Raw genomic sequence first — 57,671 nt, forward strand, 5'->3', positions numbered from 1 at the left:
ACTGTGTTTACTGATTGCCGGTGTGGTCTGGGCGAAACAATGTCAGGCCGAAGGAATCGAAGCTGATTTTTGCAGCGGGCTGTCGATTGGCGCGTTTCCGGCGGCGGTGATTGCCGGTGCGCTCGACTATTGCGATGCTGTACGTCTGGTCGCGCTGCGCGGTGAGCTGATGCAACAGGCTTATCCGCAGGGCTTTGGCCTCTCGGCGATCACCGGTCTGCGTCAGATGCAGGTTGAAGATCTGGTGGCGCAGGTCAACAGTGCAGAATCGCCGGTATATCTGGCGAATATTAACGCGGAAGATCAACTGGTGATTGCCGGCAGCGATGCCGCGATGGCGCAGGTGATGCAACTCGCTAAAGCGCAGGGCGCACAGAAAACCCATCAGCTGGCGGTCAGTGTGCCGTCACACTGTGCGCTGCTTGGTCAGCCTGCGGCGAAACTGGTGGAGGCGTTTAAACAGATTCATATTTCCCGCCCGATCAGCGGTTATCTCAGCGGAACAACCGGGCGTGTGTACTGGCAACCGGAAAAAATCGCTGACGACCTGGCGATGAACATGGCCCGTACTGTCAACTGGCGTGACGCCATGGTTGCCGCGTATCAGCGCGATGTACGGCTGGCGATTGAAATGCCGCCGGGCGCGGTGCTGAGCGGCCTGACACGCCGCGCGATGGAGCAGGGCGAAGCGCTGTCGTTATGCCAGTCCGGCATGCAGGTTGCGCGACGTCTCGCAACACGGTTACGGCAAAACGAACGCTGATTAAAGGCGTGATAGGTTGGTGATGCTACGGAATAAAAGCCTTTCCTGAGTGAAAGGTTTTTTGTTTTTATCGGACCGTTTATACAGGGAAGTCACCGCCATGCCAGTGATACTACGCTTTAAAAATTACCGTTTTTTCTTCTATTCCAATGAAGGAAATCCTCTTGAACCGCATCATATTCATGTAAGATCTGGTCAGAAAGAAGCCAAACTATGGCTTTCACCTGTTGCCCTATGTCGCCAGACAGGTTTTTCTGCCAAAGAGATCAGGGAAATTATAACGTTAACTAACGTTTATCAGACACTATTTCAAGGAGCATGGAATGAATATTTCGCCTAAAAGTGTTCGTTTTGATGAAAGTACAATGTGGGTGACTCTTGAAGATGGCCAGATCCTGACAGTGCCGCTGGCGCAATTTCCTGTTCTGCTGAACGCAACACCCGCACAGCGTCAGGATTGCGAAACCAGTGCTTATGGTTTGCATTGGGATGCTCTGGATGAAGATATTTCCATTGAGGGCTTAATCGTGGGAAAGCCGATCGCTAAACCGGCGACCCATACGAATGCGTCAGCGCTTTCTGCTCGCTAGCGCATACATCCGGCTTTCAGCGGCGAGGGCGAGCAGATTCGGGTCGTGCTCGCGGCTGTGCGGAAAGACCAGCGAAATGGTCTGGCGCATCTGGTAGGCTTCAGCCAGTGGCAGTAATTTTACCGTATTCTCATACACGCCTTTCATCCTGCCGGGAATCAGTGTGTAACCGACACCCGCCTGCACCAGACTCAGCATCGAGAAAATATCATTCACCCGCGTCACGATATCCGGTTCGAAACCGGCGACCTGGAAGGCTTCCTGAAAGCCGTGATAGGTGGCGAACCCTTCAGCCAGCGACACGAATTTCTTCTGTTTGTAATCGCGTAAATCCGCTGTGCCTTCTGAAATCAGTTCTGCGCTGGCCGGTGCGGCGAGGAAGATATCGTCCTGAAACAGCGGCAACTGATCGTAACGCTGGGCATCGACATTGGAATCACTGGTCGAAATCAGGATGGCATCCAGCTGACCGTCTTCCAGCTTGTGCAGTAAATCATTGTTGGACCCCATCACCAGTTCCAGTTCAAGCTCCGGACGGCGCAGTTTCAGCCCCATGATCAGGCGCGGAATGGTTTCCAGCGTCAGCGAATATAACGTGCCGACTTTCAGCCGCTTATCGCCAAAACCGGCGGCGCGCCGGGTCGCCAGGATACCGTGTTCCATTTGCTCGATGACCTGCGTCGCGTGCTCCAGCAGCGCTTCAGCCGCAGGCAGCGGCAGCAGATTGCGGCCACGATGGATAAACAGCGGGCAACGTAAACCTTCTTCCAGTGAATGCAGGGCGCGATGCACGCTGACGCTGCTCAGACCGAGTTGTTCAGCAGTACGCGTGATGTTTTGCTTTTCCATATAAGCGAGGAAGATTTCGAGTTTACGGAAGGTGATTTCACTGTCGATCATGCAGGCTCCTGCGGGCGTAAACGAGGAGTGATGATAGCCGCGACGCGGCTATCAGGAAAGGCTTTGAATCAGTGTCGGGTGAGCTGATAGCTCACCGTGAGGCATTTCTTGCCGTCGGCGCAGCTTTTACAACTGCCGCTCAGACAACTGTCATCAGCTTCGACCACTTCTGCTTTGCGCATGGCGACCAGCCGTTCAAGCATCGCCTGCACCAGCGGTTGTGGTGCATTAAGCTGATGGCTGAGCTGGCGGGCATCTGCCCGCCCGGCCAGTGCGAGACTGTCGCGAACCTGAATCAGACTGGTCATCTCATCTCCTAATGGCAATCGCTGCCGGTAGCGGGTTTACAACAGGCCGCCACATTGCGCGGTTGCAGATGAACGCTGACCCGGCTGCGGGCTTTGCGCAGGGCGGTTAAGACGAGGGCATTGAAGATCAGTACGATCAGGATAATGCCCGCGCTGTGTGCCGGATGCGTGCTGAACGTTGCCGCCTGATAGAACAGGGTTGCCAGTGAGTACGCCACGTTCAGCCCCCAGAAGATCGAGAACGTCATCCAGCTACGGCTGGTTTCACGGGCAATCGCCCCCATCACCGAGACGCAAGGCACGTAAAGCAATACAAAGATCAGGTAGCTGTAAGCCGAAATCGCCGAACCAAATTTGGTGCTCATGACGCCCATTGAGCTGACGCCCATTTCACCGTCGCCTTTGCTGGCTTCGATCGGGTTCGACAGCACGCTGATGCTGAAGGTATCTTTCAGACCCTGCCAGGTTTCTTTTACCGCGCCGCCCAGTTCATCGAACAGGTTAAAACTGGCCGCATCGAAGGCTTCATTGGTGATGTGTTCGGCGGTATATAGCGTGTTCAGCGTACCGACCACCACCTCTTTTGCCATCGCACCGGTGACCAGACCCACGGTCGCCTGCCAGTTGTCAGGATGTACGCCCATCGGCGAGAGCACCGGTGTCAGCACTTTACTGACTGACGCCAGCGCCGAGTCATTGATGTTATCCACCGCCTTGCCGCTGAACGAGAAACTGTTCAGTGCGCCGATGAAAATACTGGCAATCACGATCACCTTACCGGCGCGCAGTACGAAACCTTTCAGACGTTGCCACGTTTGCAGCAGCAGGCTTTTCAGGTGCGGAACGTGATACACCGGCAGTTCCATCACAAACGGCGAGGCTTCGCCGCGCATGATGGTGTATTTCAGCAGCAGTCCGGTCAGGATAGCGACCACGATGCCCAACAGATACAGCGAGAACACCACGGATGCGCCGTCCTGCCCGAAAAAGGCCGCAGAGAACACCGCAAAAATCGCCAGACGTGCGCCGCATGACATGAACGGCGCCATCATCACGGTGATCAGCCTTTCACGCGGCGCATCCAGCGTGCGGGCACCCATAATAGACGGCACGTTACAGCCGAAACCGACAATCAGTGGCACGAAGGATTTACCCGGCAGGCCGAGCGACTGCATCAGCCTGTCCATGACGAACGCGGCACGTGCCATATAACCGGAGTCTTCAAGGAACGACAGAAACAGATACATCATGCCGATTTGTGGCACCAGCGGCAGCACGGTATTGATACCGCCACCCAGCCCCTGTGCCAGAAAAATGGTCAGCCATTGCGGGAAATGCAGGGTAAAGCCAATCCACTGCATGCCCTGAATGAAAATCGCGGCGGAGCCGATATCGAAAATCGGCTGCAGCGCACCACCGATGTTGATGGCCAGCACGAACATCAGATACATCACCAGCAGGAAAATCGGTACGCCCAGAAAGCGGTTGAGGATCACGCGATCGAGCACCTGCGTCAGTTTATTCGGCGCCGTAAGGTGGGAGTTGCTGATCTCTGCGCAAAGCGCCGCGATGCTCTGATAACGCGCATCGGCGATCAGCAGTGCCGGATCGTCCAGTTTCTGCTCAGCCAGCCGGGCTCTTACCTGCGGCAATAATGCCTGTGCGTTGCCTGCGTGCGTCTGGCTATAAATATCCCCTTCAAGAATTTGCAGTGCCAGCCAGCGGCGTTGTTGCAGCGCCATGGCTGGCGGCATTTCGGCGGCCAGGATATCGACTTCCTGTTGTAAAACCGGATGATATTGCACACGTTCCAGCACAGCCACTTGTGGCAATTCGTCGATGGCGGCTTTCAGTTCTTTGATGCCGCTGGCACGGGTAGAAACCAGCGCCACCACCGGGCAACCCAGACGAGCAGACAGCGCAGGGATATCAATATTGATGTTCTGGATTTTGGCGATATCCAGCATGTTCAGCGCCACGATGCATGGCACGCCCAGTTCCAGCAGTTGCAGTGTCAGGTATAAATTGCGCTCGAGGTTTGAGGCATCGACGACGTTGATCATCAGATCCGCGTCGCCGCTCAGAATGTAATGGCAGGCAATTTGTTCATCGAGCGAAGTTTGCTCGGAAATGGTGGTCAGGGAATAGGTGCCCGGTAAATCCACCAGCGTAATCTGGTGCGCTGCGGTGGCAAACTGACCTTCTTTGCGCTCGACGGTCACGCCTGCCCAGTTACCGACACGCTGGCGTGAACCGGTTAACTGATTGAAAAGCGTGGTCTTACCTGAGTTTGGGTTACCAATCAGGCCGATCGTTAATGGTTTCATTCGATAAAATCTACGTGTCAGAAAAGGTAAACATGCAAGCCCGGGGCCGCCGCGAAAAATGAACTGTCAAAGGCCTGATGTTGGGATCAGGCCATCATCTCGAGCTGGAGGAGATCGAGGTCTTTTCTGCGGACGACGAGGCTGGTACGGCGGGTTTCGATTTGTACCGGATCACCCATCGGCGCAACGCGGATAATGTTGAAAAATGACCCCGGTAACATCCCGAGTGACAACAGTTTCTGCCGGTAAGCCGGGCTGATTTCGTGTGAAAAGCCGGTAATTTTATAAGCACGTTTTGATTGAAGTTGCATAGTTCCTCGCGAAGCATTCAGGCATTTTGGGGGCAGCGTGACAAAGGTTACGCCGCGCTTCCGTGCCCGGTGATCTCACTTAACTGCGAAATATTGCTCAGAAATTGTCCATGGTGCGAAATTGTCAGCCTGTGGCTGACGGCGTATTGAATACGCAAAGAAGTACAAACGAGAATAGTTATCATAATTAGTACGCGTATAGAGACAAAAGAAAAGAGGGGGTGCCTCTTCACGGGAATCTCCACCGCGTCGCTATCGTATGCCTGCCGGATGGCCGATTTATTGATTTACCTCAGTGATTGATTCATTAAGACAGAGTTTAAAAAGTGTCGAAAAAAGATACATAAAAAAAGCCGCTGGATATCAGCGGCTTTGGTGTGGCGGGGAAAAACGAAGAATTAACGTTTTTTGCCGAGCGCGGCGGCCAGAGCATCGGCCATCGCGTTATTGCCTGCTGGCGCGGCATTGCGGCCCGACGGTTTGTTTGGCGCGTGGCGTTTCTGATTGTCTCGTGAATCTGACGCTGGCGCGGAAGAACGGCGCGCGGGTGCTTCGCCCGGTTGCTCGTCCAGTCGCATGGTCAGCGCGATACGTTTGCGTTGCAGATCGACTTCCATCACTTTGACTTTGACGATGTCGCCGGCTTTCACCACTGTGTGGGGATCTTCGACGAATTTGTTCGCCAGTGACGAGATGTGAACCAGGCCGTCCTGATGGACACCAATATCGACGAACGCACCAAAGTTGGTGACGTTAGTGACAGAGCCTTCGAGGATCATGCCCGGCATCAGGTCGTTCATGGTTTCAACGCCCTCGGCAAAGGTCGCGGTTTTAAACTCTGGACGCGGATCGTGCCCCGGTTTTTCCAGCTCTTTGATAATGTCGGTGACCGTCGGCACACCGAACTGCTCATCGGTGAATTCGCTGGCTTTCAGGCCACGCAGCACATTGGAATCGCCCATCAGTTCTTTCAGCGCCAGCTGTGTCGCCGCCAGAATGCGTTCCACTACCGGATAGGTTTCCGGGTGAACTGTCGAGGCATCAAGCGGGTTGTCGCCGTGGTTGATACGCAGGAAGCCCGCGCATTGCTCAAAGGCTTTTGGCCCCAGACGGCTGACTTTCAGCAACTGTTCGCGGTTACGGAACTGACCGTTTTCGTCGCGCCAGTTAACGATATTCTGCGCCATCATGCGTGTCAGACCGGCCACGCGGGTCAGCAGGGGAACGGATGCGGTATTGAGATCAACACCCACGGCGTTCACGCAGTCTTCGACCACGGTATCGAGTTTTTTCGCCAGCTGAGACTGGCTGACGTCGTGCTGATACTGACCAACACCGATGGATTTCGGGTCGATTTTCACCAGCTCCGCCAGCGGATCCTGTAATCGACGGGCGATAGAGACTGCGCCGCGAATAGAAACATCCAGATCCGGGAATTCCAGCGCCGCCAGTTCGGAGGCGGAATACACCGATGCACCGGCTTCACTGACAATCACTTTCTGCGCTTTTACCGCCGGGAACTGTTTTTGCAGCTCAAGGAAGAAGCGCTCGGTCTCGCGGGACGCGGTGCCATTACCGATCGCCACCAGTTCGACATTATGTTTGATGCACAGCGCGGCAACCTGTTGTGCGGCTTTTGCTGCCTGACCGGTATGGGGATAAACCGTATCGATATCCACCAGTTTGCCGGTGTTATCCACAACGGCGACTTTTACACCGGTACGTAAACCCGGATCGAGACCCATAGTGGCGCGCATACCGGCGGGGGCGGCCATCAGCAAATCGTGCATGTTGCGGGCAAAAACGTTGATCGCTTCATCTTCGGCGCGTTCGCGCACGGTGCCCATCAGCTCGGTTTCGAGGTGCAGCAGCACTTTGATACGCCATGTCCAGTTGACCACGGCACGACGCCAGACGTCAGCAGGCGCGTTGTTCAGGCGCAGGCCCAGATGGTCGATGATCAGTTGTTCGGCATAGCTTTCTTTTGGCGGCTCGTCATGCTGCGGATCGGCATTCAGCGCCAGTTGTAAGATACCTTCGTTGCGGCCGCGGAACATCGCCAGCGCGCGGTGCGAAGGCACCTGAGAAATCGGTTCGTGATGGTCGAAATAGTCGCGGAATTTCGCGCCTTCCTGCTCTTTACCTTCCACCATACGGGACGTCAGATGGGCGTTTTTCCACAGGTAATCGCGGACTTTCGCCAGCAGCGCGGCATCTTCAGCGAAACGCTCCATCAGAATGTAACGTGCGCCATCAAGGGCAGCTTTGGTGTCGGCCACGCCTTTATCGGCATCAATGAATTTTGCGGCAGCAGCGTCCGGCTCGTTTTGCGGATCGTTCCACAGCAATTCGGCCAGCGGCTCCAGACCGGCTTCGATAGCGATTTGTCCGCGCGTGCGGCGCTTGGGTTTGAACGGCAGGTAAAGGTCTTCCAGCTCGGTTTTGCTCAGCGTGGTATTAATGGCATTTGCCAGGTCGTCGCTGAGTTTGCCCTGTTCTTCGATAGATTTGAGGATGGTCTGGCGACGGTCTTCCAGCTCCCGCAGATAACCCAGACGGGTGTCCAACTGACGCAGTTGGGTATCGTCCAACCCACCGGTGACTTCCTTACGATACCGCGCAATAAACGGCACGGTATTACCTTCATCCAGCAGACGCACCACGGAAGCAACCTGCTCCGGGCGAACCTGCAATTCACTTGCGATAATGCGGCTCAGTTGATCATTCATAGGTCTGATATCAGTTTTTTTCGTTTAAAAAGCAGGGCACAGTTATACGGTTTGAAGACATAAAATGCCAGTCATCAGGCTGTCCGCCTGCGTGTTTTGAGAGTTAGCTGATCATTTCCCGTAGTCAATCTCATTGACGTACCAGGTCGCGTCGCCAACCGGCGTGGTGACCACCAGACTGTCGCCGACTTCTTTTTTCAACAGCGCGCGCGCCATCGGCGAGTCGATAGAAATGTAGTCTTTGCGGCCAAAAATTTCGTCATATCCGACAATGCGGAAACGCTTGATGTCGCCGTCGTCATTTTCGACTTCCACCCAGGCACCAAAGAACACTTTGCCGTCCTGTTGCGGTGAATAATCGACGATGCGCAGCTGTTCCATGCATTTGGTCAGATAGCGGATGCGGCGGTCGATTTCACGCAGCCGTTTCTTATTGTACTGGTAATCGGCATTTTCACTGCGGTCGCCCAGGCTTGCAGCCCAGGTGACCTTTTTGGTCACTTCGGGGCGTTCATCGCGCCACAGGAAATCCAGTTCAGTTTTGAGCTTGTCGTAGCCTTCACGGGTAATCAGTTTCGTCTTCATGTCACCTGTCGCTTTGCGCAAAATCCTCGCGCTATTGTTTCACACAATCGTGTCGCTGGCAGCGCAGAAATCAGCCGGAAACTCCCGGTTGCTGCTACGCTTTATCTGATGGCTTTTTAGGCGAATAATCATTATCCTGCGGCGCAATGCGTTGAATTTAATAAAAGTCCTGATTCGCATAAAAATATCACTTCTGGCGATGGTTCACAGGGATTAGGGGTACAGCAACAAATGGATTTATTAAAATTCTTACTTCGTCTGCCTTTTACATTGATAAAAGGTGTTTTCCGCGTGCTGGCTTTTATTCTGGGCCTGCTGGGTCGTGTCTTCAAACCGCTGGTCGGGAATATTGACTGGCGGGCACCTGCCTGGTGGACGGCCACTTCCGGCTGGCTGAAGCGCAGCTTTACGCGGATGGAAAATGGCGTAGATAAATACCCGAAAGCCATCAGTCTGGCGATTCTGGTTTTGCTGTGCGCCGCAGGTGCTGGCGTTTACGGCTGGCACTGGTGGCTCAATCGCCCGCAGCCGATAGAACCTGCACCAATGGTTTATCAGAACACCAGCGTCAGCGTCAGCGGCCCCGAGTCCGTCAATTACGCCGCGCAAAAGCCTGCACCGCAGCAAGTCATTTTCAGTTTCCGTCATTCTGCCGCGCCCGTGACGGAAGTGGGCAAAGTGGTCGAAAAAGGGATTTCCCTGAAACCTGCCACGGAAGGTGAATGGAAATGGGTAAGTGGTTACACCTTAGTGTTCACGCCTAAAAATCCGCTGCCGATGGGCAACAAATATGATGTGAACTTCACCCCTGATGTGCTGCTTGCGCCACAAATTAAACTGGCGAAAACTCGCTATGAATTTTCTGCCCCGGCTTTCAGTTATCAGTTGGGTCAGGCCGAGTATTATCAGGACCCGCAGGATCCCCAAAAACGCAGCGCGATTTTTAACGTTAAATTCAACGCACCGGTGGATGTCGCCAGTTTCGAAAAACAGATTTCGCTTGGCCTGACCGAAGGGAAAGCCAAAACCGGGACGAAACTCAATTATTCTGTGGTCTATGACCAGAAGAAACTCAATGCCTGGGTACATTCCGAACCGCTGAAATCGCTGGATCACGGTGGTTCCGTGCGTGTCATCATTGGCGAAGGCGTGAAGGCCTCTGTACCCTCAAATGCCACCGCGCAGGCGAAGAATGGCGTGGTGTCCGTGCCGACGCTCTATAGCCTGACGGTGAACGAAGCCAGCGCGCAGGTGGTGGATGCCGATGGCGCGAAAGGCCAGCGTGCGCTGATCGTCGGGTTCAGCGACGCGGTCAAAGACAAAGATATCCGCCAGGCAGTCAAAGTGTGGTTACTGCCACAGCATAATCCAAACGATCAGGACGAAGCCAAAGGCCCGGATGATTACGCAAGCTGGGCAGTCGACAGCGTCGAGAATAATGTGCTCGCGCAGGCCACCCCGCTGAATATCCAGCTTAATGACGCGGAAAGTGATTATCAGCCGCAGTTCAGCTTCCGTTTCGATGCGCCAGCCCACCGTGCCATGCTGGTGGAGATTGACAATATTCTGACATCTTCCGGCGGCTATAAAATGCCGGAAAAAGTCTACCGCATCGTTCAGGTTCCGGATTATCCGAAATCCCTGCAATTTATGTCGCAAGGCTCGTTGCTGTCGGTCAACGGTGACAAGCAAATCAGCGTCGCGGCGCGTAACGTACCGGGGCTGCGCCTGGACATCAAACGGGTGATCCCGAGCCAGCTGCAACACATCGTGTCGTTCAAAAGTCGTGAATATTCATCGGCGGAATTTAACCGCCTGAATGACGAGTATTTCACCGAGCACTTCAAATATCAGACGGCGGTGAATAACGACAAGCCGGGTGAAGTGAATTATCAGGGCGTCGATCTTTCGCGTTATCTCTCCACCGATCCGACCTCGCATCGCGGCGTATTCCTGCTGACGCTGTCGGAATGGGATCCGAAAAAGAAAGAAGTGAAACCGGAAGCGGATGACGACGGCAATGTGTATCAGGATGAAGACCAGAGCGGAGATGAAGCGCCGGTTGGCGATTCGCGATTCGTTGTTGTCACCGATTTGGGGATTATTGCCAAGCGTTCGCAGGATAAAACACGCGACGTATTTGTGCAGTCAATTCACAGCGGCACACCGGTGGCAAATGCGAAAGTCTCGGTTATTGCTAAAAACGGCGTCACGCTGCTGACTCAAACCACCGGTGCTGACGGGCATGTACGTTTCCCGGCGCTGGACGTTTATACCAGCGAGCGTCAGCCGGTGATGTTCCTGGTGGAAAAAGAGGGCGATGTCTCCTTCCTGCCAGCGGACCGGAATAACGATCGCGGCCTCGACTTCTCCCGTTTTGATGTCGATGGCGAAATCACCCCCAATGACCCGCGTACGCTGAGCAGTTATCTGTTCTCCGATCGCGGCGTTTATCGTCCGGGGGATACCTTCAATATCGGGTTGATCACCCGCGCTGCCGACTGGAGCAACGGGCTGGCGGGTGTGCCGGTGCGTGCGGAAATTCACGACCCGCGCGACAAGCTGATGAGCACTATCCCGCTGACGCTCGGTGCCAGCGGTTTCAATGAGCTGAGTTATACCACTGACGATAATTCACCTACCGGTGAATGGAATGTCTATCTGTATCTGATCGGCAAAGACAATGAGTCTTCCACTTTGCTGGGACATACCTCGGTTAACGTCAAAGAGTTCGAGCCGGATCAGCTGAAGGTGAAATTACAACTGACGCCGGAGCGTAAACAAGGCTGGGTGAAACCCTCAGAATTGCAGGCCAATATTGACGTACAGAACCTGTTCGGTACGCCTGCGCAGGACCGGCGCGTGACCTCGAAACTGACGCTGCGCCCGATGTATCCGAGCTTCGATCAGTTCCCGGATTACGCTTTCTATGAGAACCGCCAGAACAGCGACGGTTTCGAAACGGAACTGGAAGACCGCACGACGGATGAAAAAGGCGCGGCGAATATCCCGCTGGATCTGAAATCTTACGCTGACGCGACCTATCAGTTGCAACTGCTGTCCGAGGCGTTCGTGGCCGGTGGCGGACGTTCCGTGGCCGCAACGGCTCGGGTGCTGGTATCGCCGTATGACTCTCTGGTCGGCGTAAAAGCCGACGGCGATTTAGGCTATATCAACCGCGATGCAGCGCGCCATCTGAACATTATTGCGGTCGACCCGTCGCTGAAGCAGATTGCGTTGCCGGATCTGAAAGTCGCGCTGATTGAACAGAAATACATTTCAGTGCTCACCAAACAGGATTCCGGCGTTTACAAATATCAGTCGAAAATGAAGGAAGTGCAGTTGTCGGAACAGCCGCTGTCGCTGACGGCGCAGGGCAACGACCTGACGCTGGCGACGGATAAACCGGGTGATTTCGTGCTGGTTATTGAAGATGCGAAAGGCAATGTGCTGAACCGCATTGGCTATACCGTGGCCGGTAACGCCAACCTCAGCCGTTCGCTGGACAGGAATGCCGAACTGAAGCTGAAACTCAATCAGGCGGAGTACCAGCCGGGTGAGGAAATCGAGGTATCCGTTAACGCGCCGTACACCGGCAGCGGGCTGATTACCATCGAGAAAGATAAAGTCTACAGCTGGCAGTGGTTCCATACCGACACCACCAGTTCGGTGCAGAAAATCCGTGTTCCTGCAGGCATGGAAGGCAACGGCTACATCAACGTGCAGTTCGTGCGTGATGTGAATTCCAATGAAATCTTTATGAGCCCGCTGAGCTACGGCGTGATGCCGTTCAAAATCAGCACTAGAGCCCGCCAGAACACTCTCGACGTCAACGCGCCTGAGGTGATTAAACCGGGGGAAAATCTGGTCATGACGGTGAACACCGACGGCCCGCAACAGGTGGCGCTGTTTGCCGTCGATGAGGGAATTTTGCAGGTGGCGCGTTATCGCCTGAAAGATCCGCTGGAGTACTTCTTCCGTAAACGTGAACTGGGCGTGGAAAGCTCGCAAATTCTGGATCTTATCCTGCCGGAATTCAGCAAGCTGATGCAGCTCGCCGCCGCGCCGGGCGGTGACGCCGGTGAAGGTCTGGATCTGAACGTCAATCCGTTTAAACGTAAGCGCGACAAGCCGGTGGCGTACTGGTCGGGCATTACCGAAGTGAACGGCGAGAAGCAGTTTGATTATCCGGTGCCGGATTATTTCAACGGTAAAATCCGCGTGATGGCGATTTCCGTGACGCCGGACAAAATCGGTAAAGCGCAGACCTCGGCAACCGTGCGCGACAACTTCATCATGACGCCAAACGTGCCGTCGATGGTGGCACCGGGTGATGAGTTTGATGTCAGCGTAGGTGTCAGTAACAACCTCGAAGGGCTGAACGGCAAAAGCATTCCTGTTGCTATCCACCTGACTGTACCGCCGCAGCTTGAAGTGGTGGGCCAGGCCGATCAGAACCTGTCGCTGGCTGAAAAACGCGAGGGCGTGATTAATTTCCGCTTACGCGCCAAAGCCTTGCCGGGTGATGCGCCGCTGGTGTTTGAGGCGACGTATGGCGATAAAACCAGCCGCCGCACGATCAGTACGTCGGTGCGCCCGGCAATGCCGTTCCGCACGCAGTCGGTGATGGGACGCATGAACGGCAGCGGCCAGAACGTCGATAACCTGCGTCAGATGTTTGATGCTTACGCGGTGCGTAACGCGGCGGTGTCCAACTCGCCGCTGGTACTGACCAGCGGGTTATCCCAGTATCTGGCGGATTATCCGTATTACTGTTCTGAGCAGATTGTCAGCCGCTCGGTGCCGCTGATCCTCGAAACCGTGCATCCGGAAATGCGTGGCAATCTCAGCCCGGCGGACAGCAGCAAGCAACTGAAAGATATGCTGGGGGTGCTGCGTTCACGACAGAACGACAGCGGCGCGATTGGCCTGTGGCGTTCATCGCCGCAAACCGATCCGTTCGTCACGCCGTATGTAGTGCAATATCTGCTGGAAGCCAAAGCGGCGGGCGTTGCGTTGCCAGCCGGTATGCTGGAAGAAGCCAATTCGGCACTGCGCGAACTGGCGGCAAATCAGAATGATGATTTGTATACCCTGCGTCTGCGCGCATGGGCGGTTTATTTGCTGACCCGTCAGGGTGAAATCACCACCAGTTCGCTGGCCTCGGTGCAGGATACCTTGCAGCAGCGCTATCCGGACACCTGGAAAACCGATCTCAGCGCGATGTATCTGGCATCTTCTTACCGTCTGCTGAAAATGGATGATGAGGCGAATACGCTGTTGCAACCAACGTGGGCGCAACTGAGCAAGGCGTATGACAAAGCCTGGTGGACGCAAAGTTACTTTGATCCACTGGTGCAGGACGCGACGCGGCTGTATCTGATCACCCGTCACTTCCCGGAAAAAGTCTCCGCGATTCCGCCACAGGTGCTGGAAAATATGGTCAAGGCACTGAAAGAGGAACGCTACACCACGTATTCCTCGGCAATGAGCATTCTGGCGCTGGAGAGTTATTCCGCACAGGTGGCGGCGCAGGCCACGGCACCGGATGCGCTGAAAATTACGCAACTAAGCAAAACCAAAAATGTGGAACCGCAGCTGATTTCACAGGTTCAGGGGCTGTTTGCTAAAGCGAATTTCACCGCTGACGCACAGGCACTTCGCATTGAAAACGGCAATAACGCGCCCGCCTGGTACGTGGTGACGCAGGCGGGTTACGATCTGGCAGCGCCGAAGAAAGCCATTTCCCGCGGTCTGGAAATCACCCGCGATTACACCGATGAAAAAGGCAACGCAGTCACGCAGGTGACGCTGGGGCAGAAGATCAATGTGCATCTGAAAGTCCGCGCCAACTCGCAGGAAGGGCAGGACAATCTGGCGATTGTGGATTTGTTGCCGGGCGGATTCGAAGTGGTCCAGCAAACGCCACTGGAACCGGAATCTGACAGCAGTGATGAAAACAGTGAAGCAGAAGCTTCAGCGTCCTGGCAGTCACCGCTGGCGGCATCGGGTTCTACGTGGGCACCGGATTACAGCGATATTCGTGAAGATCGCGTGGTGATTTACGGCAGCGCCAGCACCGATGTGCAGGAGTTTGTGTATCAGATTAAAGCCACCAACACCGGCAGTTTCGTGATCCCTCCGGCTTACGGGGAAGCGATGTATAACCGTGAAGTTCAGGCGTTGTCGGTCAGTGATAAAAAACTGGTGGTCGTGCCGGCTGATGAAGCGGCTGTTGCTAAAAAATAACACAATGCAGAAGCCCCGCCGCTGATGGCGGGGCTTAACCTGTTCTGAGTAGCAAGATGATCACCTTTCGCGCATTTTCTAAAACAGCCAAACGTCTGCTGCAAAACATCGCGATGGCGGTTTTTTTACTGGCGATGATTATTGTGGCATGCCGCCTCTGGTCACATCCGCTCCTTTCTCAGGGCCAGCCTTTTTCCACCGTCTATTATGACCGTCAGGGTACGCTGATGCGTATCACGCTGGCGAACGACGACCGTTATCGCCTCTGGACGCCACTTGAACAGGTTTCTCCGCTGGCGGTGAAAAGCTTGTTGCTGCATGAAGATCGCTGGTTTTATATCAACCCCGGTTTTAACCCGTTCAGCCTGATGCGGGGGTTCTGGCGCAGCTATGTGACGGGTGGAAAGATGCAGGGCGGCTCCACTATCACGATGCAACTGGCGCGGATGCACTGGCATCTGAACACCCGCACGCCATCGGGTAAAATCATGCAGGTTCTGCGCGCGGTGCAACTGGAACTGAGTTATTCCAAACATGACATTCTCGAAGCCTATCTGAATACCGCACCGTACGGGCGAAATATTGAAAGCATTGGCGCGGCCAGCCTGATTTATTTCAACAAAGCCCCGAAGGATCTGACGTTACCGGAAGCACTGACGCTGGCGGTTCTGCCACAATCGCCGAGCTACCGTATCGACTCTAAAACCGGTGTTGTCGGTGCGGCGCTGACGCAGGCTCGTAACCGGCTTTTCCAGCGCTGGCAGGCCCATTATGCAACCGACAGCAGCCAGACTTCATTGTTCAGATTGCCGCTGGCACTGCGCCAGCCCGAACAGATGCCTTATATTGCGCCGCATTTCATCGAGCAGTTACGCCAGCAGAACCCGCAAATTATCCGCACGGATACCCGTATCGACACCACACTGGATGCCGGTTTGCAGCGGCTGATCGAGCGGCAGGTGAATGCGTTTATCACCCGCAACGAAAGCCGTGGGATTCACAATGCTGCTGTTGTGCTGGCCGATACCCGTGATATGGGTGTGCGTGCGCTGGTCGGTTCCGCCGGTTACTACAACCGTACGATTCAGGGGCAGGTGAACGGCACCAACGCGAAACGCTCGCCCGGTTCGGCGCTCAAACCGTTTATTTACGCGCTGGGCATGGAGCAGGGCGTGCTGCATCCGATGACTATTCTCAAAGATGTACCTTCAGCATTTGGGGCATATGCGCCGGAGAATTTCGACCGGCGATTTCTCGGACCAGTGACTGCCACCGATGCGCTGAACTTCAGCCGCAACATTCCGGCCGTGTATGTGGCTTCACAGCTTCGCCAGCCGACGTTCTATCAGTTTCTGCGTCTTTCCGGCGTGGCGGATATGTCCAGCGAGAACCATTATGGTTTATCGCTGGTGCTGGGCGGTGGCGAAGTGACGATGCAGGAACTGGCAAAACTGTACGCGTTGCTGGCGAACCGTGGCGTCTTACAGCCGTTACGGATGCAGAAATCCGATCCGCGGCAGACAACGCCGGTCAGGTTGCTGAGTGAAGAGGCCAGTTTCATCACCCTCGATATGCTGCGCCAGCACCGCCGTCCGGGCGATACGCTGGCACAGGCACCGTCTTCACTGCCAGTTTACTGGAAAACCGGCACGTCCTGGGGCTTTCGTGATGCCTGGAGCGTGGGGGTTTTCGGGCCTTACGTGCTGGTGGTGTGGGAAGGGAATTTCGACAGCAAAGGCAACAACGTGTTTGTCGGTGCCGATGCGGCCGCGCCGCTGTTCTTCAATATTATCGACAGCATTACCGCCAGTTATCCTGATTTGCAGGAACCCAAACGCCCGTTTCCCAAAGGGTTGAAAAGGGTGGATATCTGCCTGGCCAGCGGTGATTTGCCGACGCCGTGGTGCCAGCAAAAAGGCAAAACCTGGTTTATTCCGGGCAAGTCGCCGATCAAAGTCGATACGGTTTACCGCCCGGTGCGCCTCGATAAACTGACCGGTGAAGTGGCATGCCCGCCTTATGAGGAGGACGAAACCCGTACGGAAGTGTTTGAGTTCTGGCCATCGGATCTGGCGAATGTTTTTGCACAGGCAGGGTTGCCAAAACGTAAGCCCCCGGCGAATCACTGCAAGGATGAGGGCGTTGACGTGAGTGGCAATCCGCCACGCATCACGTCACCGCTGAAAAATACCACCTACACGCTGCGGCAGTCACAGCAAGGCCGTGACCGGATTTCCTTTAATGCGGTCACGGATGCGGACAGTAAAACGGTGTACTGGTTTGTCGATGACATCTACCTCGGCAGCTCCGCCAGCAAATCCGCTATCGACTGGCGGCCTATCAATAACGGCCAGTATCGCATTCGCGCGGTGGACGACCACGGGCGCGCGGACAGCCGGTTGGTGAGTATTGAGATTGTGAACTGAACAGCGTGGCAGGCTTATCGGATATCTATTTTCAAGGTCGCCATCCCACTGAATTCGCCGGTATCCAGCCCGCCACCAATGAGGTTAATTGGGTAAGCCGTCATAGAGATGTTTCCCATACCGTTTTGATTCATGGGTAAGTTTCCAGATTCAAAAGGGATCGCTGTACCGCTGGCATTCTCAACGCGAATACCAATATCGGCTTTATTGTCAGAAGGCCGGCGTCTGGCGACCAGCGTGTACTGATCTGTCAGGTCGTCCCCCTTCAACAGCATGGCAAGCTGTGTACCTGCCGGGATCTTCGGCAATCCATTGGCTGTGCAGTCATACGTAATGTTGAACGTTACAGGAATAAACCCTCTGGGAGGCTGATTGAGCGTGGTGAATTTATTGGTGGCGATGGCACCGAAATTGACCGTGATCGTTTCACCTTTATTGATTTCGCAGCTTTGGGGCACGGTCAGTTTTCCGCTGACGTAGACGCGGGCAACAGGGGAGCCAAGCGGAGGGGCGGTCACTATGGCCGTACCTGATGACAAATAAATCTCAGCGATCTCTGTTCTTGGTATATCCAGTTCTCCGATAAAAGGGGTGGTGATATAAAAAGTTAATGAGCCTTGAGAACCAATGTCGAGGCTGGCACGGGTATTTTGCTGCACGCAAACGCCGTTATTATTTGCATCTGTGTGATGCGTGGCATCGCCAAGTGTTTTGGTCGTCGGCACCGGAACATCAGTTGCCGGAGGCAGATCAAGGCTTGCTTTGACATCAATGTGGTCATTAATTTTGTAATATCCCGGCTCAGTTCCCTTAGGTAAGGCGGTTTTTACGGTGTACATCAGCAGTACTCCACTGCGGCTGCTGGCATCTTTGTCGGTACAATTGCAGGCAATGGTGTAATTTTGCATTCCACCATTCATGCTTTTTTCATACTTTTTCCCTCTCTCGTTGTCCGACGCGGGGATGTCTTCATGAAGAAAGTTTTCATAACTCACGCCGGCACCATTTTCTGGCGAGCACATTGCCGATCCCGCTTGTGCGAGGGATGAAAAACTATTTATGGCGATCCCCAACAGTGCGAGCTTTATGAGTGATGTCAGGTTGTGCAAAACCTGTTTTTTAGTGTGCATGAATTATCCTTAAATACACTGAGCCGTCAGCGAATTCACCTGAGAGGTTGAGGCAGAAATGTTGAGTTGAGCCTGACATTGCTGAGATGCGTTATTCCCCCATTTGACATGAAGTAAAACGGGTTTTTCTAACGGGATACCTGACAGATAAACGACGCCGCCCTCATCCACGATATTGCTTTGTTTATCAGTGGCCGCCACGGCACCAAACGGGACTGTGGCCCCGTTTGGTCTGACAAGTGTCACCAAAACTCTGGCCCCCACTCGGGCATCAAAATGTGCCGTCACCATGGCGCCGGAATTCGGGATCACAATGGCTGAGGTATTTTCGATATCTACGTCGTCAGGCAGGGTGGTGGTGTCCATGGCGATACGGTTTTCGTTATACGCAGTCAGATACGGGACGACAGCAAAACCACGCCAGTCTGTTCTGACGCCAGGAAGATTTTGCAGACGTGCCCCACTGGCCCCATTGGTATCAATCAATGCAAAGGAATCACCGAGAGGTTGAGACAAAGTGGCACCCCGGGAATGCGCCACGATCCCGCCGGCAATGCCGTAGCTGAGTTGCTGAGAATCCCTGCTGTAATTGTAACCTGCATTGAGATTGCCAAAGGAGGAGCGGTAAGAAGAGTAAAGGTTGCTGCCGCTTTCACTGTTATGATCGGTATAACTTTGCTGAACTGAATAGCTCAGGCGACGATCGTCAAGCGCGGTTCCGCTTAATCCAACCTGATGCCGTGTCCCTTCGCCTTTCTGGTGAGAGACATTGTATGTCCCCCAGCTTTGTGGCAACCAACGGCTGAGCGGAATACGGACGTTCAGGGATATCTGTTGATCGTTATCCTGATCCTGTAACTGGCTGTAGGAATAGCTCAGGTTATAGCTGATACCAAACAGACTGTTGTTTAAGCCCAGTGAGAGATTCTTCTCCTTGCCGCTGTTATTCCAGTAGTCCTGTTTGTATCCTGACAGATACAGGCTCGCGCCTTGCCACAATGTCTGATTGATATTGAACTGGATTTTACTGCGTTTGTGATAATCAAGTTCCGGAACATTGTCGCCATCAAGATATTGTGTGGACTCATCGAAGTCGTAATATCCCGCACTTGAGTACCGATAGCTTGCCAGACTGAAATCTGTGTCGGTCATTTCAATATTTTTCGAATACTGGACGCGATATGACTGACCTGAGGTGGTTTGATTATTGTCCAGTGTAGAACGGGCATGGGTAACATCAGCCGAAATGCCGCCCAGCCACCGGAGGTTATAACCCATGCCGATGAGTCCTGAGAGGTAATCTTCAGATACCACAGAGCCACCGTAGGACGTAATGGTGTTTGAAATACCATAGATAGCCGTACCTTGAGCAAAGGTTGGCTCTTTCTCATTGTTATCTGTCGCGCGATAAGTCCCCGCTGTTGCGCTGTATTTCAAACGACCAGGGCGTTGCATGATGGGAATCGCTGAAAAAGGCTGATTAAACCGGCGTTCAGTCCCGTCAGCTTCTTTCACCGTTATCTCAAGATTTCCGCTGTAGGATGAGGGATAAAGATCGCTAATCTCAAAGGCACCCGGAGGGACAAAAGACTGATAAATAATGTGATCATTTTGCCGGATAGTGACTTCTGCATTTGAGTTTGCAATACCCCGTATGGTGGGTGCGAAACCGCGCTGGCTGTTTGGCAGCATATTATCGTCAGAAAAAAGCTGAACCCCGGAGAACGGGACACTGCTGAGAATTTCTCCGGAGGTCGAATTTTCACCGATTTGGAATTTTGATTTTAAGGTTTTGATATCCCGTTCGGCGTAGGTTGAGATCGTATCCCAACGCTTCTCACCTCCGCTGTTGCTGTAAGTCGTATAATTACGTAAGCGCCACGGGCCTACGTTGAAGCCATTTTGCAGATTCAGGTATTGGCTGGAATCATCACTGCCATTTCGGTAACTCCTCTGGCCGCCTGAATAGGAATAATTTGAGAAAAGTACAGGCGCGCCGTCATCCCATTTTTCCGGATCAATATAGTCTTCAGCTTTTTGAAGGATCGCTGCCTGCGGAATGCTGAAATTAAGCTGCATGAGGTAGAAATCAAATTTGACGTCTGCAGCAGGGATATATTGTGCAAGCGAACCCAAAGGTGCGTCCGGCTGATGATTTTTTAACGCCGGAAACGCATCAACATTGACGCCCAGTAACCGCAATATATCAGGCGTGATCTGTGGCTCAAGCGTGCCGTCTGGTTTGGACAAGTAGCTGATTGAATGACGTATTTTTAATTTTTTATTCACATACAATGCAGTGTCATAGTTACCTGGTAACTGTGCCTGGTCATTACTCTGGAACAACGAGAGGTCGACATCCCCAACATCACCGGCTTGACGCTCGATGAACTGAGGATCGAAATAGACATTTTCTGAACGGGCCGGGTGAGCGGCGAGTAATCCCAAAGCCGTACTGGTCAGCAGGCCACCCAGTTTTAGCACGAGCGGCGCGGAGGTCTTTTTAATGTCTCCAGACAAGCTCTTCTGTAAAAATTTTTCATCCGTGAGCATAGTTTTCTCGTGCTTCTGAGTTGCCGTAATTAGGCGATTGCTGTGAGTTATGGCGTGGCTTTATTGGTCCGGTTACAGAGGTTGCTCATATCGTTCTGTCGTGCCGCCATAGTCATTTATCGCTTCCCATTTCACACTGTTGCCTGAGATTTTCGCGGGAAGAATGACATCCAGCTCGCTCAATGGCGCAATCATGGCCACCTCTTTTAAAAAAGTTGAGCCAATGCTGAGTGAACTGAAAACAACGTGATAAGGGCTCTGATTCTTGATAACGAGATGCCCGTTATTTCTGGAGAAAGTGAGCGCCTTCGGTGCTTCAAACGATTTTCCGGGCAGTTTTGTTGGCCGGTAAAAGAGCTTTATCCGCGTATTGACCACCAGTTTAAGTTCGTTTTTTGTATTTTTTGGCGTTGAAGGTATCGCTTTAACATTGATATAGAAAACGGACTCTCTGTCTGTCGGGAGGGCGCTGCCATTATAGGAAATGCGCAGGTTACTTTCCTGTTGAGCATTCAGTCGAAATAGTGGCGGGGTGATAATAAAAGGACCGCGTGTTTTTTCTCCCCCCGCATCAACCCACGATTGTATGAGGAAAGGATTGTTATCGGCATTATTTTTAACGGAAAGGGTAGCTTCCCTTTTATCTGCATCATAAATAACGCGTGTCCGTCCGACAATAATTCCGCCGGCATAGGTTATTTGTGATGTAACTACTGAAGTTATAATGAAAAGTAATGTTAATATTTTTGACTTACCCATTCGAATATGAATCCTTACAGTAGCAATATATTCATGCGGTAATTGAATAAACGTATAAGAGATGCCCTGTAGAATTAATTTTTTACAGGGCAAGGCTCAAAGTACTTATCTGTAATCGAGAGTGACTTTCACGCGCGCGTCTGCCGCACCGGCAGTGATATCGCCAGGCAATTTAAACGACTCATAGTATGCGAGAAGGTTGACATTCATAACCTTTCCGGGGATTGGATAGATGATGTCAGGTAATCCGTTGATTTTCATTATCTCGTTGGTTTCTGCATCTTCGATTCTGATGCCGACACCATCCGCCATTTCATCACCGTAATCATTGCCAAGTGCAATCAAATCAGTGGTATCAGCAACGGTATCTGACTCCAGCCATATCCGGAAGTGAGGGGTAGGATTACTTTCAGTAACGACAGGACAGTTATCAAGTGGCAGGGTAAAAGGGATCTTCGGAGAGAGATCACCAATTTCCTGGAATTGAGCTGCTGAATAAGTCCCTAAAGGTATATTGAGCTCTTCACCCCCATTGATTTCACAGGCCTCTTCAACAATCGCACCCGTAAAATTAATAGCGCCATCGATCGCATAGCTATTTGCAGCCATAGCCAAAAATATCCCACCCGCTAAGAGCTTGAACTTGGTTTTCATTTTTTGCGTCCATTCAGAAATAAAAATTAGTGGTTAATCTAAAGATGACTTTATCGGATTAAATAAAGTGAATTCATCACCTTCAGACGCCGAATTCTATCAAGTGTTCTATACATTGAATAGTCGGTGGCATCCTGTCTAATTAAATGATAATGAGTTTTTAATCTGAAATATCACTGTCTATGATCTTTATGGTTTGGTTAATTCATTCAAATGATCAGTTGGTGGGTAAATGATCTATTTCTCAAATAAAATATTATCCTTATCGCTTTATTATTAATCAAACGAATAAGTAAAATCACCAAACTTTTATCCCCACGGGCACATTGAGATGATCATTTTCCTGATACTTTCGGTAGAAATGCTCAGATAATGACCAGAAAAACGGATGAGCAGGTTTGCAGAGCGGGACACCCCGTAACAAACCAACCTTCGCTTGCAGAAGACTCCTCTGATATTGTTGATAAATTAGGAAATCCATAATCATTGTTACAATTTCGACTAGAATATATACCATTAAACGCTGTCTGTTTTGGCTGACTTTTCTAACAATACAAGCTTGAGGCATTCACGCCTTTGGGAGATTTAAATGCAAGAAAATCACAAGATTCTGGTGGTCGATGACGATATGCGCCTGCGTGCACTTTTGGAGCGTTATCTGACTGAACAGGGCTTCCAGGTGCGTAGCGTTGCCAATGCTGAACAAATGGACCGTTTGCTGACCCGTGAGTCATTCCACCTGATGGTTCTGGATCTGATGTTGCCTGGCGAAGATGGCTTATCTATCTGCCGTCGTCTGCGCAGTCAGAGCAACCCGATGCCGATCATCATGGTGACGGCGAAAGGGGAAGAAGTTGACCGTATCGTGGGGCTGGAAATTGGTGCCGACGACTACATTCCTAAGCCATTTAACCCGCGTGAACTGCTGGCGCGTATCCGCGCAGTCCTGCGGCGTCAGGCCAATGAACTGCCAGGCGCACCTTCTCAGGAAGAGGCGGTTATCTCATTTGGTAAGTTCAAACTAAACCTCGGCACCCGCGAAATGTTCCGTGAAGATGAGCCTATGCCACTGACCAGTGGTGAGTTTGCCGTGCTGAAAGCGCTGGTAAGCCATCCGCGTGAGCCACTGTCCCGTGACAAGCTGATGAATCTGGCGCGTGGCCGTGAATACAGTGCGATGGAACGCTCTATCGATGTGCAGATTTCCCGTCTGCGTCGTATGGTAGAAGAAGATCCGGCGCATCCGCGTTACATTCAGACTGTCTGGGGTCTGGGCTACGTATTTGTACCGGACGGCAGTAAGGCATGAAGCGAATACGCTTTTCACCGCGTAGCTCGTTTGCCCGAACACTGTTATTAATCGTCACCTTGCTGTTCGTCAGCCTGGTGACGACCTATCTGGTGGTGCTGAACTTCGCCATTCTGCCCAGCCTGCAGCAGTTCAATAAGGTATTGGCATACGAAGTCCGTATGCTGATGACTGACCGGCTGCAGTTGGAAGATGGGACGTTGCTGGCGGTTCCACCGGCATTTCGTCGCGAAATCTACCGCGAACTGGGCATTTCTCTTTATACCAACTCTGCGGCCGAGGAGAGTGGCCTGCGCTGGGCGCAGCATTACGAATTCCTCAGTCAGCAGATGGCGCAGCAACTCGGTGGTCCTACTGACGTGCGCGTCGAGGTCAATAAAAATACCCCGGTGGTGTGGCTGAAAACCTGGTTGTCGCCTGACATCTGGGTGCGGGTTCCCCTTACTGAAATCCATCAGGGCGATTTCTCCCCGCTGTTCCGCTATACGTTGGCGATTATGTTGCTGGCGATTGGTGGCGCGTGGCTGTTTATCCGTATACAGAACCGCCCCCTGGTTGAGCTGGAGCATGCGGCGTTGCAGGTAGGGAAAGGCATTATCCCGCCGCCGCTGCGTGAATACGGTGCGTCTGAAGTGCGTTCGGTGACGCGGGCGTTTAATCAGATGGCTGCCGGTGTCAAACTGCTGGCCGATGACCGTACCCTTCTGATGGCGGGCGTCAGCCATGATCTGCGTACGCCGCTGACGCGCATTCGTCTGGCGACCGAAATGATGAGTGACGATGACAGTTATCTCGCCGAGTCGATCAATAAAGATATCGAAGAGTGCAACGCGATTATTGAGCAGTTCATCGATTATCTGCGCACCGGACAGGAGATGCCGACCGAGATCACCGATCTTAACGGTATTCTGGGCGAAGTGATTGCGACGGAAAGCGGTTATGAACGTGAGATCGACTCTGGTCTGGCGGACGGCGAATTGCTGGTCAATGCTCATCCGCTGTCTATCAAACGTGCCGTGGTGAATATGGTGGTGAATGCCGCCCGTTATGGCGACGGCTGGATTAAAGTCAGTAGTGGTCGCGAATTGCAGCGGGCCTGGTTCCAGGTCGAAGACGACGGCCCGGGCATTGAGCCTGACCAGCTTAAGCATCTGTTTCAGCCATTTGTGCGTGGCGAAAGTGCGCGAACTACCAGCGGAACCGGACTCGGGCTGGCGATTGTTCAGCGCATTATTGATGCCCACTCAGGCACGCTGGATATCGGGAAAAGTGACCGCGGGGGATTACGAATTCGGGCCTATCTGCCGTTACCGGTTGAGATGCTGAAAGCGGTGGCGGTACAGCAAAAACTGGTTTGATTAAGGGGAGCCTTAATGATCCCTTTTATTCAGACAGGTGAAAGTTTCGGTTTCTCAATTTCGGCGATCACTTATCGCGCTGCGGCAGCTGAAACATAGCCAGCGCGGAGCGCGCAATAGAGCCCGGGATTCCTTAAGGGGGGTGGCGATAAGCCACCTTTAAGGCCGGTGTGGGTGGCAACCCAGGTTTAACAGCAGCCCAGCCGCTGGCTTAATTCTTCCTGCTCATCACATAATACTCTGCCGCTTCTTCCCGCCATCGTGGTGTTTCCGCCGTATCCCATGGATTAACTAACACCACGCCCGTGTGGGCAAACACTTCTGCGTGATCCGTGGCAAGCCCCGCCTGATGGTTCAGGCAGATTGCCGCGAGCTGCATATCACGCTCCGCCATCTCAATATTGGCCGTCTTCGATAAGGCCATCACACGCGGGTAATACAGCGCGCTGGCCGCATCAAACGGCAACAGCCTGCCCGCGAAATCCTGGTTCATCATCTCCAGCAAAGCGTCCGAAAGCGCGGCTTTCGGCTGATTCTCCGGCAGACTATCCGCCCAGCTGAAAAGCGCCGCGACGCTCAGGCTGGTCAGATACAGTTGTGTGGCGTCCTGCGCGTCCAGCCATTGCAGCACGTTCTTTTGCGGGAAGGGGCTAATCATCTCAAGGATGACGGCAGTATTGAGGATGATCATTTCGGTGGCAGTTCCAGATGTTCCACGCTCAGGGAAGAAAAGCGCTGGCGCAGCTGACTGCCCAGACCAAAATCAGGCACTGTAGTGGTCAGCGCCTGTTTTAGTATCAAACGTGCTTCTTCTTCCATCGAATGGCCTTTTCTGGCCGCCGCAATGCGCAGTAATTCCTTCACATCATCATCCAGATTACGAACGGTAATCGTCGCCATATCAGGCTCCTCTGACAGCAATGCTGTCATTCTGAAATGCCGCTGGGCTGGTTGCAATAAAAAAGGCGCGGAAGCCCGCGCCTGATAAGAGTTTGCCAGCAGATTAGCGTTTCGGTCCGGCACTGACCAGTGCGGCGCCAGCCGGGGTATCGGTGTATTTGTCGAAGTTATCGATAAATAACTGTGCCAGATGTTCAGCTTTTTCCTGCCACTGTTCACGGCTGGCGTAAGTATTGCGCGGATCCAGAATATGCGTGTCGACGCCCGGCAGCTCAACCGGCACCGCCAGATTAAACAGCGGCAAGGTGAAGGTTTCCGCATCATCAATGGTGCCGTTGAGGATCGCGTCGATAATAGCGCGGGTATTTTTCAGCGAAATACGTTTGCCGGTACCATTCCAGCCAGTGTTCACCAGATAGGCCTGAGCGCCTGCAGCTTCCATGCGCTTCACCAATACTTCGGAATATTGCGTCGGGTGCAGCATCAGGAACGCCGCACCAAAGCAGGCAGAAAAGGTTGGCGTGGGTTCAGTGACACCGCGCTCAGTTCCGGCCAGCTTCGCAGTGAAACCGGACAGGAAATGGTATTGCGTTTGCGCGGCTGTGAGACGGGAAACCGGCGGCAATACGCCAAACGCATCGGCTGTCAGGAAAATCACTTTACTGGCGTGACCGGCTTTCGATACCGGTTTCACGATATTTTGAATGTGATAAATCGGGTAGGAGACACGGGTATTCTCAGTCTTGCTGCCGTCATTGAAGTCGATTTTGCCGTCTGCGCTGACCATCACGTTTTCCAGCAAGGCATCGCGTTTTATCGCACCGAAAATTTCCGGCTCGGCATCTTTGCTCAGTTTGATGGTTTTGGCATAGCAGCCACCTTCAAAGTTAAAGACGCCGTCATCGTCCCAGCCGTGCTCATCATCGCCGATAAGCTGACGCTTCGGATCGGTGGATAAGGTGGTTTTGCCGGTACCGGAGAGACCAAAGAACACCGCCACATCGCCTTTTTCGCCGACGTTCGCCGAGCAATGCATTGAGGCGATACCCTGCAATGGCAGCAGATAGTTCATGACTGCGAACATGCCTTTCTTCATTTCTCCGCCGTACCACGAGCCGCCTATCAGCTGGATACGCTCGGTCAGATTGAAAGCGATGAAGTTTTCAGAATTCAGACCCTGTTTCTGCCAGTCCGGATTGGTACATTTCGCGCCGTTCATCACGATGAAATCAGGCTCGAAATTTTCCAGTTCATTGACTTCGGGGCGAATGAACATGTTCTTGACGAAATGTGCCTGCCAGGCGACTTCCGTAATAAAACGTACTTTCAGGCGCGAGTCTGCATTGGCACCGCAGAAGGCATCAACGATAAACAAACGTTTCCCGGATAGCTGCTTGCTGACCAGCGCCTTGAGTGATGTCCAGATTTCCTGCGACAGCGGTTTGTTATCATTTTTCCCTTTGCCCTGATCAGCCCACCAGAGCGTATCGCGTGTGGTGTCATCACGGACGATGTATTTATCTTTCGGCGAGCGGCCGGTGAAAATGCCAGTATCGACATTCACTGCACCGAGCTCTGTCACCTGCCCGCGCTCATAACCTTCCAGGCCCGGGGCCGTCTCTTCTGCAAAAAGAGTTTCGTAATCAGGATTATAGACAATTTCGCTATTCTGGTGGATCCCATACTGGGAGAGTGTTTCGGCGGTGATCCCGATAGTGGTAGGCATTTCCCTGCTCCTTGCTGAATTTGAATCCCATAAATAGGGATAAATCAGTTGCTATTGTAGGTATATATCGCTTTTGTGCCACGACAGCTCTCAAAGAATAACGGTAGATGTGAATGTTTTTCCAGAATTGTGATGAAAAACCCGAAAGGTGTGCAAATGAGGTTATGGAATAGCAATAAAAAAGGGACTTTTCAGTGAAAAGTCCCTCAGGCTGCGCGTGTTAACGATCAATGAACGTGGTCATCTCCGGAATGAACGTCGCCGCCAGCTTTCAGTGTCGCCATATCCATCGCGTCAAATTCATAGTCCGTACCGCAATAATCGCAGTGCATCTCTATTTTCCCATCAGTTTCCAGCATGTCGAGCACATCTTCATCCGGCAGCGTCAGCAACGCTGCTGCACAACGTTCGCGGGAACAGGTGCAACGGAAACAGACATTCTGCGGTTCATACAGGGTGACCTCTTCCTGATGATACAGACGATAAAGCACTTCGTTGGCAGGCAGGGTCAGCAGCTCTTCCGCTTTGATGGTGGTGGTCAGTTGTGCCAGATGGCTGAACTCTTCCGGATCAGTATCTTGCGCTGGCAGAACCTGCAACAACATGCCGCCTGCAGCAGGCTGGCCTTCAACTTCACCCGTGCGGATGAAGATGCGGGTTGGCAGCTGTTCTGACTGCATGAAGTAGTTTTCCAGACACTCTGCCAGGTTTTCGCCTTCCAGCCCCACGACGCCCTGATAGCGTTCGCCGACGGTCGGAGAAATCGTGATCACCATGTAGCCGTTGCCAATCATCTCTTTCAGCGAGCTGCCTTCGGTAATGTCACCCTGCAGACGTGCGACGCCGCGCAGTTCCTGCTTGTTGTTACCGTTGATCACGGCCAGTTTCAGCGGACCATCACCTTGCAACTGCACGGTAATATCGCCGTCAAATTTCAGGGTGGCAGTCAGCAGGCTGGTCGCCACCAACATTTCACCCAGCAGATTGCGCACTTCTGCCGGATAGTCGTGACCGGCAATAACCTGCTGGAAAGTCTCTTTGAGCGAGACCAGTTCACCGCGAACGGCGTGATGATTGAACAGGTAGCGATGCAGTTGGTCGTGATTAGACATAATTTTCTCTCTGTTTAGCGAACTCAAATCCTTCATCCCTCCTGGAAGGACTTTGGATTTATTCAGAATCGCCATATTTAAATTTGATCAGGTTGCGGCGTTCCTTTTTGTCCGGACGTCTGTCCGGATGCGGCATCGCGTTCATTTTGCGTGCTTCGGAGATTTTTTCCCGGCTGGCAATGCTCGCCTCAGTTTCCTGATACAGTTTCTGTGCTTCTTCTGCACTACGGCGCTGAGTGGTCAGCCCCAGAACGATGATCGTTTTTGAGTCATTTCCCTGACGCAATGTAATTTCGGCATTCAGTTCCATCAGCTTGCTGGGTTTCCCCCGCTGACCGTTGTAATGCACTTTGCCGCCATCAATCATCTCGCGTGCCAGCGCGCGGGTCTTATAAAAACGAGCCGCCCACAACCATTTATCGAGGCGCACTGCATTATCGTCGTCTTCCGTTTTACCTTTCATATTCTTCCCCTGAGCGTACCGGTGTTACTTAGCCGGGCCTGTTACGGGGTGAATTGCAGGCAACAGGCTGCGGTAATCATTGATGGAAGGATGTCCTTCAAATGACTTATTTGCCATGGTCGAGTCCGGATTTTCTATACCCAGACAATAGCGGATGCCGAAGGTTTTTGCCGCATTCAGGATCGGTTCACCGTCATCGACAAATAATGTCCTGTCGGGATTAAAGCCCGTTTGTTGCTGAACTGCAGACCACAGCCGCTGATCTTCCTTCGGATAACCAAATGTGTGGGTGGAAAGTAATAAATCAAGGTGCTGGTCTAATCCGGTATGTTCAATTTTAACGGAAAGACTGTGCGGATGCGCATTGGTGAGCAAAATTGTCTGTCGTCCGCTTTCACGCAGATGAGCCAGAAACGGCAGCGTGTCGTCGCGAAGACGCGCATTTTTGCCGATATTCGTCGTCATCTGGTAGATATCCAGACTCAGCCTTTCACTCCAGTAGTCGAAGCAATACCAGTTCATGGTGTGCTGGACGGCGAGATATTCGTCATGAATTAACTGGCGCGCGTTTTCAAGCGGGATCGCACGCTGCTGGCTAAGGGCAAGAGGGACATCCTGCAACCAGAACTGGCTGTCAAAAGCCAGATCCAGCAATGTGCCGTCCATATCCAGTAAAACAGTATCGATGTATTGCCAGTCAAAATCGGGGGGCATGAAGACTCCAGGTTCTTGCGGCTGTGAGAAACCGCAGGGGCGAACAGATGAAAGCAGGGAAGGGCGTCAGGGTAGCATAATCTGACCGGGTGGCGCAGGGACACCCGGTGGTTTTCAGCCCAGTTTTTGCACGGGGATTGGCATTAATGTGGGATGAAAGCAGGAGTTATAATATTGCTGAATATCGTCGATTCTGCGCTTATCTTTGATGAAACGGCGGGTAAACAGCACGAGATTGACCGCCAGAACACCGATTAACAGTAACAGTAATAAGCTGGTGCCCAGATAGCGCCAGAGCGTTGAGATATCCGGCTCGCTGTGCAACGAAATGTGACGGGTTCCGTTGGCATCAATGCTGATACTGGTGATCACGCCCTGCGCACTGAACGGTGTATGTAGCAGGAGTGTCGATAATTGTTGCAGTTGCTTCCACTGCTCCTGAGGCGGGTTAGCAAACACGCTGACCGGAGGCGTGGGCATTTCAATCAACTGGCGTCCTTCATCGTTACTGATCAAGAATCCGCCCGGTGGCGGGCTGTTAAGGCTGTCAGCGGCGCGACGGGTTTCCTGAACAAAGAAAGAAGACGTTGCGTTATTCACCAGTTCACTCAGCGATTGCGCGCTGACCGGACGCAGCAGAACGTTAATCCCCTGCAATGTGCCTGCTTTTGCCCGCTTAACCAGCGAATTCCAGTTGCTCGAATTGCCCAGATTCACCAGCGCATTTTTCAGACGAACACAATCGTTACTGTTTCCGCATAGCGTTTCGGTTTTCAGCACGATATCCGCGAAATCATCAAGCAGGATCATCCCGGATTTCTCGATGGCGGTGGCCAGTTGCGGGTTAATGTTTTGCTCGGGGGTTTGGTTCTGGCCGGGATGCAGCTGGTTGTTCACCGTGGTTTGCAGCGCTGTAGCTGCATCAATAATTTCTGACTGCGGCACCGGCAGCGGCGTCGCGGTATTCCAGTAAATCGCGGAACAATCAAAAGGCATAAAACCGGATGCAGAACGGCTGGCCGCCGGTGGCACATAACACATGCCGGTACCCTGAACTTTCAGGGTGTCGCCGACGCGCAGGGCAGCCTTTTCCAGTTCCTGTACGCTGTTAACCTGCGAACTTTGTGCACCTTGCAACCAGGCTACGCTGAGTTTGAGCGGCAGGCCAAGCGGCACATAAACCAGTAACGCCAGCAGCAAGAGGAAGGCGCTGGTGGCGAGCACAAGGTTTCTTCCCCACTGCTGGAGCGGGAATCTTTTCACTTCCTCGTGCAGTGTCAGATAGCTTCCCTGGCGGACAACGTGGCTGTTCATATAGACTTCCACGTCCGTTGGCTGTCCGAGATCACGACCAATATAGGGCTGCCAGTGAGGCGGATAAATCAGGTCTACCGCACCGAGCGAAATATTGCTGATATCACCTTGTTTGGATTCACCGAACAAACCCCAGCGTTTAGGTAAGCCGCGCAGGCAATGAATTTCCTTACGATTTTTACCTAAACGTTCAGACACAAACCGCCAGATAACCCAGGCGGCTAATCCTGCCGAAATCACCAGCAACCAGGGCAGAAATATCACCGGACTTTGCAGTGTGATGAAAAGCAGAAGCAGAATAGCGGAAACAGCCAGCGCTTCTTTTACACCATTCGAACGGGTCAGCGCATGCTCTTCACGTGTTTCGCGACGCACTTTGACCAGTTCAATATGCTCGCTTTCTTCATGACGGATAGACGCATTTTGCGGCTGAGAAGGTATCACCGCCGAAACCGGCGCCGGGCCTTCGTAAACGTGCTCGGTCAGCGTATGACCGTTGAGTGAAATCACCAGCGGCAGAGTCTGTGTTTTGATCAGCTCGACCTGGTTTTCCTGAGCAATGTATTGCTCCCAGAATGGCGGCAGGTGAATTTCAGTAGAATCGAGGAAGTAACGCCATTTGTTAGGATCTTCGCTCGCCACCCCATAACGGGTGATCGCGCGGGTCAGGCTATAAACATTTTCGCTTTTGGTGGTCAGCGTCAGTTTATCGCGCAGGATAATCAGATTATTGCGGTGGGTGATCGGTGTCTGGCCGAGGCCTTCATTTTGTCGCAGATAGCGTTCTACTGCGTCGCGTTCTTTCTGGGAGAGTTTGCGCTGACTGGGTGTGGAAAAACGCACGACTGACTCGCCGCGTTGGCGGCGACGCAATACGAGCCAAAAATAAGACGCTGTGGCAATAATTGCGATACACAACAACACCAGTGTCACGACTACTGTGCTCATCCGATCCCCGTTCAGACGTGGGTGACTTACGTCAACTCTGTGAAAGTATTATACATATAACGAAATGCACATTCTGCGCATGGGTGCTTTTTGATAGGAATTTTATTATTGTTAACCTGAATCGCGTGCACAAAAATACCACGCTAGAGGATACCTGCATTTGGGAATTAACGGGTATCGGTATAATCCTATTTTTAAGTGAGAGTGTTTTTGTTAAAGCAAAAATGTGACAGCCATGAGTCAACGTGTTTTTTTTGCGCGATTAACGGCGATTATTTAGTGACATTTTGAACGGGAAACAGGCAGGACAAAGACAGTTTTTCAGTAAAGATTGCGATGCTGACGCTCCTTAACGCACAATGACTACCGGTAGCGGCTTTTGAACAGACAAACGAACCCATTAGAACACCTCTGGTCAGGTGAATAATAAGTTGGGGATGAGATGACACAACACCTGCAAAAACCGAAAATTACGAAGGTGGAAACCGTAGCCCGTTCGCGATTATTCACCATCGAATCTGTTGATCTGACATTCAGCAATGGCGCTGAACGCGTGTATGAACGCATGCGTCCTTCCGATCGTGAAGCGGTGATGATTGTACCGATCATTGATGATGAGCTGTTGTTAATTCAGGAATATGCCGTTGGGATTGAAAGCTACGAGCTGGGTTTTCCCAAGGGCCTGATTGATCCGGGTGAAGGTGTGCTTGAGGCGGCGAACCGGGAACTGATGGAAGAAGTGGGCTACGGTGCACGGCACTTTGACGTGCTGGCAAAACTGACCATGGCACCTTCTTACTTCTCCAGTCGCATGAATATCGTCATTGCTAAAGATTTGTATATGAAAAGCCTGGAAGGTGATGAGCCGGAGCCTTTGCCACAAACGCGCTGGCCGGTGTCACGCATGATGGAACTGCTGCAACATCCCGATTTTTGCGAAGCCCGCAACGTGAGTGCGTTATTTTTGGCGCATGAGTTTCTGATGCGCAATGCCCGCTGAGCCTGCGATAAAACATCATTAAAAAAGCCGGTCATGCATTACGCAGACCGGCTTTTTGCTTTACAGCTCAGGCATCAGAACAGTTCGTGTTCCTGACCGTTATCCATGATGGTTGTTCCGACCTCATGCACAGCATGTTCTGTCGGCTGAGTCCCGTCGATAAAGTATTCCGGGCGACTGTTACCGCCGCCGTCAGAAAGCTTACCGGTACTCTTATCGATAGTGACGGTCACCACACCCGGAGGCGGAGTCTGTGGCTGTTCCGGCACTCCTTCCAGCACGGCTTTCATGTAATCATCCCAGGCTGGCTGAGCACTTTTCGCGCCGCCTTCGGCACCGGAGATTTGATCCGGGATGACACCGGAAGCCGTCGAACGGCCCAAATCACGACGGTGATCGTCAAAGCCAATCCAGACTGATGTCACCACGTCAGGGCCATATCCGGAGAACCAGGCATCTTTCGAGCTGTTGGTTGTCCCGGTTTTGCCGCCAATGTCGTGACGTTTCAGGTCGCGTCCTGCGCGCCAGCCCGTCCCCATCCAGCCCGGTTCCCCGAAGATGTTGGAGTTCAGTGCATCACTGATCAGGAATGACAGAGGAGTACTGATCACATGCGGTGCGTATTGCTGTGCGGCATCAACCTGTGGCGAGTTCGGCGGAACCTGCTCAAGTTGTGGCGTTGGCACACTGGTATTGTTATTGATGGTGGACGTAGCAACATTTTCTACGTTGTCATCCGACAGCACGGCAGATTTCTGCGTATCCCCATAAATAACCGGAATATTACAGGTACGGCAGGCGATTTTAGGTTTGGCTTCAAACTGAACCTGGCCGGATTCATCCACGATTTTGGTGATGAAATACGGGTCAACCAGATAACCGCCGTTGGTCAGTGTGGCGTAACCGCGCACCACCTGTAACGGAGTGAATGAAGCAGAACCCAATGCCAGTGATTCGGAATGAACAATGTTCGCCGCCGGGAAGCCAAAACGCTGCAGATATTCAGCCGCGTAATCCACACCCATCGCACGCATCGCACGCACCATCACCACGTTTTTAGACTCGCCCAGACCCTGACGTAAACGGATCGGGCCGTAATACGTTGGCGGGGAGTTCTTCGGCCGCCAGTCGGTACCTGCACCGGCATCCCAGCGGGTGATTGGCATGTCATTCAGGATAGTCGCCAGCGTCAGGCCTTTATCCATTGCTGCGGTATACAGGAAAGGTTTGATGTTCGAACCGAGCTGACGAACCGCCTGATTGGCGCGGTTAAACTTACTCTGGTTGAAGTCAAACCCGCCGACCAGCGCTTCAATGGCACCGTCGTTTGGATTGAGTGAAACGATGGCTGAGTTGACATCAGGCACCTGCGCCAGCCACCAGTCATCACCCACTTTACGTACCCAAACTTGCTGACCAGGGCGCACCACGTCAGTGACTTTTTTCGGAGTCGGGCCCTGAGCATTGTCATTACGGTAAGGTCGCGCCCAGCGCATGCCGCTGAATGGCAGGCTGATGACCGCGCGGTTGGACATCGTTGCCGTCGCCTGAGCGTCGTCCGTTGCGGTGATAACGGCCGGGAACAGCGGGCCATACACCGGCAGGGTTTTCAGCGACTGAACAATCTTGTCCTGATCCCACGCAGGTTCACCCACTTTCCATAACTGATTTGACGGGCCACGGTAACCGTGGCGCATATCGTAATTGAGCACGTTGGTGCGCAGGGCTTCCTGCGCGGCCAGCTGGGTTTTCTTGGTAATGGTGGTGTAAACCATGTAGCCATCGTTATAAGCATTGTCGCCATAACGTTTCACCATCTCCTGACGCACCATTTCGGTCAGATACGGCGCAGAAAACTCGATATGTGGAGCATGATAATTCGCCACCAGCGGCTCAGCACGCGCCTGATCGTACTGGGCCTGCGTGATGTATTTCTCATCCAGCATACGCACCAGTACGGTGTTGCGACGCGCCAGGGAACGATCGTGAGAATACAGCGGATTGAAGGTTGACGGTGCTTTTGGCAGACCGGCAATCACCGCCATTTCACTGAGTGTCAGCTGGTTGACATTTTTCCCGAAGTAAACCTGTGCAGCGGCACCCACGCCATAAGCGCGATAACCGAGATAGATCTTATTCAGATACAGCTCAAGGATTTCATCTTTGGACATCATCTGCTCAATGCGGATGGCCAGAAATGCTTCCTTGATTTTACGGGTCAGCGTGCGTTCAGGACTCAGGAAGAAGTTACGGGCCAGTTGCTGAGTAATGGTACTCGCGCCCTGTGAGGCGTGGCCGGACACCAGCGCAACGGAAGCCGCACGGAAAATACCGATCGGGTCCACGCCGTGATGTTCATAGAAACGACTGTCTTCTGTCGCGATAAACGCATGCACCAGTTCCGGTGGGATCTGGTCGAGTTTCAGTGGGATACGGCGCTTTTCACCATATTGAGCGATTAAATCACCCTCGGCACTGAAAACTTGCATCGGTGTTTGCAAGCGCACGTCTTTAAGCGTGGCGACATCGGGTAGCTGTGGCTCGATATATTTATACAAACCGAAGATCGAGGCGGCTCCCAGCAAAATGCAACACACTGCAAGAATCAATAAATACTTTACGAACTTCACCTGAGATTTCCCATTAAGTGTCAATTGGGCAGTTTATAAACAACCGCGCGGTAGTATAAAGGCAAGCCAGCAACATGGATACGTTCTTTTATTTACCTGACGATATGGAGATTGGGCGAAAATGCGACTACAAGCATGGCAGGTAGGTCTGGATATTCAAGCCGGTTTTGCCCGTGCGATCGCCGTTCAGCGGCGGCGTCATGGCTGGCAATTACGTCACTGGTGGCAGCATCCTTTGCCTCCTTTCACATTGCGGGAGGGGATATTACATGAGACCGCGCCGCTGATCGCCCTTTTATCGTGCTGGCGAAAAACGCTGCCGACGTCTTTTTCATTACGAATAAGCCTTCCTGCACAACGTATTATGCAACAGCGAATGGCCGCGCCCGATGCCCGGTTGGGTGAGCCGCAGCGCAGTGCGTTTATTTTCGCTAACGCCGCGAAACAATTCCCCCTCGGCATGGAACATCTGGTGATGGACTACCGGGCTGATCCTCATGGTGATAATCAGTTGGTGGTTACAGCCGCAAGGCAGCAGGAAATTGAACAGTGGGTGCGATGCATGGCGCAGGCACGGTTGTTCCCGGATGCTATTGAACTGGCCCCTTGCGCACTTCAGATGGCGGCCTGTGCTGCCGGCGTTCCGGGTGATGCATTGCTGATTCATCCCCTTGACGATGCCTTTCTCTGGGCTTCGCCGCACAGCTTGCCGTTCCAGTTTGGCTTGCTGGATCACGCAGAGGCCATGACTGAAACCTCAATTTCTCAGAAGATCCGCACACAGTATCGCGCGGCCGCATTATGCCACGCGGAGGACTATTTCAGTGGCGAATCGCCATCTGCGGTAATGCAATGCTGGTCGCCATTAAGCGCAATCGCGCAATTGTCCGCGCCTTTGCCTGCGAATCCCGGTGCATTTGCGCCCGCCGTCGGGCTGGCTATTCGTCAGGCGGATTACTGATGCTCCAGGTCAATTTATTACCGTGGCGAAAGCTGCGCCGTCAAAAGCGGATGCGTTGCTGGCTGAAGATTTTCGTTTCGTTTCCGGTCTCTGTGGTGGTCTGTGCCTGGCTTCTGGCCGCTTTCATTGCGCAGGAGCGGACGTTATTGCAGGTGAAGCTGTCAGCGCTAAATTCAGGCATTCAAAAGATTATGCTTCAGCAGCGTCGTGTGGAGGCCGCTTCAGCACAGGTAAAGGTTCTGACTGAAGCACGCCTTTTGAGCCACCAGCGTGTGCAGCGGAGCCGGGACTATCTGCAATTATTGGAGCTGCTGGCGTTAAAGATGCCCGAAGAACTGTGGCTGACTGAGCTGACAGAACATCAGGGAATGCTGACGTTAAAAGGCGAGGGACGGTTGTACCACGACATTCTGGCATTGAGCGACATGCTGTCGGCAGGAGACTTGCTCAGCAAGGTCAGTCTTTCTGATGTACAGCAACAGCCCAACCAGAATCTGAGCTTCGTGATGAAAACGCAGTTTCGCGCTGAAAGGCCACTGCCTGCGCCGGAAGTACCGCAATGACCGGTTTTCTATCAGAGCGTATTGAACCGCTGATGGAAAAACCCGGCTGGCAGCGGGTATTCATTCTGACCGCATGTTTAGTGATGATGGTTTTAACGCTGTATCAGTTCGGATTGCGCGGATTATGGCAGCAACAGGAAACCCTGAAACGGGAGATTGACATCGCACAACAGACCCTTTCCCTGGCTCAGGTGACGCTAATGCGCATGATTCCACTGGAAAGACTGGAGCAGGAACTGGCCGGTAATGCGACATCACTGCGCAAAAGCCTGCCTCTGGAGCAAGCGTTTTCCCGGCCACTGAAAGACTCTCAGGCGGTGCTGATTCGCTGGCAACCCGTTTCGCAACCGAAACAAGAACCGCAGGGTGAATTGCAATTGCAGGTGACTTTTACCGAACTGATGCATTTTCTTCATGCGCTGTTGCAACGTCCCGAACAGCCTGCGTTTAGCGAGCTGAATCTGCATACCACCGGTAGTGGTGGGATGAAAGCATCAGTGTTACTGACACAAACTGCGCCAGCGGCGGAGTTTGTTAGCGGTGTCGTCGCGTCGAAAGCCGTGCGTGATCCGTTTAATACGCCACAGACACCCGACTGTGCTGGTGTTTCTCCGTTATCTGAATGGCTGTTAAGCGGGATTTCAGATGTCGGAGGGCAACGTTATGGCTGGCTGCTTTCTCCGCAGGGGCGCTGGAATAAAGTCGAAACAGGTTCACTCGTTGGGATGCCGCAATGGACGGTTGAAGTGCTCAGCAGTGTGCAGGTTGAACTTAGCCTCAGTGACGCACGTTGCGGCTTACAGCGTCAGATTATCAGGCTGGGTAAAGGTAATGATTCTCCAGGGAAAGGAAAATAATGAAATACGTAAATAAACGGATTGTGCTGTTTTTGCTGTGTTTATGTCTTAGCCCGGTGAAAGCCGGTACGCCACCGCTGATTTCGCTGGAGTTTCAGTCCTCGCCGGTCGGCTTGGTATTGCAGGCGCTGGCGGATGCCCGGCAACTGAATCTGGTCACCGCACCGGGTTTGGACGGGCAGATAAGTGTGAAACTCAAAGATGTGCCGTGGCAGCAGGCGCTCGACATCATTCTGCAAATGAACCATCTCACCAGTCAGTTGCAGGGCAACGTTTTATTGGTGTCGCCTGAAGAAGACCCGCAGGTTGTACAACAGCGGATAAAAGATGCCGCCGATCAGCAGGCGCTGCAAAGCCCGCTGATCAGCCTCACCGTCCCTTTGCAATATGCGGATGCGAAAGAGACGGCGCTTAGCCTGAACGCTCAGAAAGGATCGCTGTTGTCGCAAAAAGGCAATGCTTCTGCAGATACCCGCACCAATACGCTATTGTTACGTGACACGCAGGCGGCGCTGGATGTGGTGGCACCGTGGGTAAAGGAGATGGATTTACCCCTCCAGCAGGTCCAGCTGGCGGCGCATATCGTCACCATGAACAGCGAAAGCCTGCGCGAACTTGGAGTGCGCTGGGGATTTACCGGGGAGGAACCCATTACAAAAGCGGTGCGCATGAACAATTTCAGTATGGGAATGCCGGTCGAAAATCCGATATTTACTGCCGGCTTCAATCTTGCACACATCAGCGGGCGGATCCTTGATCTCGAACTGACGGCGCTTGAGCAGGAAGATAAGGTCGATATTATTGCCAGCCCGCGGCTGCTGACGGCGCATATGCAGACTGCCAGTATTAAACAGGGAACGGAAATCCCGTATCAGGTTTCCAGCGGGGCGAGTGGCAGCACGTCGATCGAATTCAAAGAAGCGGTGCTGGGAATGGAAGTCATGCCGAAAATTCAGCGTGACGGGCGTATTCAACTGGCGTTGCAGATTAGCCAGAACATGCCGGGGCGAAGTATCAAACAGTCCGAAGGCGAGGCGCTGGCGATCGATAAGCAGGAAATAAAAACCCAGGTGACGGTAAAAAACGGGGAAACGATCGTACTCGGCGGGATATTCCAGCGTAAAAACCAAAAAACGGATACGAAAGTCCCTGTCCTGGGTGACATTCCGGTGGTCGGTTCTTTGTTTAAACACCAATACACCAATGAACAGCGGCGTGAGTTGGTGATTTTCATCACTCCGACCTTAATCCTCACCCGTTAAATGGGTATTCTTACCCCTTGTAAATGACTTAATAACGTTGAGCGCATGCAACTTTTTGTGTTGCAAGAGGCTTCTGAGTTTGACGCTGCCGTCGATTTAGCTTACAAGGGTTACCGAATTGAGCACCGTGATCTTTTTATTACGACAGACACGCCGATAAAAACGTACGGTTTCCCTCCTGCGGCGTGCAAAGTGATTTATTCGGTTGCCAAACTACCAAGAGTGTTGAGATAATTTTTTTCTGATCTCGCACTATATCGCTCATGAGGTTTCAGTTTAGGTCCCGCCGCTAATTTGATTGGCGGGGCGGGTTATCATCAACGAATTGTCTTAGTAATACCGAAAAACATGGCAGAGAAACGCAATATCTTTCTGGTTGGGCCTATGGGTGCCGGCAAAAGCACTATTGGTCGACAGTTAGCTCAGCAACTCAATATGGAGTTTTTCGACTCCGATCACGAAATTGAGCGACGTACCGGAGCTGATGTGGGCTGGGTATTTGATTTGGAAGGCGAAGACGGATTCCGCGACCGCGAAGAAAAAGTGATCAACGAACTGACCGAAAAACAAGGCATTGTTCTGGCGACAGGTGGCGGTTCCGTGAAATCACGTGAAACCCGTAACCGTTTGTCAGCGCGTGGCGTTGTCGTCTATCTTGAAACTACCATCGAAAAACAACTGGCGCGTACACAACGCGACAAAAAACGTCCATTATTACAAGTGAGTGCTCCGCCGCGTGAAGTGCTTGAAGCACTGGCGAGAGAGCGCAATCCTTTGTATGAAGAGATTGCCGACGTCACTATTCGTACCGATGATCAAAGTGCCAAAGTCGTTGCTAACCAGATTATCAATATGCTGGAAAGTAACTGATTATTGGTGTCCATCATTGCCTGAGGGTGTCAGTTAAAGAAGGTCACAGAGCACGACATGGAGAGGATTACCGTAACGTTAGGGGAGCGTAGCTACCCCATTACGATTGCTGCCGGATTGTTCTACGATCCGGCTTCTTTTATGCCGGTAAAGGCAGGCGATCAGGTCATGATAGTGACCAATGAAACCCTTGCCCCTCTCTATCTGGATGCAATTCGTTCAGTGCTGGAGCAGGCAGGCGTTCGTGTTGATCAGGTCATTTTGCCTGATGGTGAACAATACAAATCCCTGACTGTTCTAAATGACGTGTTCTCCGCGCTACTCGAAAAGCCGCACGGACGTGATACGACTCTGATCGCTCTTGGTGGTGGCGTAGTCGGTGATTTAACCGGCTTCGCTGCAGCCAGTTATCAGCGCGGTGTACGCTTTGTTCAGGTGCCAACCACGCTGCTTTCTCAGGTTGATTCCTCCGTTGGCGGTAAAACAGCGGTAAACCATCCGCTCGGAAAAAACATGATCGGCGCTTTTTATCAGCCTGCGTCGGTGGTGGTTGATCTCGACTGTCTGCGAACTCTGCCTGCCCGTGAAATGTCATCGGGTCTTGCGGAAGTTATCAAATACGGCATTATTTTGGATGCTGATTTCTTTGTGTGGCTTGAAGACAACATGGATGCTTTACTGGCGCTGGATATGAATGCGCTGGCGTATTGCATCCGTCGTTGCTGCGAGCTGAAAGCCGAGGTTGTGGCTGCCGATGAACGTGAAAACGGACTGCGCGCCTTGCTGAATCTGGGCCATACTTACGGCCATGCTATTGAAGCAGAAATGGGTTACGGTAACTGGTTACATGGCGAAGCTGTGGCAGCTGGAATGGTGATGGCGTGTTATACAGCTCATCGCCTGGGGCAGTTCAGTCTGGGTGATATCGCCCGGGTGAAAGCCCTGCTGACCCGCGCAGGTTTGCCTGTGACGGGCCCCGAAGTTATGGACGCGCAGTCTTATCTGCCGCACATGATGCGTGATAAGAAAGTACTGGCTGGCGAGCTGCGTCTGGTTTTACCGAAAGCAATTGGTCAGTCTGAAGTACGCTCCGGCGTATCGCATGAAATGGTGCTGGCTTCGATTGAAGATTGCCGTTAAGACTGTGGCCATAATGATGGCCAGATAACGACCGATTTTACGTTTGCCAGCAAAGCTTTATATTTTTAGTCAGGATAGTTGCTCCGCGTAAAGCCTCTTGAGGCTTTTGCCGGGTTGGAGGTTTTAGATGGATGATTTAACACCGGAAGACGATCTCAAACCAGACACCAGCGATCGCCGCCCACCGCGCGCGCGCAAACCGTCTCCTTCCATTCCAAAAGTCGCTGTATCCCGTCAGTACGTGATGATCGGCATCGGGATTGTGGTGCTGGTATTGCTGATTGTCGGTATCGGCTCAGCCATGAAGTCACCTTCCTCCAGCCAGCCTGCTCAGCAGACCAATGGTCCGAAAGACATCAGTCTCTCAGGTAACGATGCTGCGGCACCTGCTCAACCTTCTGCTCAGGCTCAGGCTAATACGGCGCAAGCCGTAGACGGTCAACAGCCAGCTGATGGCCAGCAACCGAAGAGTATCGGTTTACCGCCAGTTTCCCCGACACCAACCGAAGCCGAGCCTGTTCCCAATAATGGTCAGGCGAAAGAACGTGTCGATTTGCCGGGTGATATGAGCGATGCGCTTTCTTCCCAGCAAAATCAGGTCGATGGCGTGGCACAAGGCAGTATGGCACCTGCGGCTCAGTCACTGACTTCTTTGCCGACCGCACCAGCGACCGTCAACGGTTCAGCTCATACTCAGGCGCCGGCAGGTTCTCAGCCGTCAGCCACCCATGTACGTCCGGCACAGTCTTCGCGTAATGCGCAGCCTGCTCATACCTCGAAACAGGCTGAGCATAAGACATCAGCAACGGCGTCGCATACCGCGAAAACGCCGGCAACCAAATCCTCCGCGTCACCTGCTCCGGTTGCCTCTGCACCGGCAACAGCTTCTGGCAGCACATCTGCCATTAAGTCTGCGCCAGGTACGCACTTTACCCTGCAACTGAGCGGCGCTTCTCAGTCCAATACACTGAATGCGTTTGCAAAACAGCAGGGCCTGAAAAATTATCTGGTTTATCAGACCGCCCGCGACGGGAAGCCGTGGTTTGTACTGGTGAGTGGTAACTACGCTTCTTCTGCAGAAGCCAAACGTGCTATTTCCAGCTTGCCTGCGGAAGTTCAGGCGAAAAAACCGTGGGTCAAGCCTGTACATCAGGTACAGCAAGACCTGAAAAAATGAAACTGATCTCAACGCGATTTGCTGTCTAAAAACAGGATACAATCCGCGGCTGTGAATTGTATATAAGTAGCTAACTGACGGCATGAAGAAGAACCGCGCGTTTTTGAAGTGGGCTGGCGGCAAATACCCGCTGATTGATGACATCAAACGTCATCTTCCGGTGGGAGATTGTCTGATTGAGCCTTTTGTTGGCGCGGGCTCCGTATTTTTGAATACCGAGTATGACGCTTATATTCTGGCGGACATCAATAGCGACCTGATCAATCTCTACAACATTGTGAAGACACGCACTGAAGAATTTGTGCGTGATGCTCACGTGCTTTTTACGCCAGAGTTTAACGAATCAGATCGTTTTTACGGCCTGAGGGCTGAGTTTAATGCCAGCAGCGATACTTATCGTCGCTCGGTACTTTTCCTCTATCTTAACCGCCATTGTTACAACGGCCTGTGTCGTTATAATCTCAGTGGCGCGTTTAATGTGCCTTTCGGGCGTTATAAAAAGCCTTATTTTCCTGAAGAAGAACTCTACTGGTTTGCTGAAAAAGCGAAGAATGCAGTATTCGTGTGTGAGCATTATCAGGACACGTTGCTGAAAGCGCAGTCTGGCTCGGTGGTTTATTGTGATCCGCCTTATGCCCCGCTTTCTGCGACAGCAAATTTTACGGCGTACCACACCAACAGTTTTAGCATGGATGATCAGCGTAATCTGGCTCGTCTGGCGTATCAGCTTTCCAATGAGAACGATGTGCCGGTGCTGATTTCCAACCACGAAACACCACTTACGCTGGAATGGTATGCACAGGCGAAACAGCTGCACCGCGTGTCAGCGCGCCGCACTATCAGCAGTAAAGTTGCCCAGCGCAGCATGGTGAATGAACTTTTAGCGCTATATCGCTGATTACCGGCCAAGCGGTGATCATCGGATAAACCTATCGTTTGGAGAAGCGGATGAAACAGTTTTTGATTGCACCGTCCATTCTGTCTGCTGACTTTGCCCGTTTGGGCGAAGACACAGCGAAAGCTCTGGAAGCGGGCGGAGATGTGGTCCATTTTGATGTGATGGACAACCACTACGTCCCCAATCTGACGATGGGGCCAGCCATTCTTAAATCACTGCGTAACTACGGCATTACCGCGCCGATCGATGTTCACCTGATGGTCAAACCGGTTGATCGTCTGATCCCGGATTTTGCCGAAGCCGGTGCCTCTTACATTACTTTCCATCCCGAAGCGTCCGAGCATGTTGACCGCTCCCTGCAGCTGATTAAAAGCCATGGCTGTAAAGCCGGTCTGGTGTTTAACCCGGCAACCTCCCTGAGCTATCTCGAATACGTGATGGATAAACTCGACGTGATCCTGCTGATGTCGGTGAATCCTGGCTTCGGCGGGCAGTCGTTTATTCCGGGCACACTGGATAAACTGCGTCAGGTTCGCAAGATTATTGATGCCAGCGGTTATGACATTCGTCTGGAAGTAGACGGTGGTGTGAAAGCCGAAAATATCGGCGAAATCGCCGCTGCCGGTGCAGATATGTTTGTCGCCGGTTCCGCTATCTTCAATCAGCCGGATTACCGCACGGTGATTGACCATATGCGCAGTGAACTGGCTAAGGTCTCCCATGACTGAAATTCTCGCCGCCCGCGGTTTAGGTTTTGACCTCGACGGTACGCTGGTCGACAGCGCGCCGGGTCTCTCTGAAGCCATGGATATGGCGCTGCGTGATTTCAATTTACCTGTCGCAGGCGTTGAGCGTCTCAGTACCTGGATTGGCAATGGTGCTGACGTGATGGTTGAACGTGCCGTTCGCTGGGCCGAAGGTGATTTGTCGCCAGAGTTTCTGCAGAAAGTGCGCGATAAATTCGATCACTATTATGCCGATACTGCCGCAGGTGGCAGCCGTTTATACCCGCAAGTCAAAGAGACGCTGGCTGCACTGGCCGCAGCCGGGCTGCCAATGGGGCTGGTGACCAACAAACCCACGCCTTTCATCGCGCCTTTGTTGCAATCGTTGGGTATCGACAGCTATTTCACGGTCGTGATTGGCGGCGACGATGTTGTGGCGAAAAAACCGCATCCGGCACCGGTCTACATGACCCTGGCACTGCTCGGATTGCGCGCCAGTGAAATGGTTTTTGTCGGTGATTCTCGCAATGATATTCATGCTGCGCAGGCCGCTGGTTGTCCGTGTGTGGGCATGACTTACGGCTATAACTACGGTGAAACTATCGCGCTGACCAAACCCGATCGCGTACTGGATAATTTCGCCGACCTTTTGCCCACTTTAGGGCTGTTATCTTTAAAAGATCAGGAAGCATAAAATGAGTAAACCCATCGTATTTAGTGGCGCACAGCCCTCAGGCGAATTGACCATTGGCAACTACATGGGTGCGCTGCGTCAATGGGTCAAAATGCAGGACGATTACGAATGCATTTACTGCATCGTCGATTTGCACGCGATCACCGTGCGTCAGGATGCGGAAAAGCTGCGCAAAGCGACGCTGGACACGCTGGCGCTGTATCTGGCGGTCGGCATTGATCCGAAGAAAAGTACCATCTTCGTGCAGTCTCATGTTCCTGAACATAGTCAGCTAAGCTGGGCGCTGAATTGCTACACCTATTTCGGTGAGCTGGGTCGTATGACGCAGTTTAAAGACAAATCAGCGCGCTATGAAACCTCCAACAGCGAAAGCATCACTGCTGGCCTGTTTGATTATCCGGTGCTGATGGCGGCGGATATTCTGCTGTACCAGACCAATCAGGTGCCGGTTGGTGAAGACCAGAAACAACATCTGGAACTGAGCCGCGATATCGCCGCACGTTTCAACGCGCTTTATGGCGATGTGTTTACCGTGCCGGAGCCGTTCATTCCGAAATCCGGTGCACGCGTGATGTCATTGCAGGAACCGACCAAGAAGATGTCAAAGTCGGATGACAACCGTAAAAACGTGATTGGCCTGCTGGAAGATCCGAAAGCGGTGACCAAAAAAATTAAAAGCGCGATGACGGATTCTGAAGAGCCGCCTGTCATCCGTTACGATATTAAAAACAAGCCAGGCGTTTCTAACCTGCTGGATATCCTTTCTGGTGTGACGGGCAAAGCCATTCCTGAGCTGGAAGCTGAATTTGAAGGCCAGATGTATGGTCATCTGAAAGGTGCCGTTGCTGAAGCGGTTTCAGGCATGCTCACTGAAGTGCAGGAACGTTTTAACCGCTTCCGCAGTGACGAAGCTTACCTGCAACAGGTCATGAAAGAAGGGGCTGAGAAAGCCCGTGCCTGTGCCAGCGTGACGCTGAAGAAGGCCTACGAAGCTATTGGCTTCGTTACTCTTCCCTAATTTCTGCTTTGGCCGTTAAATCAAAACCACGTCTTTGGACGTGGTTTTTTGCTTTCAGATCCTCAGTAAACCGCTGTGCTCAATCCGATGGCATCGCTACGGTTTCGCTGGCAAACCAGTTGAGTTTCTGACGTAAGCTCACCACGCTGCCGACAATAATCAGACTGGGGCTTTGCACCTTTTTCGCCAGATTTTCGAGCTCTGTGAGCTTCCCTGTCACCACTCGTTGTTGCTGGCTGGTGCCGTTTTCTACCAGTGCGACAGGCGTTTCTGCTGCCAGGCCATTCTCCAGCAACCGGCGCTGGATCTCTCCGGCCTGCGTAAGCCCCATATAAAACACCAGTGTTTGCTGAGTTTGCGCCATGCAGGCCCAGTCTAAAACTCCATCCTGCTTCGCATGGCCGGTGATCAGCCGCACGCTTTGCGCGTGATCGCGGTGGGTCAGCGGAATACCGCTGTAAGCGGAACAACCGGAGGCCGCCGTGATGCCCGGCACCACGGAGAACGCGATGCCTGCGGCTTTCAGTGCTTCCAGTTCTTCGCCGCCACGACCAAAGATAAACGGATCGCCCCCTTTGAGACGGACAACGCGTTTGCCCATCTGCGCCTGTTCCAGCAGGATTTCATTGATGCGCTCCTGCGGCACACAATGGTGTCCGGCACGTTTGCCCACGAAAATCCGCTCCGCGTCGCGACGTGCCAGATTAAGCACGCTGTCAGAAACCAGCCGGTCGTAAACCACCACGTCGGCCAGTTGCATCTGTTGCAAGCCTTTGAGCGTCAGTAATCCGGCATCGCCCGGTCCGGCGCCGACCAGAATCACTTCGCCATGTTTATCCACGGGCTCGCGGAATAACCCTTCAAGATATTCGTGGCTTTGCGCGTTGTCATTGTTCGCCAGCGACTGCGCCAGGCGATGATGATTAAACAGTTTTTCCCACCAGCGACGGCGCTCAGAAGCATCAGGAAAATGTGTTTTTACCCGCGCCCGCAATCCGCCCGCGACCTGTGCCAGTTTGCCCAGATGCTGCGGCAGAATGGATTCCAGACGTTCGCGCAGCAAACGCGCGAGTACCGGCGCATTACCGCCGGAAGACACCGCGATCATCAGCGGAGAACGGTCAATGATCGACGGCATGATCACGCTGGCACTTTCCGGCGCATCGACCACGTTGCAGAACACGCGGCGGTGATCTGCGGCTTCGCTGACTTCCTGATTCACCAGATCGGAATCGGTCGCAGCGATCACCAGCCATTTTTCATCCACCAGCAGCGGTGAAAATTCACCGCGTAACAGGCGGACTTTGCCTTCATCTGCCCAGATCTGAAATTGCGGCGTAAAGGTGAGGGCGTTCACCGTTAGTTTTGCGCCAGCTTCCAGCAGCAAACGCGCTTTACGCTCTGCAACATCACCGGCACCGACCAGTAAGCAGGCTCTGTTTTTTAACTGACAAAAAAGGGGCAGGTAATCCATAGATAATATTCTCTGAGGCGGCGTTCTTTGAAATAGCGTTCTTTGGAATGAATAATAACGCCGCCCGGAGGCGGCGTGGAAGGCGCGGCGTTTAGCCGATTTCAGCCCGAAGCCTGGCGGTGTTGATTTCCACATTTCCGTTCTGTACGCGGACCTCGTAAGCCGGAATCGAATACTGCTCGTCTTCCATGCAGACACCGTCGGTCAGGCGGAAATGCTGTTTTTTCAGCGGACTGGCTACCCAAAGCTCGCCCTGATGTTCAGCGATAATCCCGCGTGACAGCACGCTGGCCTGTGCGAAAGGGTCGATGTTCGACAGCGCAAAAATCTGCTCATCAGCATAAGGACGAAACAGCGCGACCTGCTGATCGCCTGCCAGTGCGCAAACACCGCATGCAGGCAGGATCTGGTCGACAGAACAAAGCGTTAACCATTGGCTCATAATACTTCCTCCCCGTCGGCGATTTGTCTTACCGGGATACGTTCGTCAGGACGCGCCGGACGATGTTGCTGACGCTCACCGACGAACTGCACGTTCGGGTCACGCTGGCTGCTGTTGATAAAGTGACTGAAGCGGGTTTGCGCCGCCGGATCGTTCAGCGTTTCCTGCCATTCACAAACCGCTGAGTCGCGCAGGCGTGTCAGTTCGGCTTCGAGCTGGTCGTTAATTCCCAGTTTGTTATCGATGATGACTTTACGCAGGTAGTCGATACCGCCTTCGAGATTGTCCATCCAGACCGAGGTACGTTGCAGTTTATCGGCAGTGCGGATGTAGAACATCATGAAACGGTCGAGATAACGCAGCAGGGTGTCGTTATCCAGATCGGCGGCCAGTAAATCACCGTGCCGTGGTTTCATGCCGCCGTTGCCGCAGACATACAGGTTCCAGCCGTTTTCCGTGGCGATAATCCCGACATCTTTGCCCTGTGCTTCCGAGCATTCACGGGTACAACCGGACACGCCAAATTTCATTTTGTGGGGCGTGCGGATGCCTTTGTAGCGGTTTTCCAGGCTGATGCCGAAACCGAGGCTGTCGCCCACGCCGTAACGGCACCAGGTGCTGCCGACGCAGGTTTTTGCCATACGCAGGGCTTTGGCGTAGGCCTGACCGGTTTCGAAGCCGGCGTTAATCAGTTTCTGCCAGATGGCGGGTAAATCGTCCTTTTGCGCGCCGAACATGCCGATACGCTGCGAGCCGGTAATTTTGGTGTAGAGATTGTATTCAGCTGCGATTTCACCAATTGCCTGCAAGCCTTGCGGTGTGATTTCACCGCCCGGCGAGCGCGGTATAACGGAATAGGTACCGTCTTTTTGCATGTTAGCAAGGAACACATCGTTGGTATCCTGCAATGGCGTGTGCTGCGGTTTCAGCACGTAATCGTTCCAGCAGGAAGCCAGCAGCGATCCGACGGTCGGTTTACAGACTTCACAACCGTAGCCTTTGCCGTATTTATTCAGCAAGTCGTCGAATGAGCGGATACCTTCCACGCGGATCAGGTGATAAAGCTCCTGGCGCGAATAGGCGAAGTGTTCGCACAGATGATGGTTAACTTCGATGCCTTGTTTGCTGAGTTCAGCATTTAGCACCTGCGTTACCAGCGGGATACAGCCGCCGCAACCGGTACCGGCTTTGGTCGCCGATTTTAGTGCCGCCACGGTGTGACAACCGCCCTGAACCGCTTTGATGATATCGCCTTTGGTGACGTCAAAACACGAACAGATTTGCGCGCTTTCCGGCAGGGCATCGGTGCCAATCACCGCGCCACCGCTGCCTGCGTGAGCGGGCAGGATCAGCGCATCGGGATTTTCCGGCAGTGGAATACTGTTCAGCACCAGTTGCAGCAGATTGCCGTAATCGCTGGTATCACCGACCAGCACGGCACCGAGCAGCGTTTTATTGTCTTCGCTGACCACCAGGCGTTTGTACAACGCTTTGGTTTCATCCAGATAAACGTAGCTGCGTGCGCCCGGCGTGCGGGCATGCGCGTCGCCGATACCGGCCACATCCACGCCTAACAGTTTCAGTTTGGCGCTCATGTCTGCGCCGGTGAAGGCGTTATCGCGACCGAGTAAATGATCAGCGGTGACCTGCGCCATTTTGTAGCCCGGTGCCACCAGACCGAAAGTACGCTGATTCCACGAAGCACATTCGCCGATGGCGTACACATCCGGGTCACTGGTCTGGCACTGGTCGTTAATCACAATGCCACCGCGCGGAGCGATCTCTAAATCACACTGGCGCGCCAGTTTGTCCTGCGGACGGATACCGGTGGAGAATACGATGAAATCGACTTCAAGGAAGGTGCCGTCGGCGAACTCCATCGTTTTACGGGCAGACGTGCCGCCCTGAACAATCTGTTGAGTATTTTTGGCGGTGTGGACGCGTACGCCCATGCTTTCGATTTTCTGGCGTAGCTGGCTGCCACCCTGCGTATCGAGTTGTTCCGCCATCAGGCCGGGGGCGAATTCTACCACGTGGGTTTCAACCCCGAGGTTTTTCAATGCACCGGCGGCTTCAAGGCCGAGTAAACCGCCGCCGACCACGGCACCGCGTTTGCTACGACGGGCGCAGGATTCGATGGCATGTAAGTCTTCAATGGTGCGGTAAACGAAGCAATCCTGACTGTCAGAACCCGCGATCGGCGGCACCCACGGGTAGGAGCCGGTGGCGATAATCAGTTTGTCGTAATACACCGTGCGGCCGCTGCTGGAATGAATGACTTTTTCACTGCGGTTGAGCGTAATCGCCCGTTCGCCAATCAGCACATTGACGTTATGTTTTTCGTAGAATCCTTCGCGAACCAGCGACAGTTCTTCGGCAGTATGATGTGAAAAATAAGAGGAAAGATGGACGCGGTCATAGGCCACGCGCGGCTCTTCACAAAATACCGTGATATCGAACTGGCCCGGTTCTGCTTTATCCAGTAAATCTTCGATAAAGCGATGGCCGACCATGCCGTTGCCAATAATCGCGATTCTGACTTTGCTCATAATTGCCTCAATATTGATTTTCTGAGGCTAAACATAACCCGCGCGTAACAGGGGGTATTGATGCAAATCAAGCCAGTTCCAATATACTCCTTAGGGGGTATTTGACTGATTTTATTGGGTTTTTGCGTAACCTTTCGATTTATAAACACTTTCAGGCTATTGTTCTAAGATTGGCTTTAACATCACCGACAACGCAGTCTTACTAAAAATGATGAGGTAACGCGTGACGAAAACTCTTTTGCGTACCGTGAAAAATGTACGGTTGCCTGACCGGGAAGGGTTGTGGCAGATAGATATCGAAGGCGGCGTGATACGCCAGATTGTCCCTCAATGGGATAATGCCGACTATGGCGAGCATATCCTGGATGCTGAAGGGGGGTTGGCAATCCCTCCTTTTATCGAGCCGCACATTCATCTCGATACCACTCAAACCGCCGGTCAGCCAGCATGGAATCAGTCCGGTACGTTATTTGAAGGCATTGAACGCTGGGCAGAACGCAAGGCGCTGTTGTCGCATGAAGACGTCAAACAGCGCGCCTGGCAGACACTAAAGTGGCAGATAGCCAACGGCATCCAGCATGTGCGCACCCATGTGGATGTGTCTGATCCGACGCTGACGGCACTCAAAGCCATGCTGGAAGTGAAAGCTGAAGTCGCGCCGTGGGTCACGCTGCAAATTGTGGCGTTTCCGCAGGAAGGCATCATGTCGTACCCGAACGGCGAAGCCTTGCTGGAAGAGGCGCTGAAGCTGGGCGCTGACGTCGTCGGTGCGATTCCCCATTTCGAGTTCACCCGCGAATACGGTGTGGAATCGCTGCATAAAACCTTCGAACTGGCGAAAAAATACGACAAGCTGATCGACGTCCATTGCGATGAAATTGACGATGAGCAGTCGCGTTTTGTCGAAACTGTGGCCGCGCTGGCCCTGCGTGAAAACATGGGCGCGCGCGTTACCGCCAGCCATACCACCGCGATGCATTCCTATAACGGCGCGTACACTTCGCGTTTATTCCGCTTGCTGAAAATGTCAGGTATCAACTTTGTCGCCAATCCGCTGGTCAATATCCACCTGCAGGGACGGTTTGACACCTATCCGAAACGCCGCGGTATTACGCGTGTGAAAGAAATGCTGGAGGCGGGGATCAACGTCTGTTTCGGCCATGATGATGTGTTTGACCCGTGGTATCCGCTCGGCACCGCCAATATGTTGCAGGTACTGCACATGGGGCTGCATGTCTGTCAGCTGATGGGATATCAGCAAATTAATGACGGGCTGAAGCTCATCACCACCTACAGCGCCCGCACTATGAATCTGCAAGGTTACGGTCTGGAAAGTGGCTATGCTGCCAGCCTGGTGATCCTGCCAGCACAAAGTGGTTTCGACGCGGTGCGCCGCCAGACACCGGTACAATATTCTCTGCGCGAGGGCGTACTGATCGCGCAAACACAGCTGGCAAAAACCCTCATCCATCTTGATGAAGATCACGCTGTGGATTTCAACAGCTAAGGCAGTGAAAAATATGATGTAATATTCTGAAATAATTGGAATATTTATTCCCAAGCGTAAATAAAGGTAAAGGTCTGGCGCTAAGCGTAAAGCCTCTTTAGAATCAGTGGGATCTGTTGTTTGTATTCTGAAGAAAGGAACCGTCATGTTTAAACGTACTTTAGTGGCCCTGACTGCGCTGCTATCCCTGACTGCAATGGAGCCTGTTCTTGCGGCCGCCCAAACCCATGTCATGCTGACCACTTCAGCGGGGAATATCGAATTGGAACTCGACAGTGCGAAGGCACCGGTTTCTGTGAAGAATTTCGTTGATTACGCTCAGAGCGGCTATTACAACAACACCATTTTCCACCGCGTGATCCCGGGCTTCATGGTGCAGGGTGGCGGTTTTACGGCTGACATGCAGCAAAAAGCGCCCAAAGAGCCGATCAAGAACGAAGCGGACAATGGCCTGCGTAACCTGCGCGGCACCATCGCCATGGCGCGTACTGCCGATAAAGACAGCGCGACCAGCCAGTTCTTCATCAACGTGGCAGATAACGCCTTCCTCGATCACGGTCAGCGTGATTTCGGCTATGCCGTATTTGGTAAAGTCATTAAAGGCATGGATGTGGTAGACAAAATGTCTCAGGTCAAAACGGATAATGTCGGGCCTTACCAGAACGTGCCGACGACGCCGATTGTGATCCTGTCTGCGAAAGTGCTGCCTTAATTTTTCAGCCCTTCCTCCAGAATACTGTTTTTCTAAGCCTCCGGTTCCGGGGGCTTTTTATTGCCTATTTATTGACGCCCCTTTGATGAGACTTATAGTTTTATAGAAAGCTCCCCGCCTCCCACTTTCAAGGACAATGAAATGAGTGAAGCCCGTCTGATTGCCAAAGCCATGAATGAAGGTAAACCGGTACAGGATCTGGTGATCCTTCCTGCGCTGGCGAACCGACATGGACTGATTACCGGCGCGACCGGTACCGGTAAAACCGTCACGCTGCAACGAATGGCCGAGCAGTTTTCCCGTATCGGTATTCCGGTTTTTCTGGCCGATGTGAAAGGGGATTTATCCGGTATTGGTGCTGAAGGTGTGGCGTCGGAAAAACTCGCCGCGCGGTTGAATGATATTGGCGTGACGGACTGGCAGCCGCAGGCATGCAGCATTATCCCGTGGGATATCTTTGGTGAAAAAGGCCATCCGATCCGCGCGACGATTTCTGACCTCGGGCCGCTGCTGCTGGCGCGATTGCTCGATCTTAATGACGTGCAAAGCGGCGTGCTGCAACTGGTGTTTAAGATTGCCGACGACAACGGCTTGTTGCTGCTCGATATGAAAGATTTGCGTGCCATGGTGCAGTTTACCGGTGATAACGCTAAACAGTTCCAGACGCAGTACGGCAATATTTCTTCCGCTTCCATCGGCGCCATTCAGCGAGGCTTGCTGACGCTGGAAGGTCAGGGCGCAAATCAGTTCTTCGGTGAGCCGATGCTGGATATTAATGACCTGATGAAAACCGACAAGAAAGGCCACGGTATTATCAACCTGCTGGCCGCGGATAAGCTGATTAATCAGCCTAAACTCTACTCCGTTTTCCTGCTGTGGCTGCTGGCTGAACTTTTTGAGCATCTGCCGGAAGTCGGTGACCCTGAGCAGCCCAAACTGGTGTTCTTCTTTGACGAAGCTCATCTGCTGTTCAATGACGCCCCGCAGGCGCTGCTGACAAAAATTGAACAGGTCGTGCGGCTGATCCGCTCCAAAGGCGTGGGTATTTACTTCGTGACGCAAAACCCGCTGGATATTCCTGACAGCGTGCTCGGGCAGCTCGGTAACCGCGTACAGCATGCCTTACGCGCCTTTACGCCGCGTGACCAGAAAGCGGTCAAAGCGGCGGCGCAAACACTGCGCGCGAATCCGGCTTTCGACGCTGAAACGGCGATCACTGAACTGGGCGTTGGCGAGGCGCTGGTGTCATTTCTGGATGAAAAGGGGCGTCCTGAAATCGTTGAGCGGGCGATGGTGATAGCGCCGGAATCGAAAATGGGCATGACTGGCGACGACGAACGTAACAAAGCGATCAACCAGTCGCCTCTGTATGGTCGCTATGAAGACAGCATAGACCGTGAATCGGCCTACGAAAAAATCACCGCACAAGGTTTCGGCACGATCAACACGCCGCAATCCACAGGCCCGGCCAAACCGGCGGCGCAAACCCCTTCCGGCGGTGGGCTGATGGGGGGACTGAATGAAATATTGTTCGGCAGCACCGGACCACGGGGGGGTAAACGTGACGGTGTGGTACAGGTTGCGGCAAAAAGCATGGCGCGTGATTTAGGTCGTCAGATCCTGCGTGGGGTTCTCGGTTCCATTATGGGAGGCCGTAAAAAGTAACATCCTTCTGCTAACGCGCATAAGCTGAAACGCATCAGCTTATGCGCGTCTCTTCCTGCCTGAGATCTCAGTTTCATTTGCAATTTCTCTCTGAAATTACGATTTTTTGCGAGGTCTGGCACGTTACTGCCTGTCATTTAGCATAAAAACCGCTCAACTTGAAGGCTGTCACGTTTTTCGCCTGCCGGACTTTGTAGGCTGAATTGCTTTTGGGCTAAATCAATTCAGCAAAAAGGGGTTATTGTGAAAAAATTACTCGTTACCGGGATCGTTCTGGGGCTTTTTTCGTGGCAGGCCACTGCACAAACCATCGTGCTGACGGATGCTGAAGCCGGTACAGAACTGGGAAACTGGAAGACTGACAACAAAAAGCTGAACATCGCGGGCGCGGATTTCAGCATCGAACAAAAAGTGCTTCACGGTGGCAAACAGGAAGGGTCAAAAGTCATCACTATTACCAGCAAAGGGCTGACGATTGCACTGAGCCCGACGCGCGGGATGGATTTACTGCACGTGACCGGCGATAACATCCGCTTAGGTTGGGATTCTCCGGTTCAGGAGGTGGTGAATCCGGCCTATATCAACCTTGAAAGCCGTAACGGCGTGGGCTGGCTGGAAGGTTTCAACGAAATGATGGTGCGTTGCGGCTTTGAATGGACCGGACATCCTGTTACTGCTGACGGCATGATTTACACGCTGCACGGTCGGGCGGGCAATACACCAGCCTCGAAAGTGGTGGTTGATATTGCCGATAAAGCCCCTTATGAAATCACGGTGCGCGGCTTGCTGAAAGAAGACACCTTTAAGAAAGCCAAGCTGGAAACCTGGACTGAGCTGCGTTACGTGCCGGGTAGTCATTCGTGGACCATCCACGACACCCTGACTAACCAGTCGGATTATCCGCACGACTACCAGATTATTTATCACAGTAATTTCGGTCAGCCGATCCTTGAGCAGGGCGCCCGTTTCATTGCGCCGCTGAAATCAATTTCTCCGTTCAATGATTACGCCAAAAAAGGTTTAGCAGACTGGCAGACTTACGCCGGGCCAACCAAAGGCTTCGACGAGATGGTCTTTAACATGGTTCCGCTGGCGGATGCACAGGGTAAAACCATTGCTGGCGTAGTGAACAAAGCGGGCAACAAAGGAGCATCGATTGAATTCGATACCCATCAGTTGCCGCTGCTGACGCTGTGGAAAAACACCGACACTCTGAAGCAGGGTTACGTTACGGGTATCGAACCGGGCACCAACTATGCGTATCCGGTCACTATCGAACGTAAACAAGGCCGCGTGAAACAACTGCAACCTGGCCAGAGCACGGTGTTTGAACTGAAATATTCACTTCTGCCGGATGCGCAGGCGGTGAAACAGCTTGAGGATCGCGTGAAAACGCTTCAGGCAGATCATAAAACCGACGTGAACGAGACCCCTATCGCTGTTGAATAATCCGAGTTTAGGGCGCTGAAGCTGGCGCCCTTTTTTCTCTGTCTATACTTAACTCCACAAGGTATGTGCCCGAATGGCTGTACCCAGGGAGGAAATAATGGCGAAGAAACTGACACTCAGGCAGCAGGAAAAACTTTTTCGCGAACGTCAGCGGCAGAACTTTCAGGCCAGTAGCGCGCTGGATGGTTTGCAGGTTGAGGTTATCACGTTAGACAACGAACAAATTTCACAACGCCTCACCGAACTGAGGAAGCACTATGAACGATAAACTCGTGCCCGGTGCCGACCCTTACTATTATACCGGCATCAATGTGCTGAAAAACCGGCTGGAAATCCGTGAAGAACATCGTCTGTTGCAGGCCGAACTCGCATTTACTGCCCTGCGCGCGTCAGCGATGCCGCTTGGGCCTGCGGTGATGGGACTGCCGCATCTGTGTGCGGTGCATCTGTCTTTGTTCCAGGATATTTACGCCTGGGCAGGCGAGTTCCGTGAAATCGATATCTACAAGGATGACACTCAGTTTTGCCATTTCGAATACATCGAAAAAGAGGGCAACGCGCTGATGCAGGAGCTTGAAGAAGAAGAGTTTCTGGTCGGGTTACCCCTGGATAATCTCGCTGAGCGTCTGGCTCACTATTACACCGGCCTGAATCTGCTGCATCCGTTCCGCGAAGGTAACGGACGTGCGCTGCGGATCTTCATCGAGCAACTGGTCATTCATGCTGGCTACGATATTGACTGGTCCAAAGTGGATCGTGAGCGCTGGCTGGCGGCCAATAAAACGGCGGTGTTTGGTGATGAATCCGAGCTGGTGGCAATTTTTAATACTGTTGTCAGTGAAATCCCGGAAGAACATTGATCGACAAAATACTGAGCCTGAGCTGAAAAATGCGTAGAATTGCCCGGTAAATTTTCCGACTTTTACCGGGTACACTATGCTGCTGCTGATCGACAACTACGATTCCTTCACCTACAACCTCTATCAATATTTTTGCGAGCTAGGTGCAGAGGTGAAAGTGATGCGTAATGATCAGCTGACGCTCACCGACATTGAACAGCTTTCCCCCTCACATCTGGTGATTTCTCCCGGCCCGTGTACGCCTGATCAGGCTGGCATTTCCCTGCAAGCGATTGCCCATTTCTCCGACCGTTTACCGATACTTGGCGTGTGCCTCGGGCATCAGGCGATGGCGCAGGCGTTCGGCGCGAGCATCGTCCGCGCCCGGCAGGCCATTCACGGTAAAACATCCCCTGTCCGCCATACCGGCAGGAGTGTCTTTACCGGGCTGAATAATCCGCTGACCGTGACGCGCTACCATTCGCTGGTGGTCGCGCCACAGACGCTGCCCGATTGTTTCGAGGTTACTGCATGGACAGAACGGGATGGTGGTCGTGACGACATTATGGGCATCATGCACAAAACCTTGCCGCTGCATGGCGTTCAGTTCCATCCTGAAAGCATTTTGAGCGAGCAGGGGCATCAGCTTTTGGATAATTTCCTTAAAATCTAATCAGTTAATATTGCTGAAAAAATTACTTACCCATCAGATGCGATTTCTGTTTGCCTGTGTGTGATTTTTTATGCATATTTTGTGATTATATTTTCATATCAATGGTCGTGAGGGAGAAGGGTAATGGCGGAAAAATCATCGGTAGATCGGGGCACATTCGATAAAGTTATTTTGCCGGTTTATTCACCTGCGAAATTCATTCCCGTGAAAGGTAAAGGCAGTCGCGTGTGGGATCAGCAAGGGAACGAGTACGTTGATTTCGCCGGGGGTATCGCTGTGACGGCGCTTGGACATTGCCATCCGGCACTGGTGAAAGCGTTGCACGAGCAGGGCGAAACCCTGTGGCATGTCAGTAACGTATTTACCAATGAACCCGCCCTTCGACTGGCGCAGAAGCTGATCGACGCCACCTTTGCCGACCGCGTATTCTTCGCCAAC

General features: G+C 52.8%; 48 protein-coding genes (1 of these 48 running past the window's edge). 27 read left to right on the forward strand and 21 right to left on the reverse strand.

All coding sequences use genetic code 11. The features are described from left to right. The 3 genes from UC14_RS21460 to UC14_RS21470 all read left to right on the forward strand — a co-directional run. A partial coding sequence (locus UC14_RS21460) for an ACP S-malonyltransferase (RefSeq protein WP_112198402.1) occupies positions 1 to 763 on the forward strand: 763 nt, incomplete at its 5' end. Positions 764 to 863: 100 nt separating this feature from the next. Next, positions 864 to 1,103, forward strand: coding sequence for a DUF4160 domain-containing protein (locus UC14_RS21465; protein ID WP_014411499.1), 240 nt, complete (start codon positions 864 to 866; stop codon positions 1,101 to 1,103). Further along, positions 1,087 to 1,353 (forward strand): DUF2442 domain-containing protein, encoded by a 267-nt coding sequence (locus UC14_RS21470; RefSeq protein WP_013573586.1) that lies wholly within the window; start codon positions 1,087 to 1,089, stop codon positions 1,351 to 1,353. Before UC14_RS21465 ends, UC14_RS21470 begins: the two co-directional genes overlap by 17 nt. Here the strand turns inward: UC14_RS21470 and UC14_RS21475 are convergent. The 6 genes from UC14_RS21475 to greB all read right to left on the reverse strand — a co-directional run bounded on the left by UC14_RS21475 (position 1,333) and on the right by greB (position 8,513). Further along, positions 1,333 to 2,253, reverse strand: a complete 921-nt coding sequence (locus UC14_RS21475; RefSeq protein WP_013573587.1) for a LysR family transcriptional regulator — start codon at positions 2,251 to 2,253, stop codon at positions 1,333 to 1,335. The two genes, UC14_RS21470 and UC14_RS21475, sit on opposite strands and share 21 nt — an antisense overlap. A gap of 68 nt (positions 2,254 to 2,321) precedes the next feature. Continuing rightward, on the reverse strand, positions 2,322 to 2,561 hold the full coding sequence (locus UC14_RS21480) for a FeoC-like transcriptional regulator (RefSeq protein ID WP_013573588.1): 240 nt from the start codon (positions 2,559 to 2,561) through the stop codon (positions 2,322 to 2,324). 8 nt (positions 2,562 to 2,569) lie between these two features. Next, positions 2,570 to 4,888: a Fe(2+) transporter permease subunit FeoB gene (gene feoB, locus UC14_RS21485; RefSeq protein ID WP_112198403.1), complete on the reverse strand. Its 2,319-nt coding sequence runs from the start codon at positions 4,886 to 4,888 to the stop codon at positions 2,570 to 2,572. An 86-nt stretch (positions 4,889 to 4,974) separates the two neighbouring features. After that, entirely contained in the window at positions 4,975 to 5,199 is a 225-nt protein-coding gene (feoA, locus tag UC14_RS21490) for a ferrous iron transporter A (RefSeq protein ID WP_013573590.1), read from the reverse strand. Positions 5,200 to 5,597: 398 nt separating this feature from the next. Further along, positions 5,598 to 7,928: a Tex family protein gene (locus tag UC14_RS21495; protein ID WP_013573591.1), complete on the reverse strand. Its 2,331-nt coding sequence runs from the start codon at positions 7,926 to 7,928 to the stop codon at positions 5,598 to 5,600. Positions 7,929 to 8,039: 111 nt separating this feature from the next. Further along, positions 8,040 to 8,513, reverse strand: coding sequence for a transcription elongation factor GreB (gene greB, locus UC14_RS21500; protein ID WP_013573592.1), 474 nt, complete (start codon positions 8,511 to 8,513; stop codon positions 8,040 to 8,042). A gap of 231 nt (positions 8,514 to 8,744) precedes the next feature. Here greB and UC14_RS21505 point away from each other — a divergent pair, with 231 nt between their 5' ends. Together UC14_RS21505 and pbpC are read left to right on the forward strand one after the other, a co-directional pair. Next, complete coding sequence (locus UC14_RS21505; protein ID WP_112198404.1) at positions 8,745 to 14,762, forward strand: MG2 domain-containing protein; 6,018 nt, start codon at positions 8,745 to 8,747, stop codon at positions 14,760 to 14,762. A 56-nt stretch (positions 14,763 to 14,818) separates the two neighbouring features. Continuing rightward, positions 14,819 to 17,188 (forward strand): penicillin-binding protein 1C, encoded by a 2,370-nt coding sequence (gene pbpC / locus UC14_RS21510; protein WP_112198405.1) that lies wholly within the window; start codon positions 14,819 to 14,821, stop codon positions 17,186 to 17,188. A gap of 14 nt (positions 17,189 to 17,202) precedes the next feature. On the opposite strand, the gene UC14_RS21515 is transcribed toward pbpC, so the two are convergent. The 4 genes from UC14_RS21515 to UC14_RS21530 form a co-directional block, all read right to left on the reverse strand. Then, positions 17,203 to 18,318: a fimbrial protein gene (locus UC14_RS21515; RefSeq protein ID WP_112198406.1), complete on the reverse strand. Its 1,116-nt coding sequence runs from the start codon at positions 18,316 to 18,318 to the stop codon at positions 17,203 to 17,205. A 9-nt stretch (positions 18,319 to 18,327) separates the two neighbouring features. Beyond that, on the reverse strand, positions 18,328 to 20,871 hold the full coding sequence (locus UC14_RS21520; protein WP_112198407.1) for a fimbria/pilus outer membrane usher protein: 2,544 nt from the start codon (positions 20,869 to 20,871) through the stop codon (positions 18,328 to 18,330). Positions 20,872 to 20,943: 72 nt separating this feature from the next. Continuing rightward, positions 20,944 to 21,630 (reverse strand): molecular chaperone, encoded by a 687-nt coding sequence (locus tag UC14_RS21525; protein WP_037033679.1) that lies wholly within the window; start codon positions 21,628 to 21,630, stop codon positions 20,944 to 20,946. 105 nt (positions 21,631 to 21,735) lie between these two features. After that, on the reverse strand, positions 21,736 to 22,284 hold the full coding sequence (locus tag UC14_RS21530) for a fimbrial protein (protein ID WP_013573598.1): 549 nt from the start codon (positions 22,282 to 22,284) through the stop codon (positions 21,736 to 21,738). Between the two features lie 589 nt (positions 22,285 to 22,873). Between UC14_RS21530 and ompR the strand changes: the two genes are divergently transcribed. Together ompR and envZ are read left to right on the forward strand one after the other, a co-directional pair. Continuing rightward, entirely contained in the window at positions 22,874 to 23,593 is a 720-nt protein-coding gene (ompR, locus tag UC14_RS21540) for a two-component system response regulator OmpR (protein ID WP_009635740.1), read from the forward strand. Continuing rightward, entirely contained in the window at positions 23,590 to 24,951 is a 1,362-nt protein-coding gene (envZ, locus tag UC14_RS21545; RefSeq protein WP_013573600.1) for a two-component system sensor histidine kinase EnvZ, read from the forward strand. Before ompR ends, envZ begins: the two co-directional genes overlap by 4 nt. Before the next feature lie 211 nt (positions 24,952 to 25,162). Here the strand turns inward: envZ and UC14_RS21550 are convergent, their stop codons facing one another. From UC14_RS21550 to UC14_RS21580, 7 genes are all read right to left on the reverse strand, one after another. Further along, the gene (locus UC14_RS21550) at positions 25,163 to 25,642 is read right to left on the reverse strand and encodes a twitching motility protein PilT (RefSeq protein WP_037033674.1); all 480 of its coding nucleotides are present in this window, start codon (positions 25,640 to 25,642) and stop codon (positions 25,163 to 25,165) included. Further along, positions 25,639 to 25,851 (reverse strand): plasmid stabilization protein, encoded by a 213-nt coding sequence (locus UC14_RS21555; RefSeq protein ID WP_013573602.1) that lies wholly within the window; start codon positions 25,849 to 25,851, stop codon positions 25,639 to 25,641. Before UC14_RS21555 ends, UC14_RS21550 begins: the two co-directional genes overlap by 4 nt. A gap of 103 nt (positions 25,852 to 25,954) precedes the next feature. Beyond that, positions 25,955 to 27,577, reverse strand: a complete 1,623-nt coding sequence (gene pckA, locus UC14_RS21560) for a phosphoenolpyruvate carboxykinase (ATP) (protein ID WP_013573603.1) — start codon at positions 27,575 to 27,577, stop codon at positions 25,955 to 25,957. 227 nt (positions 27,578 to 27,804) lie between these two features. After that, positions 27,805 to 28,689 (reverse strand): Hsp33 family molecular chaperone HslO, encoded by an 885-nt coding sequence (gene hslO / locus UC14_RS21565; RefSeq protein ID WP_014411506.1) that lies wholly within the window; start codon positions 28,687 to 28,689, stop codon positions 27,805 to 27,807. A gap of 58 nt (positions 28,690 to 28,747) precedes the next feature. Then, entirely contained in the window at positions 28,748 to 29,152 is a 405-nt protein-coding gene (gene hslR / locus UC14_RS21570) for a ribosome-associated heat shock protein Hsp15 (RefSeq protein ID WP_013573605.1), read from the reverse strand. 24 nt (positions 29,153 to 29,176) lie between these two features. Then, positions 29,177 to 29,866 (reverse strand): GMP/IMP nucleotidase, encoded by a 690-nt coding sequence (gene yrfG, locus UC14_RS21575; protein WP_112198409.1) that lies wholly within the window; start codon positions 29,864 to 29,866, stop codon positions 29,177 to 29,179. Positions 29,867 to 29,980: 114 nt separating this feature from the next. After that, the gene (locus UC14_RS21580; protein ID WP_014411507.1) at positions 29,981 to 32,128 is read right to left on the reverse strand and encodes an intracellular growth attenuator family protein; all 2,148 of its coding nucleotides are present in this window, start codon (positions 32,126 to 32,128) and stop codon (positions 29,981 to 29,983) included. A 442-nt stretch (positions 32,129 to 32,570) separates the two neighbouring features. Here UC14_RS21580 and nudE point away from each other — a divergent pair, with 442 nt between their 5' ends. Further along, on the forward strand, positions 32,571 to 33,128 hold the full coding sequence (nudE, locus tag UC14_RS21585) for an ADP compounds hydrolase NudE (protein WP_013573609.1): 558 nt from the start codon (positions 32,571 to 32,573) through the stop codon (positions 33,126 to 33,128). A 74-nt stretch (positions 33,129 to 33,202) separates the two neighbouring features. Here the strand turns inward: nudE and mrcA are convergent, their stop codons facing one another. Then, the gene (gene mrcA, locus UC14_RS21590) at positions 33,203 to 35,758 is read right to left on the reverse strand and encodes a peptidoglycan glycosyltransferase/peptidoglycan DD-transpeptidase MrcA (protein WP_112198410.1); all 2,556 of its coding nucleotides are present in this window, start codon (positions 35,756 to 35,758) and stop codon (positions 33,203 to 33,205) included. 121 nt (positions 35,759 to 35,879) lie between these two features. Between mrcA and pilM the strand changes: the two genes are divergently transcribed. From pilM to trpS, 11 genes are all read left to right on the forward strand, one after another. Continuing rightward, entirely contained in the window at positions 35,880 to 36,719 is an 840-nt protein-coding gene (gene pilM, locus UC14_RS21595; protein WP_013573611.1) for a pilus assembly protein PilM, read from the forward strand. Continuing rightward, on the forward strand, positions 36,719 to 37,282 hold the full coding sequence (locus UC14_RS21600) for a PilN domain-containing protein (RefSeq protein ID WP_112198411.1): 564 nt from the start codon (positions 36,719 to 36,721) through the stop codon (positions 37,280 to 37,282). Before pilM ends, UC14_RS21600 begins: the two co-directional genes overlap by 1 nt. Continuing rightward, complete coding sequence (locus tag UC14_RS21605) at positions 37,279 to 38,139, forward strand: pilus assembly protein PilO (protein WP_112198412.1); 861 nt, start codon at positions 37,279 to 37,281, stop codon at positions 38,137 to 38,139. Before UC14_RS21600 ends, UC14_RS21605 begins: the two co-directional genes overlap by 4 nt. Beyond that, positions 38,139 to 39,401 (forward strand): DNA uptake porin HofQ, encoded by a 1,263-nt coding sequence (hofQ, locus tag UC14_RS21610; protein ID WP_112198413.1) that lies wholly within the window; start codon positions 38,139 to 38,141, stop codon positions 39,399 to 39,401. The genes UC14_RS21605 and hofQ overlap by 1 nt, the downstream gene beginning before the upstream one ends. Positions 39,402 to 39,749: 348 nt before the next feature. Continuing rightward, entirely contained in the window at positions 39,750 to 40,271 is a 522-nt protein-coding gene (gene aroK / locus UC14_RS21615) for a shikimate kinase AroK (protein WP_014333540.1), read from the forward strand. Positions 40,272 to 40,328: 57 nt separating this feature from the next. Next, a complete protein-coding gene (aroB, locus tag UC14_RS21620; protein ID WP_112198414.1) occupies positions 40,329 to 41,411 on the forward strand; it encodes a 3-dehydroquinate synthase in 1,083 nt (360 codons plus the stop codon). A gap of 127 nt (positions 41,412 to 41,538) precedes the next feature. Beyond that, entirely contained in the window at positions 41,539 to 42,588 is a 1,050-nt protein-coding gene (locus UC14_RS21625) for an SPOR domain-containing protein (protein WP_112151928.1), read from the forward strand. An 82-nt stretch (positions 42,589 to 42,670) separates the two neighbouring features. Next, positions 42,671 to 43,486 (forward strand): adenine-specific DNA-methyltransferase, encoded by an 816-nt coding sequence (dam, locus tag UC14_RS21630; RefSeq protein ID WP_013573618.1) that lies wholly within the window; start codon positions 42,671 to 42,673, stop codon positions 43,484 to 43,486. Positions 43,487 to 43,536: 50 nt separating this feature from the next. Then, entirely contained in the window at positions 43,537 to 44,214 is a 678-nt protein-coding gene (rpe, locus tag UC14_RS21635) for a ribulose-phosphate 3-epimerase (RefSeq protein WP_014333544.1), read from the forward strand. After that, the gene (locus UC14_RS21640) at positions 44,207 to 44,905 is read left to right on the forward strand and encodes a phosphoglycolate phosphatase (protein ID WP_013573620.1); all 699 of its coding nucleotides are present in this window, start codon (positions 44,207 to 44,209) and stop codon (positions 44,903 to 44,905) included. The genes rpe and UC14_RS21640 overlap by 8 nt, the downstream gene beginning before the upstream one ends. Position 44,906: 1 nt before the next feature. Next, a complete protein-coding gene (gene trpS, locus UC14_RS21645) occupies positions 44,907 to 45,923 on the forward strand; it encodes a tryptophan--tRNA ligase (RefSeq protein WP_112198415.1) in 1,017 nt (338 codons plus the stop codon). Positions 45,924 to 46,002: 79 nt separating this feature from the next. On the opposite strand, the gene cysG is transcribed toward trpS, so the two are convergent. The 3 genes from cysG to nirB form a co-directional block, all read right to left on the reverse strand. Next, positions 46,003 to 47,397 (reverse strand): siroheme synthase CysG, encoded by a 1,395-nt coding sequence (gene cysG / locus UC14_RS21650; protein WP_112151927.1) that lies wholly within the window; start codon positions 47,395 to 47,397, stop codon positions 46,003 to 46,005. A gap of 91 nt (positions 47,398 to 47,488) precedes the next feature. Continuing rightward, complete coding sequence (gene nirD / locus UC14_RS21655; RefSeq protein ID WP_112198416.1) at positions 47,489 to 47,839, reverse strand: nitrite reductase small subunit NirD; 351 nt, start codon at positions 47,837 to 47,839, stop codon at positions 47,489 to 47,491. Next, a complete protein-coding gene (gene nirB, locus UC14_RS21660) occupies positions 47,836 to 50,388 on the reverse strand; it encodes a nitrite reductase large subunit NirB (protein WP_112198417.1) in 2,553 nt (850 codons plus the stop codon). Before nirB ends, nirD begins: the two co-directional genes overlap by 4 nt. A 223-nt stretch (positions 50,389 to 50,611) precedes the next feature. On the opposite strand from nirB, the gene UC14_RS21665 reads away from it, so the two are divergent. The 8 genes from UC14_RS21665 to UC14_RS21700 all read left to right on the forward strand — a co-directional run. Next, positions 50,612 to 51,895 carry a cytosine deaminase gene (locus UC14_RS21665; protein ID WP_013573625.1) on the forward strand — a complete coding sequence of 428 codons (1,284 nt, stop codon included), beginning with the start codon at positions 50,612 to 50,614 and terminating at the stop codon, positions 51,893 to 51,895. A gap of 145 nt (positions 51,896 to 52,040) precedes the next feature. Further along, the gene (ppiA, locus tag UC14_RS21670) at positions 52,041 to 52,607 is read left to right on the forward strand and encodes a peptidylprolyl isomerase A (protein WP_013573626.1); all 567 of its coding nucleotides are present in this window, start codon (positions 52,041 to 52,043) and stop codon (positions 52,605 to 52,607) included. A gap of 141 nt (positions 52,608 to 52,748) precedes the next feature. Next, complete coding sequence (locus tag UC14_RS21675) at positions 52,749 to 54,272, forward strand: helicase HerA-like C-terminal domain-containing protein (protein WP_037033645.1); 1,524 nt, start codon at positions 52,749 to 52,751, stop codon at positions 54,270 to 54,272. Positions 54,273 to 54,515: 243 nt separating this feature from the next. Beyond that, positions 54,516 to 55,721 carry an aldose 1-epimerase family protein gene (locus UC14_RS21680; protein ID WP_013573628.1) on the forward strand — a complete coding sequence of 402 codons (1,206 nt, stop codon included), beginning with the start codon at positions 54,516 to 54,518 and terminating at the stop codon, positions 55,719 to 55,721. A gap of 97 nt (positions 55,722 to 55,818) precedes the next feature. Next, on the forward strand, positions 55,819 to 55,989 hold the full coding sequence (locus UC14_RS21685) for a YhfG family protein (RefSeq protein WP_013573629.1): 171 nt from the start codon (positions 55,819 to 55,821) through the stop codon (positions 55,987 to 55,989). Next, complete coding sequence (locus UC14_RS21690; RefSeq protein ID WP_112198418.1) at positions 55,979 to 56,581, forward strand: putative adenosine monophosphate-protein transferase Fic; 603 nt, start codon at positions 55,979 to 55,981, stop codon at positions 56,579 to 56,581. Before UC14_RS21685 ends, UC14_RS21690 begins: the two co-directional genes overlap by 11 nt. Positions 56,582 to 56,657: 76 nt before the next feature. Then, positions 56,658 to 57,233: an aminodeoxychorismate synthase component II gene (locus tag UC14_RS21695; protein WP_013573631.1), complete on the forward strand. Its 576-nt coding sequence runs from the start codon at positions 56,658 to 56,660 to the stop codon at positions 57,231 to 57,233. Between the two features lie 123 nt (positions 57,234 to 57,356). Next, positions 57,357 to 57,671 carry the start of an aspartate aminotransferase family protein gene (locus UC14_RS21700; protein ID WP_013573632.1) on the forward strand. It continues 903 nt past the right edge of the window, so 315 of the gene's 1,218 nt are visible here — the first part of the coding sequence; it begins with the start codon at positions 57,357 to 57,359; its stop codon lies off the right edge, out of view.

Origin of the sequence: Rahnella sp. NRRL B-41462 (genome assembly GCF_003263525.1) — a bacterium.
Lineage (GTDB): Bacteria > Pseudomonadota > Gammaproteobacteria > Enterobacterales > Enterobacteriaceae > Rahnella > Rahnella aceris.

What these genes read in the sequence shown, in the direction of transcription:
- nirD (WP_112198416.1), bottom strand. Translation starts at nt 47,839, where the DNA reads ATGAGCCAATGGTTAACGCTTTGTTCTGTCGACCAGATCCTGCCTGCA.
- UC14_RS21685 (WP_013573629.1), top strand. Translation starts at nt 55,819, where the DNA reads ATGGCGAAGAAACTGACACTCAGGCAGCAGGAAAAACTTTTTCGCGAA.
- ppiA (WP_013573626.1), top strand. Translation starts at nt 52,041, where the DNA reads ATGTTTAAACGTACTTTAGTGGCCCTGACTGCGCTGCTATCCCTGACT.
- UC14_RS21640 (WP_013573620.1), top strand. Translation starts at nt 44,207, where the DNA reads ATGACTGAAATTCTCGCCGCCCGCGGTTTAGGTTTTGACCTCGACGGT.
- UC14_RS21690 (WP_112198418.1), top strand. Translation starts at nt 55,979, where the DNA reads ATGAACGATAAACTCGTGCCCGGTGCCGACCCTTACTATTATACCGGC.
- UC14_RS21530 (WP_013573598.1), bottom strand. Translation starts at nt 22,284, where the DNA reads ATGAAAACCAAGTTCAAGCTCTTAGCGGGTGGGATATTTTTGGCTATG.
- nirB (WP_112198417.1), bottom strand. Translation starts at nt 50,388, where the DNA reads ATGAGCAAAGTCAGAATCGCGATTATTGGCAACGGCATGGTCGGCCAT.
- UC14_RS21520 (WP_112198407.1), bottom strand. Translation starts at nt 20,871, where the DNA reads ATGCTCACGGATGAAAAATTTTTACAGAAGAGCTTGTCTGGAGACATT.
- UC14_RS21465 (WP_014411499.1), top strand. Translation starts at nt 864, where the DNA reads ATGCCAGTGATACTACGCTTTAAAAATTACCGTTTTTTCTTCTATTCC.
- hslO (WP_014411506.1), bottom strand. Translation starts at nt 28,689, where the DNA reads ATGTCTAATCACGACCAACTGCATCGCTACCTGTTCAATCATCACGCC.
- UC14_RS21495 (WP_013573591.1), bottom strand. Translation starts at nt 7,928, where the DNA reads ATGAATGATCAACTGAGCCGCATTATCGCAAGTGAATTGCAGGTTCGC.
- UC14_RS21695 (WP_013573631.1), top strand. Translation starts at nt 56,658, where the DNA reads ATGCTGCTGCTGATCGACAACTACGATTCCTTCACCTACAACCTCTAT.
- UC14_RS21675 (WP_037033645.1), top strand. Translation starts at nt 52,749, where the DNA reads ATGAGTGAAGCCCGTCTGATTGCCAAAGCCATGAATGAAGGTAAACCG.
- aroK (WP_014333540.1), top strand. Translation starts at nt 39,750, where the DNA reads ATGGCAGAGAAACGCAATATCTTTCTGGTTGGGCCTATGGGTGCCGGC.
- UC14_RS21580 (WP_014411507.1), bottom strand. Translation starts at nt 32,128, where the DNA reads ATGAGCACAGTAGTCGTGACACTGGTGTTGTTGTGTATCGCAATTATT.
- UC14_RS21515 (WP_112198406.1), bottom strand. Translation starts at nt 18,318, where the DNA reads ATGCACACTAAAAAACAGGTTTTGCACAACCTGACATCACTCATAAAG.
- UC14_RS21480 (WP_013573588.1), bottom strand. Translation starts at nt 2,561, where the DNA reads ATGACCAGTCTGATTCAGGTTCGCGACAGTCTCGCACTGGCCGGGCGG.
- aroB (WP_112198414.1), top strand. Translation starts at nt 40,329, where the DNA reads ATGGAGAGGATTACCGTAACGTTAGGGGAGCGTAGCTACCCCATTACG.
- pilM (WP_013573611.1), top strand. Translation starts at nt 35,880, where the DNA reads ATGCGACTACAAGCATGGCAGGTAGGTCTGGATATTCAAGCCGGTTTT.
- feoB (WP_112198403.1), bottom strand. Translation starts at nt 4,888, where the DNA reads ATGAAACCATTAACGATCGGCCTGATTGGTAACCCAAACTCAGGTAAG.
- hofQ (WP_112198413.1), top strand. Translation starts at nt 38,139, where the DNA reads ATGAAATACGTAAATAAACGGATTGTGCTGTTTTTGCTGTGTTTATGT.
- UC14_RS21475 (WP_013573587.1), bottom strand. Translation starts at nt 2,253, where the DNA reads ATGATCGACAGTGAAATCACCTTCCGTAAACTCGAAATCTTCCTCGCT.
- trpS (WP_112198415.1), top strand. Translation starts at nt 44,907, where the DNA reads ATGAGTAAACCCATCGTATTTAGTGGCGCACAGCCCTCAGGCGAATTG.
- feoA (WP_013573590.1), bottom strand. Translation starts at nt 5,199, where the DNA reads ATGCAACTTCAATCAAAACGTGCTTATAAAATTACCGGCTTTTCACAC.
- yrfG (WP_112198409.1), bottom strand. Translation starts at nt 29,866, where the DNA reads ATGCCCCCCGATTTTGACTGGCAATACATCGATACTGTTTTACTGGAT.
- UC14_RS21505 (WP_112198404.1), top strand. Translation starts at nt 8,745, where the DNA reads ATGGATTTATTAAAATTCTTACTTCGTCTGCCTTTTACATTGATAAAA.
- UC14_RS21525 (WP_037033679.1), bottom strand. Translation starts at nt 21,630, where the DNA reads ATGGGTAAGTCAAAAATATTAACATTACTTTTCATTATAACTTCAGTA.
- hslR (WP_013573605.1), bottom strand. Translation starts at nt 29,152, where the DNA reads ATGAAAGGTAAAACGGAAGACGACGATAATGCAGTGCGCCTCGATAAA.
- nudE (WP_013573609.1), top strand. Translation starts at nt 32,571, where the DNA reads ATGACACAACACCTGCAAAAACCGAAAATTACGAAGGTGGAAACCGTA.
- UC14_RS21625 (WP_112151928.1), top strand. Translation starts at nt 41,539, where the DNA reads ATGGATGATTTAACACCGGAAGACGATCTCAAACCAGACACCAGCGAT.
- UC14_RS21550 (WP_037033674.1), bottom strand. Translation starts at nt 25,642, where the DNA reads ATGATCATCCTCAATACTGCCGTCATCCTTGAGATGATTAGCCCCTTC.
- dam (WP_013573618.1), top strand. Translation starts at nt 42,671, where the DNA reads ATGAAGAAGAACCGCGCGTTTTTGAAGTGGGCTGGCGGCAAATACCCG.
- UC14_RS21600 (WP_112198411.1), top strand. Translation starts at nt 36,719, where the DNA reads ATGCTCCAGGTCAATTTATTACCGTGGCGAAAGCTGCGCCGTCAAAAG.
- UC14_RS21470 (WP_013573586.1), top strand. Translation starts at nt 1,087, where the DNA reads ATGAATATTTCGCCTAAAAGTGTTCGTTTTGATGAAAGTACAATGTGG.
- rpe (WP_014333544.1), top strand. Translation starts at nt 43,537, where the DNA reads ATGAAACAGTTTTTGATTGCACCGTCCATTCTGTCTGCTGACTTTGCC.
- pckA (WP_013573603.1), bottom strand. Translation starts at nt 27,577, where the DNA reads ATGCCTACCACTATCGGGATCACCGCCGAAACACTCTCCCAGTATGGG.
- UC14_RS21605 (WP_112198412.1), top strand. Translation starts at nt 37,279, where the DNA reads ATGACCGGTTTTCTATCAGAGCGTATTGAACCGCTGATGGAAAAACCC.
- greB (WP_013573592.1), bottom strand. Translation starts at nt 8,513, where the DNA reads ATGAAGACGAAACTGATTACCCGTGAAGGCTACGACAAGCTCAAAACT.
- envZ (WP_013573600.1), top strand. Translation starts at nt 23,590, where the DNA reads ATGAAGCGAATACGCTTTTCACCGCGTAGCTCGTTTGCCCGAACACTG.
- UC14_RS21555 (WP_013573602.1), bottom strand. Translation starts at nt 25,851, where the DNA reads ATGGCGACGATTACCGTTCGTAATCTGGATGATGATGTGAAGGAATTA.
- pbpC (WP_112198405.1), top strand. Translation starts at nt 14,819, where the DNA reads ATGATCACCTTTCGCGCATTTTCTAAAACAGCCAAACGTCTGCTGCAA.
- cysG (WP_112151927.1), bottom strand. Translation starts at nt 47,397, where the DNA reads ATGGATTACCTGCCCCTTTTTTGTCAGTTAAAAAACAGAGCCTGCTTA.
- ompR (WP_009635740.1), top strand. Translation starts at nt 22,874, where the DNA reads ATGCAAGAAAATCACAAGATTCTGGTGGTCGATGACGATATGCGCCTG.